This is a genomic window from Nocardia farcinica, from assembly GCF_001182745.1.
GTDB classification, from domain to species: domain Bacteria; phylum Actinomycetota; class Actinomycetes; order Mycobacteriales; family Mycobacteriaceae; genus Nocardia; species Nocardia farcinica.
Map to the genome: position 1 here is coordinate 167,702 of NZ_LN868939.1, position 55,764 is coordinate 223,465.

Below are 55,764 nucleotides of genomic sequence, written 5' to 3' on the forward strand. Positions count from 1 at the left end.
CCAGGACTCGTCCACGGTCTGGTAGAAGACGTGCGTGCCGTCCAGCGACCAGGTCGCGCCCGGTGCGGTGCCCGTGATCTCGTCGGCGAGCAGTTCGCCGGTGCGCAGATCCTTGAACCGCAACGTGTAGCGCTCGTCGCCGACGGTGTCGACCGAGTAGGCCAGCAGGGTGCCGTCGTGGCTGACCGAGAACGCGCCGAGGGCGAAGAACTCGTGACCCTCGGCCAGTTCGTTGCTGTCGAGCAGCACCTCTTCGCCCGGGATCTCGCCCTCGGCCTCGAGCTGCGGCGGATTCCAGGCCGCGGCCGCGTCGGCGGTGGTGTCGATCGGACAGCGGCAGTGCACGCCGTACTGCTTGCCCTCGAAGCTGCGCGAGTAATACCAGTACTCGCCCATCCGGGTGGGCACCGAGAGATCGGTCTCCTGCGTGCGCGACTTGATCTCCTCGAAGATCTTCTCGCGCAGCCCGGACAGGTGCGCGGTCTGCGCCTCGGTGTAGGCGTTCTCGGCCTCGAGATAGGCGATGACCTCCGGGTTCTTCTTGTCCCGCAGCCATTCGTACTCGTCGACGAACACGTCGCCGTGATGCACCCGTTCGGTCGGCACCCGCTTGGCGATCGGCGCCGCCACCCCACTCTCGACAGACATGGGCTCCACCCTACTGATCCCCGCCCGACCCGCCCGGCCGATCCGCCGCCCACCCACCGGCCCACTAGGCTCGGGGAATGCGTACCGCCACGGCCGCCCGTCTCGCCGCCGCCGCGGCGGTGCTGTGCACCGCGCTCGGGATGGGGGCGGTGGCGCCCGCCTCGGCGTGCGCCTGCGGTGGCGTCGTCAGCCCCGGCGACACCGCCCGGGTCGACCAGGAGACGGCCGTGCTGGCCTGGGACGGCCGCCGCGAGACGATCCTCATGCGACTGGCGCTGACCGCCGAGTCCGAGCACGCGGCGCTGATCGTGCCCACCCCGCGGCCCGCCACCGTCACGGCCGGGTCACCGGACACCTTCGCCGAGCTCTCCCGGCTCACCGCACCGGAATTCGTCGTGGAGACCGAGTGGTTCGCCGACGCGGCGGACGGCTCCGGCGCCCCCGCGGCGGTCGCACCGACGGTGCTGGACCAGGTGCGCCTGGGCCCGCTGGAAGCCACCACGCTGTCCGGCGGCGATCTGACCGGGCTGCGAACCTGGTTGGGCGCCAACGGTTATGCGCTCCGCCCCGAGGTCACCGCCACGTTGGCGCCGTATGTGCGCGAGGGCTGGTCGTTCGTGGCGATGCGGCTCACCGGGGCGCAACCGCTGGACGGCGCGCTCGATCCGGTGCGGTTGAGTTTCGACTCCGACCGGCTCGTCTACCCGATGCGGATGTCGGCCGCCGCGCGCACGCCACAGTCGGTGCACCTGTACGTCCTCGACCGGCACCGGGTGGCGCGCGCCGACGACGATGCGGCGCACCACTATTCGTCGGTCGAATTCGCCGGGCGCGTCGACCCGGCCGACGTCGCGGACCCGCTGCTGCGTGAACTGACCGCCGCCGGGCAGGACTACCTCACCGAAATGCAGGTCCACATCGCCGATCCCGCGACCGTCACCGCCGACTTCACCTTCACCGCCGCCCCCGAGGACGCCGACTACCGCAGGCGGTTCGTGCAGACCGACGAGGTGATGCTGTTCGGCCTCCCCGCGGGATACGTCGTCCTCGGCGCGGCCGGCCTGGCGGCGGCCGTCGTGGTGATCGCGGTCGTCCGCGTCGCCCGCGCCCGCCCGGGGGCGTGAGCCGCGCTCAGGCTCCCAGGGCGCGGCCGATGGTCGGCCAGGAGGCGTGCAGGGTGTCCTGCCAGTACGACCACGAGTGGGTGCCGACCGGGCTGTAGTCGATGCGGGCGGGGATGCCGAGGCCGCGCAGGCGCTGTTCGAAGGCGACGGTGCAGATGTTGACCCCGACTTCCACCGGGCCGCCGAGGAAGATGTTCTCGGCCAGCTGGGGTTTGAGTTCGGCTTCGTGCGGCCCGGGGATGCCGGTGCCGGTGGACAGGTAGAGCGTCTTGCCGCGCAGGTTCCCCGCGAGTCGCGCGGGATCGTGCTCGGCCCAGGCGGGGCTGCCGGGCGGGCCCCACATGTTCAGCGGGTTGCCGCCGCGGTTGGCGATGGAGAACATCACCGCGCCGGTGGCCAGGCCGGTGTCCGGGCAGGCGCTGTAACCGGCGACGGCGGTGTAGAGGTGCGGGTTGCGCGCGGCCAGGATGTAGGCGGCGTTGCCGCCCATGGACAGCCCGCCGATGCCGTTGACGCCGTTGCCCGCGAACTGCGCGTCGATGATCGGCGGCAGTTCCCTGGTGAGGAAGGTCTCCCACTTGTAGCGGCCGAACTTGGGATCGTCGGTCTGCCAGTCGGTGTAGTAGCTGGCCTGCCCACCGACGGGCAGCACGACGTTGACGTTCTTGCCGCGGAAGAACGCCTCGGCGTCGGTGGCGTTGGTCCAGGTGCTCTGCCCGACGCCGGGGTCGAGGCCGTCGAGCAGGTAGTACGAGGGGCGGGCGCCGCCGCCCGCTGGGTGCAGCACCTGGACCTGGATGACGCGGCCCATCGCGGGCGAGTCGACGAACACCGCCGACCGGGTGGGGCTGAGTTCGTCCACCCGCACCACCTGCGCCGCCGAGGCCGGGGCCTGCACGGCGACCAGCGGGCCGAGGACCGCGAGCACCGCCGCCAGCACCGCACCGGCAATTCTTCTCCGCCGCACGTCCCCACCTCCGTCACCGCAAGACAACGCCGTCAAACGTAACCCAGGTGATCATGACACACCCGCACCCCGGTACCCCGGCGTTTCGCCAGCAAACCGGAAGGTCCGTGCGGCTCAGGACGACGCCGATTCCGCCCTGGTCAGCGCGCCACGAATGGAACCGGCCAGGTAGTCCAGGTCGGCGCGGGGCGGGCTGGTCGGCCGTCCGCGCAGGCCGAAACCGTCACCCGCGGTGCGCGGGATGACGTGCAGGTGCACGTGGAAGACCTCCTGCCCGGCCGCCACCCCGTCGGCGAGGAAGAAGTTCACCCCGTCACAGGCCACCTCGCTGGCGCGCAGAGCCGCGGCCAGCTTCTGCCCCACCTGGAACAGTTTGCCGCCGATCGCCGGATCGAGTTCGGCGAGGCTGCGGGCGGGCACCTTCGGCACCACGAGCAGGTGGCCGGGTGTCATCGGGCGGATGTCCATGAACGCGAGCACGTCGGAGTCCTCGTACACCGTCGAGGCGGGCGCGCGACCGGCGATGATGTCGGAGAAAATCGTGTACGGATCCACACCGAACCTTAACCGGAGCCGCCGCGCCAGCCGGGGCAGCCTGCGCCGCAACCGGATTCGCACGCCGGGGCGCGGCAGCGGGGACACGACCTCAGAGGATCGGCGACGGCGTGTACCGCGCGGCCTCCGGGTAGGCCTCCACCAGCTTCTGCACCTGGGCGATCACCGCGCCGGTCTGGTCGTCGGCGGCGCCGACGAAGACCGACTTGTCCGCCAGCGCGGCGTCGAGCGCGGCCCGGTCCAACGGCAGCCGGTCGTCGGCGGCCAGCCGGTCCAGCAGGTCGGGTTCGCGGCCCTGCTCGCGCATCGCCAGCGCCACCGCCACCGCGTGCTCCTTGATGACCTCGTGCGCGGTCTCGCGACCGACACCGGCGCGCACCGCCGCCATCAGGATGCGGGTGGTGGCCAGGAACGGCAGGTAGCGATCCAGCTCACGGGAGATCACCGCCGGGTAGGCGCCGAACTCGGCGAGCACGGTCAGGAAGGTCTCCATCATGCCGTCGACGGCGAAGAACGCGTCCGGCAGCGCGACCCGGCGCACCACCGAGCAGAACACGTCGCCCTCGTTCCACTGCGCCCCGGCCAGTTCGGCGGCCATCGAGGCGTAACCGCGCAGCACCACCTGCAGGCCGTTGACGCGCTCGCAGGAGCGGGTGTTCATCTTGTGCGGCATCGCCGAGCTGCCCACCTGACCCGGCTGGAAGCCCTCGGTGACCAGCTCGTGCCCGGCCATCAGCCGGATGGTGTGCGCCAGCGACGACGGACCAGCGCCCACCTGCACCAGCGCCGAGAGCACGTCGTGGTCCAGCGACCGCGGATACACCTGGCCGACGCTGGTCAGCACGGTGGCGAAGCCGAGGTGCCGCGCCACCTGCTGCTCGAGCCTGGCCAGCTTGGCCGGGTCGCCGCCGAGCAGGTCGAGCATGTCCTGGGCGGTGCCCATCGGGCCCTTGATGCCGCGCAGGGGGTAGCGGTCGATCAGCTCGCGCAGGCGGGTGAGCGCGATGAGCAGTTCGTCGGCGGCCGAGGCGAAGCGCTTGCCCAGGGTGGTGGCCTGCGCGGCGACGTTGTGCGAGCGGCCAGCCATCACCAGCGCGCGGTACTCGGCGGCCCGCTCGGCCAGCCGCGCGGCGATCGCGACGCCGTGGGCGTGCACGTGCTCGAGCGAGAGCCGGATCTGCAGCTGCTCGACGTTCTCGGTGAGGTCGCGGCTGGTCATGCCCTTGTGCACGTGTTCGTGCCCGGCGAGCGCGTTGAACTCCTCGATACGGGCCTTGACGTCGTGCCGGGTCACCCGCTCACGTTCGGCGATGGCGGCGAGATCGACCCGGTCGACCACTCGCTCGTAATCGGCGAGCACCCCGTCGGGCACGTCGATGCCCAGCTCGGACTGCGCCCGCAACACCTCCAGCCACAGCCGCCGCTCCAGCACGATCTTGTGTTCCGGCGACCACAGGTGCACCAGCTCGGGGCTGGCGTAACGGGTGGCGAGGACGTTGGGGACGAGGCTCACGTGGGGTCAGTCTAGTTGCCGCACTCCGTGGCCGTTGACGTGCTCCGGGCCGGGCGAGCGCAGCGGCGGCGCGACGATGTCGATCACCTCCAGCAGCGCGGCCCTGGCCATCCGGCGGGGATCGGGGTCGTTCTCGGTGAGCGCGGCGACCACGGCACCGTCCACCACCGCCACCAGCCTGCGCAGATGCTCGGCCCGCACGCCGCGATCGGAGCGGCGCAGCACGTCGGCGAGCAGTTCCTCGAGCTGGGCGCGTAGTCGTAGCTGCACCTCGCGCAGCTCCGGATGCCGGGCCGAGGCGACCGAGCGTTCGTAGCGCGCGATCAGCTGCCCGCGCGCGGCCTCGTCCTGCCAGTCACCGCCGATCAGCAGGTCGAGCACCAGTTCGACGGTGGCCTCGGCGCCGCGACGACGGTGGCTCACCTCGCCGATGCGGCGGCGCATCGCCTCCAGCTCGGCGTTGCCGCTGAACTCCACCGCGCGCGCGATCAGGTCTTCCAGCGACTCGAAGTAGTAGGTCGTCGAGGCGAGCGGGAGGTCCGCCCGCGTGGCCACCGAGCGATGCCGCACCGCATCGAAACCACCTTCGAGCAGCAACTCGGCGGCGGCGGCGACCAGGGCTTGGCGACGCCGTTCGCCTTTCGGGGTCGTCGCGGTTATCACCGTGCCATCGTGCCAGTCGTCATCAGTTCATCCGTGCGAAATCGAAAGAGAAAACCCAGCCGAGGTTGTTTTACCTCATCCGGCCCGGACGGGTGCCGGACCGGGCTGAGTTGTTGGCCGCCAACGACTCACGAGGCCAGATGGCGACCGAGACGGGCCAGCGCCTCCTCGATCTCGGCGGTGGCGCCCGCGAAGGAGAACCGGACGAACCGGTGCCCGGCCACGGTGTCGAAGTCGATGCCGGGCGCCAGCGCGACCCCGGTCTGCCCGAGCAGTTCGGCGCACCATTTCAGCGAGTCGTCGGTGAGGTGGCCGATGTCGGCGTAGGCGTAGAACGCGCCGTCGGCGGGCGCCAGATCGGTGATGCCGAGCGCGGCCAGTCCGTCCAGCAACAGCCGCCGGTTGGTGGCGTAGCGGCGCACGTGCCCGTCCAGTTCGGCCTTGGCCTCCGCGCCGAAGGCGTGCACGGCCGCGTACTGCGAGATCGCCGGCGGGCACACGGTCATGTTCGAGGCCAGCCGTTGCAGGGCAGGGCGCAGATCGGCCGGGGCGAGCATCCAGCCCAGCCGCCACCCGGTCATGGAGAAGTACTTCGACACCGAGCCGATCACCACCGCGGTCCGCGAGGTCTCCCAGGCCGAGGCGGTGCGGGCGTCGGCGCCCGTAGTTGCGGATGGGTTGGTGATGCCGTGGTAGATCTCGTCGGAGACGAGCAGCGTGCCGTGCTCGTCGCACCAGCGCGCCAGCGCCGCGAGTTCGGCGGGGTCGATCATGGTGCCGGTCGGGTTGGCCGGGCTGGCCACGATGAGCCCCGCGGGCGGCTCCGGCAGCGCGTCGAGCATCGCCACGGTCGGTTGGAAGCGGGTGTCGGGACCACAGTCCAGCTCCACGACGCGGCAGCCGAGCGCGGTGAGGGTGTTGCGGTAGGCCGGGTAGCCGGGCCGGGCCACCACCACGGTGTCGCCCGCGTCGAAGGCGGCCAGGAAGATCAGGGTGAACGCGCCGGAGGAGCCGGTCGTGACCACCACGTCGTCGGGGTCGACGGCGTACCCGTAGGTGCGGCTGTGGTGTTCGGCGATGGCGCGGCGCAGCGGCAGGATACCGAACGTCTCGGTGTAGCCGAGCAGTTCGGCGTCGATGGCGGCCTTGGTCGCGCGCAGCACCGGCGCCGGCGCGGGCGTGGAAGGCTGGCCGGCGGCCAGCACCAGAACGTCACCGTGGGTTCTGGCGCGTTCCGCGGCGGCTTTCCAGACGTCCATCACGTAGAAAGGTGGGATGGTCGACCGGCGAGATTCTCGTGACACCCGTCCGACGGTAGAGCACCGTCGCGGCGGCGGTCCGGGTTATGGTCGGCGTAATGCTTGACAAGGCTCGCCGCGCTGGGCTGGATCGGGTACGCGAAGCGGGAGGCATCGTCGTCGTTCCGCCGGATTGGCGTACCCGCGCCCGCCCGCGCACCACGGCCGCGGGCCGCGACCTCACCGCCCTGTGGCGGCGCGCTCGCCGCGAGGCGCGTGCCCTGCGGCGCGGGCCGCGCCCGGACCCGCGGCGGTGGTGGACCGAGCAGAAGAAGGCCGAGTATCGCGCGCTGCTGCGCACACACAAGTGGCTGATCGCGGGCCTGGCCGCGGTGCTGCTGGTCGCCGCCGCCGATGGGGTCGCCTCCCGTCCGGGCACCGGTCCGCTCGGCCCGAACGAGGCGCAGCGGGTGTTCTTCGCGCACCCGCAGCAGTTCCAGTCCACCCCGCCCTCGGTGCGCCGCTACCTCAACGCCATCGCCAACGGTGAGCGGCTGCGCGAGCAGGCGGTGGTCGCCGCGGCCGCCCGCGCCACCCTGGAGCGCGCCAAGGCCGAGGCCGCCGCCGCGGCCGCGGGGGAATGGCAGCCGTGGATCAACGAGCCCGGCACCGTCATCGTCCCCGGTTCGGTCATCCCCGACATCAGCGGTTTCGTGCTGCCCGCGCGCGGCATGTTCACCTCCGGTTTCGGCTCCCGCTGGGGCACCTTCCACAACGGCATCGACGTGGCGGGCCCGATCGGCACCCCGATCTACGCGGTGGCCGCGGGCACCGTCATCGACGCCGGACCGGCCCAGGGCTTCGGCCTCTGGGTACGCATCCGGCACGACGACGGCGCGATCACCGTCTACGGCCACATGTACGACTTCTTCGTCTCGGTAGGCGAACGCGTCCCCGCCGGTATGCAGATCGCGCGCATGGGCAACCGGGGCGATTCGACCGGGCCGCACCTGCATTTCGAGGTGATCGTCAACGGCCGGCACGTCGACCCGAGGGCCTGGCTGGCCGCCCGCGGCCTCAGCTACTGAGGACTACACGCTGATGCGCGATTCCACCGCCGCCAGCCCGATGTCGGTGCGGAAATGCCCGCCCGGCAACTTGATTCCGCTCATCCGCTGGTAGGCCTTCGCCCGCGCCTCGGCCAGATCGGCGCCGACACCGACGACGTTGAGCACCCGGCCGCCCGAGGACACCAGCGCGCCGTCCTCCCTGGTGGCGGTCCCGGCGTGCAGCACGGTCGCGGTGTCGTCGCCGGAGCTCTCGCCCGCGCCGCTGATCACATCGCCCAGCCGGGGCCTGCCCGGGTAGTTCTCCGCCGCGAGCACCACGGTCACCGCCGCGCCGTCGCGCCAGCGCGGCGCCGCGACCTTGTCCAGGGTGCCGGTGGCGGTGGCGTGCAGCAGTTCGCCCAGCGGACTCTCCAGCAGCGCCAGCACCGCCTGCGTCTCGGGATCGCCGAAGCGGCAATTGAATTCGACGACGGCAGGACCGGCCGCACCGATCGCGAGCCCCGCGTAGAGCAGACCGGAGAACGGGCAGCCGCGCCGCACCAGTTCCGCGGCGACCGGACGCACCACGTCCTCGACGATCTCGGTGACGGTCTCGGCGGGCAGCCACGGCAGCGGGGTGTAGGCGCCCATGCCGCCGGTGTTGGGGCCGGTGTCGCCGTCGCCGACCCGCTTGTGGTCCTGCGCGGGCAGCAGCGGCACCACCGTCTCACCGTCCACCAGGCAGAACAGCGACACCTCCGGTCCGTCGAGGAACGATTCCAGCAGCACCGGATGGCCCTGTTCGAGCAGCTCGGCGCCGTGGTCGCGGGCGGCGGACCGATCCGCCGTCACGACCACGCCCTTGCCCGCGGCCAGGCCGTCGTCCTTGACCACCCAGGTGGGGCCGAAGCGGTCCAGCGCGGCGTCGAGTTCGGCGGGCGAGTCGACCACCTCGCTGTGCGCGGTGCGCACCCCGGCCGCGGCCATGACGTCCTTGGCGAACGCCTTGGACCCCTCGATCCTGGCCGCCGCCGCGGAGGGGCCGAAGCAGGCGATGCCCGCCGCGCGTACGGCGTCGGCGACGCCGAGCACCAGCGGCACCTCCGGGCCGATGACGACCAGGTCGGCGGAGACCTCGGTGGCCAGCGCGACCACCGCGTCGGCGGAGGAGGCGTCGACCGGGCGCACCTGCGCGTGCTGGGCGATGCCCGCGTTGCCGGGTGCCGCGATCAGCGCGGTCACGGCGGGGTCCCGGCGCAGTGCCAGGACGAGGGCATGTTCACGGGCTCCGGATCCGATGACGAGTACGCGCACCCGCAACAGCTTAGGTGAAGCGCGGTGCCGCTCCGCCGGGCATCGGCCTTCCGGACGGCTCCCGTTCGCCCGGCCGGACGGGCCCGTTCACCCGCCGTTCGCAGTGCTCCGCGAAAACGCTTGTCGCCGTTTCCCCCACGCGCGGCCCGCGCCGGGGATAGTGGAGAGGGAGGCCCCGAGCAGCCGCCGGGGCCGTACCGCGAGGGGACACGGGGAGATCATGGGTCTGATCGACGGACTGATGGGCAACGCCGGGCGGGTCGACCCGGCACAGGCCCAGCAGGAGTACGCCAAGCTGTTCGGCAACGGGGAGCAGGTCTACGCCGCCTACATTCTGGTGCGGGACGCGATGTTGTTCACCAACCGCCGCCTGATCATCGTCGACAAGCAGGGGCTGTCCGGGCGGAAGGTGAACTACCACAGCATCCCCTACCGGGCCATCACCCATTTCGCGGTGGAGACGGCGGGCACGTTCGACCTCGACGCCGAACTGCTGATCTGGATCGCCGGCACCGCCGAACCGGTGCACAAGCGGTTCAACCGACAGGTCGACATCTACGAGGTGCAGGGCATCCTGTCGCACTTCGTGGCGGTGTAGCGCGGGCGGCCGGTCCGCGGCCTGACTAGTCTGCGGACTATGGCATCTGTCTTCAGCGCGATCATCGCCGGTCAGCTTCCTGGTCGATTCGTCTGGGAGGACGACGAATTCGTCGGCTTCCTGACCATCGCCCCCGTCACCCAGGGCCACACCCTGGTGGTGCCGCGCGCGGAAATCGATCAGTGGCAGGACGTCGACCCCGAGCTGTTCGCCCGGCTCACCGGCGTCGCCCAGAAGATCGGCCAGGCCGTGCGCGCCGCCTTCGACGCCCCGCGCGCCGGCCTGCTCATCGCCGGCCTCGAGGTCCCGCACCTGCACCTGCACGTCTTCCCCGCCTACGAGATGGGCAACTTCGACATCTCCGGCGCCGACCCCGACCCCTCCCCCGAATCCCTCGACGAAGCCCAGGCCAAGATCAAGCAGGCCCTGCGGGATCTCGGGCATTCGGCCAACGTCCCGGACTGAGCGGTCAGGCGTAGGTGTCCCGGAACGCCGCGCGCACCAGCGCGGCGCCGCGCCGGTCGTGCTGCCCGATCGCGGCCACGACGTCCGCCACCCGCCAGTGGTGCGACGGCACCAACCGCCCGGAGGTGACCACGGCCAGCGCCACGTCCGTGGCCTCCTCCGGCTTGCCCGCCGCCACCAGCGCCAGCCCCAGGTCGAGCCGCGCCATGGCGATGCGACGGGGCCGCACGCACGCCGCGCGCTCCAGATCCAGCAGGACGTGGCGGGCGTAGGACTCCGCCGCCGGATCACCGAGCCAGGACAGCGTCGTGGCGACGTAGGCGTCGGCCTTCGCCGGGTCGTAACGGAAGTGGTGCTCGGGCCGCTCCGGGGCGCGCAGGCCGGACACCAGGCGCGCGACGCCGCGCAGTGCGCCGTAGCTGCCCGCGCTGTCGCCGAGCCGCGCCAGGGCCCGCCCCCGTTGCGCGGTGGCCTGGATGCGGGCCGAACCGCTGCCCGGCGCCATCCGGCGCGCGGCCTCGGACAACTCGGCCGCCACCCCGAACTCGCGATCGACGAGGTGCTGCCAGGCCCGGGTCTCCAGCGTCCACGCCGCGATCTCCCGGTGCTCGCACTCCCGGGCGATCTCCCGAGCCGCGCGCAGCCGGACATCGGCGGCCCGCCGGTGCTCGAGGTCGATGTGGCAGGTGCCCGCCAGCAGCGCGAGCCACCCGGCGGCCACCAGCAGGCGGCGGTGCTGCACGAGCGTGGTCCGTCCGGCGAGCAGGCGGGCGGCGCCGCCGAGCTGCCGGCGAATGTCGACCAGGAGTTCCGCGGGCGGTGTCGTCGCGTACGCCACCGCCAGATCGTCCACCGCCGTCTCCAGCCGCTCGAGTGTCGCGCCGCAGACATCGGATGCCGCGACCCGCGCCACCCATTCCGCTGCGGCAGGGTCCCCGTCGGCGGGCTCGCCGAGCACCGCGCCGTAGGCGGCAGCGACCGCGGGCGGCACCGGCCGCTTCCCGCACTCGACGAGCGACAGATACGCGGGCGAATAATGCGTGAGCCTCGCCATCTCGCGCAGGCCGACGCCCGCCGCCTCCCGCGCGGCCCGCAACCGAGCACCCCTGTGCATACGATCCTCCGGTTCAGCCGGAACCCCGGCACCACCGTAAGCCGTTGCCCGCCAAGCACGCACACCTTTCGGCCCCAAGGCGGCGTTCAGCGCAGCTCTCGGTGGGAGCACCTCCGGCGAGGCCGCGAACTTGGAGCCGCGCGGGGATTCGCCGGTGCTGGTGTCGCCGCCTATTCGGGCCAGGGCATCAGGTCATCGATGTTGTCCGCCAGCTCGGTGGCGACGGCGAGCGCGGTCTTCTCGGCATGCTGGGTGACGTCGGGCGACGACGGCGGCAGAGTGTCGCCCATAGCGGTGACATTGACCTCGAGATTACGCACTCGGAAGATCACGCGAGAGAATGCGCCGGGTGTACCAAGTTTCGCGGCGGTCTGCTGATGTGCGCTGTCGCCGAGCAGTGGCACGGGCACGGCGGCGGCAGGCCGATGAAACGGTTCGGTGGCCAGCAGGAACTTGATCGTGACCAGCCGTGACAATGTGAGGTCCTGGCCGTAGCGGTCGCGATGTGTTGAGCAGGAGATCGAGGTCGGAGTGACCGATTTCGAGGTCCGCTCAGGGTCGAGTTCGCCGGGCAACCCGGGTGCCGTCACATCGGCGAGGAACTCGCGTACCAGCGTGGCCACCCGGTCGTTGATGGCATGGCACTCGCTAGGCACGGACCGGTAGCTCAGCGTCTCAGGCGGCGGGTCCTGCTCGGATGTCGAACACCCGGCCACGGCCAGCACACAGAACATGGCGGCCGCCGCACTCGCCCGATATCTGCCCATGCGACGGCGCGAGAGGTCCAGCCGCGCGCTCATGACGGACTGCCCCAGCCGGGGCCGGTGGGGTTGCGGGGCTGCCATCCGGTGGTGTCGAGCGCATCGGGAGCGATCGCCGCGGGGACCGCGATCTCGCCCGCCCTGGTGATGATGGCGTCCATCGTGCCTGCCAGGTTGTTCTTGTAGGTGATGACCGACTCGATCACCTTGCCGGTCTCCTCCATGAACTGGCCGAGAGCTTCGAGGATCTTGGTCTCGATGCTGCCACCGTCGAGGGTCAGCGCTTCCCTGATCTCCTCGAGCAACCCCCCGGAGAGCTCGGCGACAATCGCGGCGTACTTGGTGATGTGCACGATGGCGGTAGCGTAGTTCTGGGTTACCAGCGCACTGAAATTGTTGATCTGGTCGGTGATCTCCTTCATCACGGTGCGCTGCGCCGGCGTCATCTCCAGCAACTGGTCGAGGTAGGCGACCGCTGCATCTTTCGCGCTACCGTTCCACCGGGCATTGACGGAGGCGCGCGCGGTGGTGAGCCCGTTGCCGTCGTCACTTCCGTCGATGGACATGGTGAGTTCCGATATCGCCGTCTGCCAGGCGCCCAGCACGGTGGAGACGTCGTTGGGGTTGCCGAGCATTTTGCGGATCAGCTCGACCTGACCGCGCACGGCAGTGTTTCCGACCCGCTGCGCCGCGGTCACCAGGGTGGCGGCTTGATCGTAGGGAAAGATCAGCTCGGCCGAAAGACCGAAGGGGTTCTTGTCGGCCGGGATCGGATAGCCCTCACGTGTCCTGCTGCCCACCTAGTACCCCGCCTGCGCGTCGATGAAGCCGAACTGGCGGTACCACTCGGCGTCGACGGCCTCGAAATGGGTCGCGCACTTTTCCAGACCGGTCGCCGCCGACTGGATGGACTGCCTCCCCGCGATCAGCTTGCCGCTCACCGTGCTCGCCGCGGTGTTGAACTTGGCGACGATGTCGGTGCCGAAATAGCCCAGCGCCTCGCCGTCCATCGGAGCACCGCCGATGGCCGCGTTGGCGTTGTTCCAATGCTCGGAGGCTTGCCGGACCTCCACGGCCTGCAGCCGCAGCGCGGCCGGGCACACCCGAAAATCGGTGTCAGCCAATGAAGCTCCCCCCGCTCAGTTCCTGCGTTCGTTTCACCTGCGGCTTCGCTGCCGGTGCGTTCAGGGCCGCGATAATCGCGGCCAGGACATCGGATTCGTTGGACTGCGACACCTCATAGGCCTCGAGATCGAGGCCGCGCAACGCGCCCATACCGTCGATGATGATAGTGCCGTACTCCGCGCCGGTGTAGTGGTCGACTACCGGCACCCGATGCCGTTCGGCGGCCCGCTGCTCGGCCTTTCGTCCCGACCGAATATCGGTGATGAGTTGCGCCCAGTCGCGGTTCATCTCCGCGACCATGTGATAGATGCGATCGAAGTCGGTCACACCGCTCCCCTTTCCGCCGCGGGGCCGCGCAGGTCATCGAGCAACTCGTAGGCCTCGGGGAATGCCTGGGCGAACCGACCCCGCATCTCCTCGGCGGCTTTCGCGCGTGCGCGCGAGACCGCCTCCACGATCGCCCGCGACACGTTGTCGATGTCATCGGCCAACATCCACGTCGGCTTGCCCGGATCGCCGAAACCTGACGCGAGCGAAATGTCCGTCACCACACCTGTGCTACTCACTCGCACGGTTACCTCGCCTCGATGCGAGGTCGCCTCGAACGACAACTCTGCACCGTCGGCCTCGATCTCGCTGACCCGCCGACGGGCTGTCGCGAGTTGCTGGGCGCTCAACTCCTGCAGGCGGCGTAGCTCATCCAGGTCGTAGTCCACAAACCCCCCAATCGCTCATCTGCTCGAGCGATCTTTCCCTTCCGCCTCGAGCGATGTCAACCCGGGTCGGCAAGCACTTGCTGAGTGAGACCGCGCCGCGCACGAATCCGGCGCACCCGCTGGCCGATGCAGGTGTCGTCGCACTCCACCTGCGGAAACAGATCAAACACGATCAATCCAAGTGATGCCGGATGAAGTAGTCATGTGTCCGAGGTCAATCCAACACACCCCAGGCGCTGTCCCCGCACGCCGAGGTCATCCAGCGCGAGGCGGACCGATCAGTAAGGCACGCCGACGAAATCGGCAAGCTCGCGCATCTCGGGCGTGAGAGTGCGCCGTTTGTCGATCATGCCGGCCATGATGTCGCGGGCGTACCGCTGTTTGACCAGCCACTCTGGTAGGTCGCGCCGAATCTGGTGGAGCACCGCCAATGCGTCGGCGGGCCGCCCGGTCGCAGCGTAGGCCGCGGCCACGTCGAGCCGGTGCCGGTTCCACGGCCAAGGCAGTGGGTATTTCACGCCCTCCAGCCGCTCACCGATGGCGAGGGTAACGTCGGGCCGGTCGGCCACCATCGCATTCTCGGCCTCCAGCATGGCGACTGTGACAGGGCCGAAGGTGTGGAGCAGGCCGTCCTTGGAATCGTGCTCGCCGTATCGAATACCGGTCGCGGCCATCTTTGCGAAGGTCAGCGCGTCGGCCGCTTCCCCCGGCCTGTTGTCACGCACGGCGGTAGTACTGACCCGCTGCAACATCAGTCCCCATCCGGCCAATTCATCACGCGACGCCCTGGTGATCCGACGCGGCTCCAGGTCGTCAGCCCAGCGGGTCGCGGTGTCCCGTGCTTTCGCGAGGTCGCCTTGCCGGATGTAACGCCAGCACTCGGCGTCCATGAGCGGCACCGCCGCGCGCAGGTCCGGCGCGTCGTCCAGGGCCAGGCGCAGCGCGGTATCGGCGGCGTCGAACTGCCAGCTCAACACCATCTGCCAACCGACCATCTGTCGGATGCGGCTGCGCAGCGACCGCGCAGACGTGTCGCCGGAGGGGGCCGCGCTCACCAGATGGTCGGCGTCACGCAGCAGCGGCACCAGCATCGGGGCCAGTTCGCTGAACCTACCCCTGCGGAAAAGCGGTTTCGCTTCGGAAAAGGTCTGCGCCACACCGGCGACGGTGGGCGGCTCGCTGGAATCGTCGGCCGCGTAAGAGCCTTCGAGCGCGCGCCGGACCTCCGCCCACAGCTCGACATCGGTTGCGGCCGGTTCCTCGGCGTCGGGCGTGACGATGAGCGCGGAGGTCTCCACCCGTAACGCGACCGCGAGCCGCCGAGCGGTCTCGGTGCGTACCCGTTCCTGTGCCCCTTGCTCTACAGCGCGGATGGTTGCGACCGACACACCCGATCGGTCGGCAAGCTCTATCTGCGTGAGGCCGCGTCGCTTTCGGATGTTGCGCAGCCGGTCCCCGAGTTCAGCCATGTGTCAACGTTACGGCTGTCTCATCGCCAATGCACGGTTTCCAGTACTTATGCCCTCCCACCGGCCGAACTCCTATTGAGCTGTGGTTCAGCGACGTTGGACGCTTCCCCTACGCCTCGCCGCCGGGTCGACAGTGGTGGTCCTCGGCGGCGGGCGCACGCCAAAACGTGTCGAAGGGGGTACTAGATGGAACCGATTGCGTTCGGGTGGATCGACTACGACGTGAGCACCGCCCCGGAGTGGGACCGCGCGCAGGTGCAGCGGCTGGCCGCGCGGCTCGGCTACCGCCTGGTGTGGGCCGATGAATGCTCGGTGCTGCCTGTCGTGGATCAGACGCGCAACGCCGGGGCGGACGTGGTGATCCTGCCCGGTCCCGGCCATCTTGGCCCGCTGGAGGTCAATCAACTCATGGACTTTGCCGACGTCGAGGTCGTGCTACCGCGGCTGTCCTTCGCGCGCTGGCGCTACGCTGGGGCGCAGCCGTGACCGCCGCACAGCTCGGGCTCGCCGGCGTGGTTGTGCTGCCACTCGCGGTCGTGCTGGTGATGATCTTCTGGCCGTCCGATTACGACGACTGACCGGGCCGCCTGCGCGCTTCCGCCTGCGCGGTCATGGGTTCGGACGTCATGGGGTCGTCCACCAACGGAGTGTTCAGGCCGACGTGGATCGAGCACACCTGATTCCCCCGCCGGATGCCCTCGTGAAGCCGGATGACGCGGGCCACCACCTACGACCCGGCGCACACCGCCGCTTCCCTGACCGTGTCGGCCGAGCCGAACGTCAAGGTTGCCAGAAGATGCGCGGGCGCAAGTCAGCGATGACGCTCGACGTCTCAGCGGACTTCTTCGATGACAATCTGACGCGGTAGCGGGGCGGAGGGAGGGGAATGCGTTCCCCGGTGCGGGCCAATTACCGGGGAACGGCGCTGGCCGACAGCGAAAAGAAGGCTCTGACCTGGGCCAGAGCCTTTTCACATCGAGCCCCCTGTCAGGATTGAACTGACGACCTTTCGCTTACAAGGCGAGTGCTCTACCACTGAGCTAAGGAGGCGGGAGGGTGTCATCATAACCGCGCCCGCGCGCCGCGTGGCACCGGATATCGGTGCACGCGGCGGCGGTCAAGCGAGAGATTCCCGGCGCAGTATCGACTACCGCGGCGTCAGGACTGGGCGCCCTGCCGGGCCGCGTCGTCGGCGGCCATCGCGTCGCGCAGGCTCTTGGGACGCATGTCGGTCCAGTTCTTCTCGACGTACTCCACGCACGCGGCGCGGCTGTCCTCACCGAACACCACTCGCCATCCGGCCGGAACCTCCGCGAAGGCGGGCCACAGGGAGTGCTGTTCCTCGTCGTTGACCAGGACGAAGAACCGGCCGTCTTCGTCGTCGAAGGGGTTGGTGCTCATTTCACCTCACTGGATACTGGCGCTTGTACGGGATTAGGCTCCTGGGCCCGTCCGCTGCGGTGGGTCGTGCCACGACGAGCCCCGCACCGGATGACTCCCCGAGCGTTGTGTCGACCCTAGCAAGGGACACGTTACGCGTAGGTGGTTACCTCGGCTGTATTCGATTCCCCCGCCGTATTCGATCCACCTCGGCCGAACTCAGGCGGCGAAGAAGTCGAGCAGGATCTTGTTGACGATCTCCGGCCGCTCCAGGTAGCCGAAGTGGCCGGCGTCGGGCACCTCCTGGTAGCGGGCGCCGGGGATGGCCTCGGCCACCTCGCGGGTGAGGTAGGCGGGGATCATGCGGTCGTCGGCGAACCCCACGGCCAGGCACGGCACGGTGATGCCGCGGTAGGCCTGCACCCGGTCGAAATCGTGATCCATCCGCCGCTGGGCGCGGATGCCCGGGGTGACCGGGCCGCCGGTGAACTCGAACAGGTCGAGCCAGTCGCGGGCGGCGTTGGCGTCGGCCAGCGTGGCGGGCGAGAGGTTCATGACCGCGGTGACGGCGGCCTCGTACTTCGGCGGCAGGGTGATGCCGCTGGCGTCGAGGTCGTGCTCACCGAGGGAGAGGGTCTTCTGGAACTGGTCGAGGCGGCCGTGCCCGGCCATGAAGACCGCCTTGCGCACCAGGTCGGGCCGGGCCAGGGCGAGCTCCTGGGCCACCCGCGCCCCCATCGAGGTGCCGACCACCAGCGCGGGGCCCTCGTCGAGGAGTTCGATCAGGCCCGCGGTGTCGCCGACGAGGTCGTCGATGGTGATGCCGTCGGCGGCCTCGAACGACGGCGCGATGCCGCGGTTGTCGAAGGTGCACACGCGGTAGCCCGCGGCCAGCAGCGCGGGCACCTGGTGCAGCTCCCAGACCCGGCCGGGGCTGCCGGTGCCCATGATCATGACGACCAGCGGCGCCGATCCCTTCGCCTCGGTGCCCTTGGCTCGATCACCTTTGACCTGGTAGTTCAGGGAAATTCCGTTCACCGTGGCCAGCGGCATTGTCGACCCTTTCGTCAGTTGGTGCTGCGCACCCACGGTATAGGCACCACCGGTCGCCCGCATCGAGCCGGGGGGCGCGATGATGCTCGCGGGCGATGGCAACCCGCTCACTTTTGTCGCATACCATGGACACTTCGAAACGCTCGAGCGTAACGAGTCGGGAGGACGAGAAGAATGGCCGCGAAGGGCAGCGCGAACGATATCGCGGACGAGGACCTGGAACCACTGGCCGACGAGACCGCCCGGCAGGCGCAGCGGGTCGTCGCGGCCTACGCCGCCGACGCCGACGAGTGCCGGATGCTGCTCTCCATGCTGGGTATCGGGCCCAACAGCCGCGCTGAATAACCGCGTCGGAACGGGCAATTCCGACCAGCGCGACCGCGGCGCGAGCGAGGGGCTCCTGCGCCGCCCGAAGAACAGAACAAGGATGCGTGAGTGGACCAGATGACCGATCAGCCGTCCGACGAATCCCAGCACGCCCCGTCCGACCCGGAGACCGGTGCGGTGCGCACCGGCGCGAACGCGCCGCAGGGCGCGGGTTCCGGCTTCGTCGTGGTGGCCAATCGGCTGCCGGTCGACCTGGAACGTCTGCCCGACGGCAGCACGCGCTGGAAGCGCAGCCCCGGTGGTCTGGTGACGGCATTGGAGCCGGTGCTGCGCAACAACAAGGGCGCCTGGGTCGGCTGGGCCGGCGTCCCCGACGTCGACGTCGACCCGATCATCGAGGACGGGCTCGAACTGCATCCGGTGCCGCTCTCGGCCCAGGAGGTCGCCGACTACTACGAGGGTTTCTCCAACGGCACGCTGTGGCCGCTCTACCACGACGTCATCGTCCGGCCCACCTACGACCGGGCCTGGTGGGCCGCCTACGTGCAGGTCAACCGGCGCTTCGCCGAGGAGACCGCGAAGGTCGCCGCCGAGGGCGCGACGGTCTGGGTGCAGGACTACCAGTTGCAGCTGGTGCCCAAGATGCTGCGGATGCTGCGGCCCGATCTCACCATCGGCTTCTTCCTGCACATTCCGTTCCCGCCGGTCGAGCTGTTCATGCAGATGCCGTGGCGCACCGAGATCATCGAGGGTCTGCTCGGCGCCGACCTGATCGGATTCCACCTGCCCGGCGGCGCGCAGAACTTCCTGTATCTGGCGCGGCGGCTGGCCGGTCAGCCGACCTCGCGCGGCACCGTCGGTGTGCGGTCCAAGCTGGGCGTGGTGCAGGTCGGCTTCCGCACGGTGCGGGTGGGCGCCTTCCCGATCTCGATCGCCTCGGCCGAACTGGACGAGCAGTCGCGCCGGCGGTCGATCCGCGAGCGCGCCGCCAAGATCCGCGCGGAGCTGGGCAATCCGAAGAACATCCTGCTCGGCGTCGACCGGCTCGACTACACCAAGGGCATCGACATCCGCCTCAACGCGCTGGAAGAGCTGCTGGTCGAGGGCCGCTTCGATCCGGCGGAGACGGTGATGGTACAGCTGGCCACCCCCAGTCGAGAGCGGGTGGAGAGCTACATCCAGATGCGCGGTGACATCGAGCGCCAGGTGGGACGCATCAACGGCGAGTTCGCCCGCGTCGGCTACCCGGTGGTGCACTACCTGCACCGGCCGATCCCCCGTGACGAACTGCTCGCCTTCTTCGTCGCCGCCGACGTCATGCTGGTGACGCCGCTGCGCGACGGCATGAACCTGGTGGCCAAGGAGTACGTGGCCTGCCACAGCGGCCTCAACGGCGCGCTGGTGCTCAGCGAGTTCACCGGTGCGGCGGCCGAACTGCGCCAGGCCTACCTGTGCAACCCGCACGACCTGGACAGTGTCAAGGACGCCATCGTCTCCGCGCTCGAGGACGACCGGGAGACCAAGCGCCGCCGGATGCGCTCGCTGCGCCGCCAGGTGCTCGCCCACGACGTCGACCGCTGGGCCCGCGCCTTCCTCGACGCGCTGGCCCAGGACCAGGTGGCAGGCAGCGCCTTGATCACCGAGAACGACGACTACGGGGACAACGACGCGCCCACCCGGTGACGCCGGACACACAGCGAGTTCCCAGGGACCGTCCAGCGCGGTCCCAGCCGGGCGGCGCAGGATGGGTGCATGACCGGTGTGCCCGCTGCCGCGCCGCCCGAGGCGCGCGTCCTCGTCGTCGACGACGAGCCGATGATCGTCGAGCTGCTCTCGGTGAGCCTGCGCTTCCAGGGCTTCGAGGTGGAGACGGCGGTCGACGGCGCGCAAGCGCTGGACAAGGCGCGCTCGTTCCGCCCGCAGGCGATGATCGTGGACGTGATGATGCCCGGCATCGACGGGTTCGGCCTGCTGCCGCGGCTGCGCGCCGACGGCATCGACGCGCCGGTGCTGTTCCTCACCGCCCGCGACGACGTGCAGGACAAGGTGGCCGGGCTGACGCTGGGCGCCGACGACTACATCACCAAGCCGTTCAGCCTCGAGGAGGTGGTGGCGCGGCTGCGGGTGGTGCTGCGCCGGGCCGGGCACGGCGCGCCGGTGCGGGAGAGTTCGCGGATCCGGTTCGAGGACATCGAACTCGACGACGACACCCACGAGGTGTGGAAAGCCGGTGTGCCGGTGTCTTTGTCGCCGACCGAGTTCACCCTGTTGCGGTACTTCATGGTGAACGCGGGCACGGTGCTGAGCAAGCCGCGGATCCTGGATCACGTGTGGCGCTACGACTTCGGCGGCGAAGTCGGCGTGGTGGAGACCTACGTGTCGTATCTGCGCAAGAAGGTGGACACCGGTGAGCGCAGGCTGATCCACACCCTGCGCGGCGTCGGCTACGTGATGCGGGCGCCGGGCCGGTGAGCACGGGGCGACCGGGCCGGGACGCCGCCCGCACCGCGCCGGGCCGGTTGCGGCAGGCGCGCGAGTGGATCGGCCACCGGCTCGGCGCCGTGCCGTTGCGGGTGACCCTGGTGCTCGCGCTGGTGGTGTTCGCCGGGCTCGGCCTGCTGGTCTCCGGCGCGGTGGTCACCTCGGCGCTGGAGAAGTCGCTGCTGGCCCGCACCGATCAGCAGTTGCGCGACGCGGTGATGACCCGCCCACGGGTGCGCCCGACGGTGCCGCCGCCTGCCACCGATCCACGCACCCCGCCGAGCCCGTTCTACATCGTCAGCGAAAGCACCTCGGGCACCGGCACGCTCGTGCTGCGGCCGTTCAACGTGGACGCCGCACCCGACCTGTCCGGCACGCCCGTGGGTGAACCGGTGACCGTCGACTCGGTGGGTGACGCGCCGGTGCGCTGGCGGGTGCTCACCGTCGTCAGCGGCGACGACCGCACCACGATCGCGCTGCCGATGACGCAGAACGAGGAGACCGTGCAGCGGCTGGTGATGCTGCAAGTGGTGGTGGGACTGGCGGTGCTGGCGGTGTTGGCGCTGGCCGCCTATTTCGTGATCCGGCGCAGTCTGCGCCCGCTGCGGCGGGTGGAGAACATCGCCGCCGCCATCGCGCGCGGCGATCTGTTCCGCCGTGTCCCGGTGCGCGGCACCAACACCGAGGTGGACCGGCTCTCCCGCTCGCTGAACGGGATGCTGGCCCAGATCCAGTCGGCCTTCGCCGCGACGGAGGCCTCGGAGGCGGCGGCGCGGGAATCGGAGGCCAGGATGCGCCGCTTCGTCGCCGACGCCAGCCACGAACTGCGCACCCCGCTGACGACGATCCGCGGCTTCGCCGAGCTGTACCGGCAGGGCGCCACCACCGATCCCGCGATGTTCATGGACCGCATCGAGCACGAGGCGCGGCGGATGGGCCTGCTGGTGGAGGATCTGCTCATGCTGGCGCGCCTGGACGCGCAACGCCCGCTCGAGATCGGCACCGTGGATCTGCTGACGGTCGCGGGCGACGCGGTGCACAACGCCCGCGCGGTGGCCGCGGCGGCGGACCCGGCCGGCCCCCGGCGCCGGATCGAACTCGACGTCCAGGCGGGCACGGGCACCCTCGAGGTGCCCGGCGACGAGGACCGGCTGCGGCAGGTGCTGGCGAATCTGCTCAACAACGCGCTGACGCACACACCACCGGACGCCGCGGTGACCGTCCGGCTCACCCCGGAGCCCGACGAGGTGATCCTGGCGGTCGCCGACACCGGCCCCGGGCTCACGCCGGAGGCCGCCGAGCGGGTGTTCGAGCGCTTCTATCGCACCGACGTCTCCCGGGCGCGGGCCAGCGGCGGGTCGGGGCTCGGGCTGTCGATCGTGCAGGCGCTGGTGGTGGCGCACGGCGGCAGCGTGTCGGTGGACAGTGCCCCCGGCGCGGGCGCGACGTTCACCGTGCGGCTGCCGCGAGCGGGCCGCCGTGCCCCGCACCGGGGCGCGGCCGGGAACGTCAGATCGGCGTGACGGCGTCGACCAGCCAGCGGTCGCCGTCCTTGTTCAGGTTCACCCGCACCCGGCTGCCGGTGGTGGTGCCCTGCGGACTGTCGCTGCTGGTGGTGACCTGGTTGAGGAACAGCATCACCACGGCGTTGTCGCGGTCGGCGGAGACGATGCCCGCGGCCTGGGTGGTGGCCTTGACGGTGAGCTGTTTCTCCTTGGCGCCGGGGGCGATGGCGGCGGTGATGAGCTTCAGGTAGTCCTCCCGGAAGCTGGGCGAGAGGTTGTCGGCCGCCTTGGGCAGTTCGGTGTCGACGGTGGTGTGGTCGTAGGTGAACATCGCCGAGACGGCGCGGTCGGCGGCGGTGAGCGCTTGCTCCCTGGCCTTTTCGTCCTGTTCGGCACTCCAATAGCGCCACCCGCCGAAGCCGATCACGATCAGCGCGGTCAACGCCACCGCACCGGCGAGGAAGGAGGCGATCAGTCGGTCGGTGCGCTTCATGGCACGAACTCCACATTCGAGGCGGTGAGGCCGGCGTCCGAACGGGTCACGGTGACCCGGAACCGGTAGTACCTGGTCTGCGGCTCGGCCTGGCCCGCATTGGTCAGGGTCTGCTTGGCGGCGACGAGCACCTTCGCCGAGTCGTCGTCGTCGCTCTCCAGCGCGGCCTCCACGATCTCGCCGTTGGAGACGACCTTGGCCTGCTGCACGATGCTCAGGAACGGATCCACCCGGCCGTCGAACTCGGTCTTGAACTGCCCCGAGGCCAGCGACAGGATCCGGTCGATGTCCTCCTTGGCGGAGTCGGCGCGGATGGTGGTGAGGTTCAGGATCGCCTGCCTGGCGGTCTGCACGTATTCGGTGCGGCGCTCGGCGCGCTGGTCGATGTCGCGGACCGTCACCACCGAGAACACCGCGCCGGTGATCAGCGCGGCGAGCAGCACCACCGCGGCGGCCGCGAGGAAGATCCTGCGGCCGGTCCCGGTACGGCGGTCGGTCTGCTCGGCGGCGGCAGCGTCGTCGGCCGCACCGTCGGCGGGCTTCTCGTCCGGCCCGTCCTTCGACAGACCGGCTTTCGACGGGCCGGACTTCGACAAACCGGACTTGGCCAGGCTGGTCTTCGCCGTGTGCTGCGTGCCGTCCTTCGCCGACACCGCCTCCGCGGCCTCGGCCTCCCCCGCGGCCTCGCTCTGCCCCACGGCCTCGGTCGAACCGGCAGCCTGGGTCGAACCGGCAGTCTCCGTCGAATCCGCAGCCTCGGTCGAACCCGCGGCATCGGTCTTACTCGACGCCTCGGCTCTACCCGTGACCTCGGCCGCACCCGCGCCCTCGCCCGGCGCGGCCGCCTCGGTGACCGGGGCCTCGCCCGGCTCCCCCACCGGTGGACCGGCCGAGCGGACCGCCTTGCGGCGCGTGCGGCGGGACTGATCGTTGCTGTCGCTCATCGTTGCTGCTCCTCGAGCATCGCCTGCCAGCTCGCCGGTACCGTCCCGGAACCGCCGGGGCCGACATCGCCTTGCCGGTAGGTGCGGCCGTCGGTGCCGATGTAGACACCGGTCGACGGATCATAGGACCGAGCGGCGGCCGGCGCGGTGTACGCGGCGGGTGCGACCTCGGTCGACTCGGTGGTGCCGGGCCCGCCGGCGGGCGCGACCGGGTTGGGCGGACCGAACGGCGGGTTGTCGCCCTCGGGCACATACCCCGTGCGGCACAGCTCGGGCGTGGGCGCCCGGACGCCGGGGAACTCCATGCACGGCGTGTTGCGGATGCCGCGCACCTCGATCGGCGAGTCCTGCGGGATCTTGCAGTACAGGCCGGGCGGGGTCTCGACGAACGTGGTGTCGCTCGGCGAGCGCCGCTGGTCGGGCGGCAGGAAGCCGGTGGTGCAGGCCGGCGGATCGTGCACCGTCGTCATGAAGTCGACCAGCACGCCGTACTCCAGCGGGCCGCGGATCGCGGTCATCAGCGCCGCGACCAGCGGCGGGTAGACGACCAGGATCTGTTCGATGCCCGCGTGGTAGATCGTCGAGACCTGACCCATGCTCACCAGATTCGACAGCAGGATCGGCAGCGTCGGTTGCAGTTCGTTGAACTGCTGGGTGACCCGCTGCATGGCGGCCGGGCTGTCGCGCAGCAGGTTGCGCAGTGCCGGGTCGTGCGCGCGCAGCTGATCGGTCACCGTCGCCAGATCCGCCGTCCACGAGCGGATGGCCGAATCCGAACGCACCTGGGTGTCCAGCAACGGCCCGATCTGCTCGATCAGCTTCTTGGTCGGCTCGGTGCTGTTCTGCGCCTCCTGCACCAGCAGCGAGGCCGAGTCGATGAACCGCTGCAGGTCCGGGCCCGCACCGTTGAACGCCTTGAACGCCTCGTCGATCACCTGGCGCAGCCGGGTGTCGGCGACGCTGGACAGCAGCCGGTCGGTCTGGTCGAGCAGGGTGCCCACGTCCTGCGGCAGCTTGGTGCGCCCCACCGGGATGACCGCGCCGTCGGCGAGGTTGCCGCGGCCGGGCTGCTCGGGCGGGATCAGGTCGACGTACTGCTCGCCGATCGCCGAGACGCTGCGCACCCAGGCGTCGACGTCGGCGGGGATCTTCTGGCTGGAGTCGATGGACAGCTTCGCCGCCACCCCGTCCGGGGTGAGCCGAACCTCTTGCACCCGGCCGACATTGGTGCCGCGATAGGCGACGTTGGCGTGCTCGTACAGCCCGCCGGTCGCGGCCAGCTCCACGGTCACCTCGTAGCGCCCGATGCCGAACATGGCGGGCAGCTGCACGTAGGTGCCCGCCATGACGGTCAGGCCGACGACCGTCAGCACCGCGAAGATCGCGAGCTGGATGCGGACGAATCGGGTCAGCTTCATCGGCCCTGTCCCCCCTCGAGCGGAACGGTGAGCCCGGGGATGGCGGGCAGACCGGGAATCGGCGGCAGGCCCGGGATGGTCGGCGTCGGCGACGGGGTGGGTGTCGGCCCGGCGATCGGGCCGGTGGCCGGGTTGCCGGTGTCGCTGGCCGTGGTCGGGGCGAAGCTGCCGACGATGCCCTCCACGCCGCCGAAGCGCCCGCCCAGCGGGGTGCCGGTCAGCCAGTTGGTGTCCAGCCGCTTGCCGGTCATGTCGACGGTCATGAACAGGTTGAGGTAGTCGCCCTTGATCGCGTTGTCCAGGTTCTTCATCGGGAACGGGAAGGTCAGCAGGATCTTCAGCGACTCGGTGAGATTGTTGCCGGTGTCGGCCAGCTGTTGCAGCACCGGGCCGAGGCTGGCCAGGTTCGCCTTCAGGTTCTCCCCGCTGGTGTCGATGACCCGCTGGGTGACGTCGCTGAGCTCGCCCAGCGCGGTGATGGCGCGGGTGATGTTCTCGCGGCGGTCGGCCAGCACGGTCAGCGCCGGGTGGATCCCGTCGAGCGCGGTCTCGAGCACGGTGCGCTGCTGGGCGAGTTGGCCGCCGAACCGGTCCAGGCCCTCCATCGCGGCGATGATGTCGCCGGTCTGGTCGCGCAGGTTCGTGGTCAGCTCGTTCAGCTGCGGCAGCAGGTCCCGGATGGCGTCCTCGCGGCCGGTCAGCGCGGCGTTGAGCTCCTTGGTGATGGTCTCGAGTTGCGCGATGCCGCCGCCGTTGAGCACCACCGACAGCGAGGACAGCACTTCCTCGGTGGTCGGGTAGGCGCCGGCCCGGTCCAGCGGGATGACGTCACCCGGCCGCAGCTGCCCTTCGGGGACGACGTCGGTCGGCGGGCTCAGCTCGACGTGGTTGGAACCGAGCAAGCTGGTCTGGCCGATCTTGGCGATGGCGTTGGCGGGCAGGCGCACGTCCCGGTTGAGCGAGACGGTCACCAGGGCGTGCCAGTCCTGCACCTCGATGTCGGTTACCGAGCCCACGTCGACGTCGTCCACCCGGACCGGCGAATTCGCGGTCAGCGTGGTGACATTCGGCATCTGGATCCGGATCTGATAGGCGCCCTCGCCGGTGCCCTCGGCGCCGGGCATGGGCAGCGAGTTCAGGCCGTCCCATTCGCAGGCGGTGAGGCCGAGGGTCAGCGACACGCCCAGCGCCAGAACCGTCGCGGTGCGACGCGCGCGTCTCATCGTCCACCTCCCGGAATCGCCAGCCCGGCCAGGCCGTTGGGCACCGTGACCGCCGGGACGGGCCGCGGGTTCTTCACCTCGTCGGGCACCTCGTTCGCCAGGCTCGGTGGGCTGAAGGTCAGCTGGTTCGGGAAGGCCTGCACGCCGGTGGCCGGGTTGAGCATGATCGGCGCGTAGTTCATCGCCAGCGAGTCGATTACCGGGGCCAGGTAGGTCGCGCACAGGTCGGCGCTGCGGTCGGAGTCGTTCTCCTCCAGCGCGCGCACCGAACCGCACAGGAAGCTCAGCGGGTCGGCGGTGTTGTTCAGGGCGACGGCGCCGGTGAGCGTGCCCTGCGCGGGCTTGTAGAGCTGGTAGAAGTTCACCAGCGCGGTCGGCCCGGAGTGCAGCACGCGCTCCACCTCGGGCCGCTTGTCGACCAGGATCTGGGTGACCTCGGCCAGGCGCTGGGTGCTCTCGGTGAGCTCGGCGCCGCTGCTGTCGAGGAAGCGCTGCACGTCGGCCACGGCCAGGTCCAGGTTGTCCAGGCCCGCGCCGAGATCCTCCGAGACCCCGGCCAGCACCGACGACACCGAGGCCAGCCTGCCGCCGAACTGCACGATCTGTTCGTTGCTCGCCGAGAGCACCTCGACGAACTGCTGCAGGTTGCGAATGGTGCCGAACAGGTCGGTGCGGCCGTCGGAGAGCGTGTTCAACGTGGCCGACAGTTCGCGCAGCGTTTCGCGCATGCGCTCGCCGTTGCCGTCGAGGTTCTCCGCCGCGGTGTCGACGAACCGGCCGAACGAGCCCTGCTGGTCGTCGCCGACCGGGCCCAGGGTGGTGGCCAGCTTGGACAGCTCGGCCTTGATGTCGTCCCATTCGACCGGCACCGCGGTGCGCTCGATCGGGATCTCGTCGCCGTCGCCGAGCTTCTCCCCACCGGTGTAGGCCGGGGCGAGCTGGATGAAGCGGGCGGTCACCAGCGAGGGCGAGACGATCACCGCGCGGGCGTCGGCGGGCAGGTCGACGCCGCGGTCGACCGTCATCGTCACCTTCACCCGCTCGTGGCCCGGCTCGACCTTGTCGATGCGGCCCACCTTGACGCCGAGCACCCGCACGTCGTCGCCGGCGTAGAGGCCGTTGGTGGACGGGAAGTAGGCGGTGACCGTGGTGGTGCCCAGGCGGGTGATGCCCTGATAGGCGCCCGCGGCGACGAGCGCCACCACCACGGCGCCCGCGAGCAGCAACACCCAGCGCGGCGGTTTGCGGAAGATCTTCGAGCTGTTCATCGGGGCGGCTCCTGCACGGCCGGCTCGATCGAGGGCGGCGGGTTCAAGAAGAAGTTGCGCAGGTCGGCGGGCAGATGCTCCGGCCAGACCAGGGCGTCGACGAGGGGCTGCAGACCGACGCTGGTGGCGTTGACGACGTAGGCGTTGAACCACGGGCCGTTGCCCACCTGCTCACCGAGCGCGGCCGCGAACGGCCCGAGCCCGTCGAGCGCTTCGGTGATGTTCTGCCGGTTGCGCTGTAACACGTCCAGCACCGAGTTCAGCCGGTCCAGGGCGGGTTGCAGCTGCGCCTCGTTGTCGGCGACCAGCCCGCGCAGCTGCTGCGCCAGCCCGTTGACGTGCACGATGAGCTGCCCGATCGCGGTGCGGCGGGCGTCCAGTTCGCCGAGCAGTTGGTTGCCGTCCAGCAGCAGCGCGTTGATCTGCGCGCTGCGGTCGGACAGGATCTTGGTGACGTTCTGCGCCCGCTCCAGCAGCTGCGAGAGCGCCTGGTCGCGGCTGTTGATCGTGCGGGAGAGCTCGGTGACCCCGTCGAGCGCCGCGCGCAGCGGCGCGGGGGTGTCGGCGAAGGTGGCCGAGAGCGCATCCAGTGTCTGGTCGACCTTGTCCATGTCCAGCCCGTCCACCGTGGTGGCCAGCTCGCCGAGCGCGTCGTTGAGCGAGTACGGCGAGGTGGTGCGCTCGAGCGGGATGGTGTCCGCGCGGCGCAGCGCCCCTGCCCCGGCGGGCACCACCTCGAGCGACTTGCGCCCGAGCACGGTGTTGGTCTTGATCGCTGCGGACGTCTTGTCGCCCAACACGATCGACTCGTCGAGGGTGAAGCGCACCAGCACCTTGTCGCCGGCCAGCTCCACCTCGTCGACGCGTCCCGAACGCACCCCGGCCACCTGCACGTTGTCGCCGGGCACCAGCCCGCCCGCGTCCGCGAAGTAGGCGGTGTAGGCCGCGCCCGCCCGGATGAACGGCAACCGGTCGAACTGCAGGGCCGACAGAGCGACGGCGACCGCGACGACGATGCCGACGATGCCGATGGTCACGGCGGGAGATCGCTGCTCGTTCATCAGAACGCACACCTTCCCGTGTCCTGGCCGCCGGGCATGTTCACCAGCAACGGTTTGCCGTCGGGTCCGTCGATGATGAAGTTCGTGGCACAGACGTAGAGGGCCAGGAACGAGCCGTAGGAGCCGATGCGGATGAGCTTGCGGTAGGTCTCGGGCAGCCGCTCGATGACCCACTGCATGGTGTCCTCGCCCGCGTTCAGGTTGGTTGCCAGGCGGCCGGTCTGCTCGACGGTGTTGCGCAGATCGGGGCGGGCCTGGGCGAGCAGATCGGTGAGGTCACCGGTGGCGCCCGCGATCCGCGGGATCGCCGCACCGATCGGGTCGCGGTCCTGTGCCAGCCCGCTGACCAGGCGTTGCAGTTCGGTCAGGGTGGTGTCGAACTGCTCGCCGCGCTCGTCGATGGTGGCCAGCACGGTGTTGAGGTTGTCGATCACGCTGCCGATCAGCGCGTCGCGCTCGCCGAGGGTCTTGGCGAAGGAGCCGCCGCTGTCGAGCAACGACACCAGCGTGCCGCCCTGTCCCTGGAACACCTGCAACAGCGCCTCGGTCAGGTCGTTCACCTGGCCGGGGTCGAGACCGCGCAGCAGCGGTTTGAACCCGCCGAGCAGCATGTCCAGATCGAGGGCCGGTGCGGTGCGCTCCTTGGGAATGGTGCCGCCCGCCTTCAGCACGTCGGCCGAGCCCGGCCCGTCGAGCAGTTCCAGGTAGCGGTCGCCGACCAGGTTCTCGTACTTGATCTGGGCCCGGGTGCTGGTGAGCAGCCGGTACTTGCGGTCGACGTCGAACTCGACGTGGGCCAGGTAGTCCTTGCCCACCTCCACCGAGGTCACCGAGCCGACCGGCACACCGGCGATGCGCACCTTCGCCCCGGGCAGGATGCCCGAGGAACTGGTGAACACCGCGTGGTAGCCGTGTTCCCGCGCGAAGCGCATCTGGCTGAACACGACGGCGAGACCGGCGAAGATCAGCGTCATCACCAGCGTGAAGATGGCCAGCTTGACCGTGGTCGCGGTGTTCCTCACGGCGCGCTCACCCCCGGCAGGCCGGCGAACAGCAGCTGGAACACCTTGGGTCCGTTGAACTTCAGCTCCATCGACGGCACGTACGGCCCGCCCTCGCTCGTGTCGGTGACGACGTAGTTCGCATGGCTGCCCGGTACCCGGTCGACCAGGCCCTCGCAGCGCGGGCCGCCGGTCGCGTTCACCTTCGGCAGGTCGTCGGGATAGGTGTAGGGCTCGGCGCCGAACATGAAGTTGGTGTTCATCGCGACGCCGGGCTGGTTGCCGCCGAACACCGCCTCGCCCACCGGCAGCAGATTCGCGACCGCGTTGATCATGCAGTTCAGGCCCGGCGCGTATTCGTCGAGCAGTGCCGTGGTCGGTCGCAGCAGATCCAGTGCGGTGCCGAGGTTCTGCTCGTTCTCCCGCAGCACCGACCCGGTGGTGTCGGCCAGCCCGGTGAGGTTGGCGAGCATGTCGTCCAGGCTGCTCTGTTCGTCGACGAGGGTCTGGCTGGTGACCACCGCGTTGTCCACGGTGCGCAGTAGATCACCGACGGTGTCGGCGTACAGGTGCGACACGTCGGCGGTCGCGCGCAGATCCTCGCGCAGCGTCGGCAGGGTGGGGTTCATCTCGCGCAGGTACACGTCCAGATCGGCCAGCAGCGTGCCCAGGGTCTGGCCGCGGCCCTGCAATGCCTGGCCCAGCGCCGCCAGCGTGGCGTTGAGCTTCTGCGGTTCGAGTTTGGCCAGCACATCGGACAGGTGCTGGAACAGCGTGTTGAACTCGACGGTGACCTGCTCGGCGACCACGGTCGCGCCGGGCCGCAGCGAATCCGAGGACGGCACCTGCGGCACAACGAAATTGACGTACTTGGCGCCGAACACCGTGGTGGACCTGATGTCCACGCCCGCGTTGGCGGGCACCAGCTTCAGTTTCTCGGGGTCGAGTGCCAGCTCCAGCGTGGCGCCGTTCTCGTCCTGGCGCACCGCGGCGACCTTGCCGATCTCCACGCCACGCACCTTCACCTTGGCGTCGGGGTCGAGCACCAGACCGCTGCGCGGTGCCTGCACCAGCACCGTCGCGGTCCTGGTGAAACCGCCGACGAACATGGTCAACGCGACCGCGACGATCGCGACCAGCGCGAGCACCATCGCCAGCCCGGCCAGTTTGAGGCCGAGCGCATCGCGTAACTGCTTGGAATCCGCCATGTCCCTACTCGTCTACCCGGAGAGGTTGAAGTTGCCGGAGGTGCCGTAGATGGCCAGCGACATCAGCAGCGTCACGGTGACCACCGCGACCAGCGAGGCCCGCACCGCGTTACCGACCGCGACCCCGACGCCCACCGGACCACCCGCGGCGAAATAGCCGTAGTAGGTGTGGATCATCATGACCGCCAGCGCCATCAGGATCGCCTGCGCGAAGGACCACAGGATGTCGCTGGGGATGAGGAACGTCGAGAAGTAGTGGTCGTAGACGCCGGCCGACTGCCCGTAGATGACCACCGTGGCGAAGCGCGCGGCGAAGAACGAGGCGATCACCGCCAGCGCGTACAGCGGCACGATCGCGATCATCCCGGCCAGCACCCTGGTGCCGATGAGGTACGGCACCGGCCGGATGGCCATCGTCTCGAGCGCGTCGATCTCCTCGGAGACCCGCATCGCGCCCAGTTGCGCGGTCGAACCCGCCCCGATGGTCGCGGCCAGGCCGATGCCGGAGATCACCGGCGCCGCGATGCGCACGTTGAGGAAGGCGGAGAAGAAGCCGGTCAGCGCCTCGACGCCGATGTTGCCCAGCGAGCTGTAGCCCTGCACGGCGATGGTGCCGCCGGAGAACAGCGTCAGGAACCCGACGATCACCACCGTGCCGCCGATCACCGCCAGCGCACCGGTGCCCATGCTGATCTCGGCGATCAGCCGGATGGTCTCGGTGCGGTAGTGCATCAGTGCCCGGGGGATCGAGGCCAGCGCCTGGGCGTAGAACACCGCGTGCTTGCCCACCGAGTCGAGCGAATCCGACATGCGCCGGACCCGGCGCACCGCCCGGGGGAAGCGGGACTGGATCACGAAGGCCATCGCGTCACCGCACCGTGAACTTGATGCCGACCGCGGTGACCACGACGTTCACCACGAACAGGGCCATGAAGGCGAAGACGACGGTCTGGTTCACCGCATCACCGACACTCTTGGGACCGCCTTTGACGTTGAGCCCGAGATAGCAGGCCACCAGTCCGGCGATGAGCCCGAACAAGCCCGCCTTCACCTCGGAGATGATCAGCTCGGGCAGGTGGGTGAGCAGCGTGATGCCGTTGACGAAGGCGCCGGGGTTCACGTCCTGCAGGTACACCGAGAACAGGAAGCCGCCGACGATGCCGATGGTGCACACCAGGCTGTTGAGCATGAGCGCGACGAACATCGAGGCGAGCACGCGCGGCACCACCAGGCGCTGGACCGGGTTGATGCCGAGCACCCGCATCGCGTCGATCTCCTCGCGGATGGTGCGGGCGCCGAGATCGGCGCAGATCGCGGTGGCACCCGCGCCCGCCACGATCAGCACCGTGACGATGGGACCCACCTGGGTGACGGCGCCGAACGCGGCGCCCGCGCCGCTGAGATCGGCGGCGCCGATCTCACGCAGCAGGATGTTCAGCGTGAAGCTCACCAGCACGGTGAACGGGATCGCGACCAGCAGGGTCGGCACGATGGAGACTCGTGCGATGAACCAGGACTGATCGATGAACTCACGCGCTTGGAAGGGCCTGCGGACGCTCGCCCGGGCGACGTCGGCGGAGAGTTCGAAGAACCCGCCGACCGCCCGTAACGGGACAGCAAGGACCTCGTTCATCCGCGATCCTCCTTGGTCGTTCAGCACGTACTGCGCACGGCACGACCAACCGCCGTGGCCGCACCGCCACCATGATTAGAACATGTTCACAGGATAATTGTGAGCTTTCGACCACTTTTTACCTGCATTTTTTCTAATGCCCGTCCGCCAAATTTGGAACACGTGCCAGAAGCTGATGCGCGGCAGCTTTGTGAGCCGCCACACATAGCCGGACACACATGTCTACCAAGTGCCGGACCCATGATCAACAATTGGACATCCGATCAGTTGCGGCCGGAAACGTCGGCCGCCCACACCCGCGGAAGCGGGCGCCGCGCGCCTGCCCGACGGCGTTTCCACCGACCGGCCGAAGCGCCGCCGCGGCCATCCGCCGCCGCCTCTCCGCGGGTGCCGATCCGCTCAGCCGAGTTCGCTCAGCCGAGTTCGGTCAGCGCGGACGCCGAGAACGTCCGCCCCGCCGGCCGGTCGGCGAAATAGCCGCTCAGCGTGCTCGCCAGTTCCGTTGCGTCCCACGCTTCGCCGGCCGCGTCGAAGCGCTGCTCGACCACCGGCGCCGCCATCAGGGCGACCATCGGCCCGTAGACGACGAACAACTGCCCGCTCACCGCCTCCGCCGCCGGCGAGGCGAGGTAGGCGACCAACCGCGCGACATGGTCCGGCGAGAGCGGATCGATCCCACCCTCGGGCGCGTCGCTGAACACGGCCGCCGTCATCGCGGTGCGCGCCCGCGGCGCGATCGCGTTGGCGCGCACGCCGTAGCGGCTCAGCGCCCGCGCGGCCGAGAGGGTCAGCGCGGTGATGCCCGCCTTGGCCGCCCCGTAGTTGGCCTGCCCCTCCGGCCCGAGCAGCCCGGCCTCGGAGGAGGTGTTGATCAACCGGCCGTAGACCGGCGCGCCCGCCTCCTTCGACTTGGCCCGCCAGTAGGCGGCGGCGTTGCGCGTCAGCAGGAAATGCCCGCGCAGGTGCACCGCGACGACGGCGTCGAATTCCTCGTCGGACATGTTGAACAGCATCCGGTCGCGGGTGATGCCCGCGTTGTTGACCACGATGTCGACACTGCCGAACGATTCCTGCGCGGTGCGGATCATCGCATCGGCGGTGGCCCGCTCGGCGATGCTGCCCGCGACGAACTCGGCCTTGGCGCCGCGGGCACGGATCTCGGCCATGGTCTCGGCCACCGCGTCGTTCTCGGCCAGGTCGTTGACCACCACCGCGGCACCCGCCGCTGCCAGCGCCAGCGCCTCGGCCTTGCCGAGCCCCGCACCGGCGCCGGTCACCAGGGCCACGCGGCCCGCCAAGCTCAGATTACTTTCGCTCACCGGGCCGACTTTAGAACGTGTTCCTACAGAACGGCAAGCATCGCTCACAGAAGTTTGAGCGCGGCCTTCGGGCATTGCGCCACGGCGTCCTCGACTTCGGCGCGACGATCGGCGGGCACCTCGTCGGCGAGAATGTGCAACTGGTCGTCGTCGTCGAGTTCGAACACGTCGGGGGCGAATCCGACGCAGATTCCGTTCGCTTCGCACTGGTCGAGATCGACGCTGACCTTCATGAGAACTCCTTTACACCCGACTCGGACGCCAGCCTACAAGCCGAGGCGGGCGCGAACGCACGCATCGGCCGGATTCACCTCCAATACTGGAACATGTTTCAGTCGATATGCAATCATCGGGTCAATCGACTGCCGCCACGACACGAGGTCACGCCATGCGCATCGCGTACACGCCGCAACAAGAGGAGCTCCGCGCGGAGCTGCGCGACTACTTCGCGCGCCTGATCACCCCGGAACGCCGGGCCGCGCTCAGTGCCACCACCGGCGAGTACGGCCAGGGCAACGTCTACCGCGAGGTCGTGCGCGAGATGGGCCGCGACGGCTGGCTGGCGCTGGGCTGGCCCAAGGAGTTCGGCGGCCAGGACCGCCCCACCATGGATCAGCTGATCTTCACCGACGAGGCCGCCATCGCCGGCGCGCCGGTGCCGTTCCTGACCATCAACTCGGTCGCACCGACGATCATGCACTACGGCAGCGAGGAGCAGAAACGCTTCTTCCTGCCCAAGATCGCCGCCGGTGAGCTGCACTTCGCCATCGGCTACTCCGAGCCGGGGGCGGGCACCGATCTCGCCTCGCTGCGCACCACCGCGGTCCGCGACGGCGACGAGTACGTGATCAACGGCCAGAAGATGTGGACCAGCCTCATCGCCTACGCCGACTACGTGTGGCTGGCGGTGCGCACCGACCCGAATGCCAAGAAGCACAAGGGCATCAGCATGCTCATCGTGCCCACCGACGCCGAGGGCTTCTCCTGGACCCCGGTGCACACCATGGCGGGCCCCGACACCAGCGCGACCTACTACCAGGACGTGCGGGTGCCGGTGAGCTCGCTGGTCGGGCAGGAGAACGGCGGCTGGGCGCTGATCACCAACCAGCTCAACCACGAACGGGTCGCGCTGACCTCGGCGGGGTCGCTGCTGACCGGCCTACAGCAGACCGTGGAGTGGGCCAGGACCACCAAGGCCGCCGACGGCAGCCGGGTCATCGACCGGGAATGGGTGCGGGTGAACCTGGCCAAGGTGCACGCCAAGGTCGAGTACCTCAAGCTGCTGAACTGGGAGATCGCCAGCCGCGCCGATCAGGGCGGTGCGGCCGCCCCGCGCCCGTGGGACGCCTCCACCTGCAAGGTGTACGGCACCGAACTGGCCACCGAGGCCTACCGGCTGCTGATGGAGGTGCTCGGGCCGCAGGCCTACCTGCGCCAGGACTCCGTCGGCGCCGAACTGCGCGGGCGGCTGGAACGCCTGCACCGCGCCGCCCTGATCCTGACCTTCGGCGGCGGCACCAACGAGGTCCAGCGCGACATCATCGCCATGACCGCGCTGCGCCAGCCCGCGGCCGCCCGCTGACCGCCGCCCGCCGAGACTCGGAAAGGTAGACGACACCATGGACTTCACTCCCACCGAGGGCCAGCTCGATCTGGGCACGCTGACCGGCGAGGTGTGCGGCAAGCTGGTCACCGCGGACCGGTTGCGCGAACTCGACACCGCGGGCCGGTTCGACGAACCGCTGTGGGCGGCGCTGGCCGAAACCGGCATCCTCGCCGCCACCCTGCCCGAGGAGGTGGACGGTGGCGGCCTCGGCCCGCTGGAGCAGGCGGCGGTACTGCGCGAACTGGGCAAGTCGGTGGCCGCGGTCCCCTACCTGTGGTCGGTGGTGGTCGGTGCGGGCGCGCTCGCGCGCTTCGGCTCGGCCGAGCAGCGGGAGTGGGCGCGCCGGGCCGGGGCGGGCAGCGTCGTGCTCACCGCCGCACTGGCCGAGGACCACAACTACGAGCCCACCGCCCCCGCGACCGTCGCCGTGGAACGCGACGGCACCTGGCGGCTGACCGGCGCCAAGACCACCGTCGCCTACGCCGACCGCGCCGCGCGCATCCTGGTGCCCGCCACCGTCTCCGGCGCCACCGGCGTGTTCCTGGTCGACCCGGCCGCCGCGGGTGTGCGGATCAGCCAGCAGGAGGTGGTCGACTTCAGCGCCGAATCAGCCGTCGAATTCGCCGACACCCCCGCGGAGTTGGTGGGCACCCTCGCCGAGGGCGGCGACATCCTGGACTGGCTGCTCACCCGCGCCTGGTTCGGCCTGGCCGCCCAGCAGCTGGGCACCCTGGAGCAGGCACTGGACCTGGTGGCCGGATACGCGCGCGAACGCGAGCAGTTCGGCAAGGCCATCGGCAGCTTCCAGGCCGTCGCGCAGCGCCTGGCCGACGCCTACATCGACGTGCAGGGTCTGCGGCTGGCCGTCACCCAGGCGGCATGGCGACTGGCCGAGGGCCTGTCCGCCGCCGAGGCCGTGCACACCGCCAAGTTCTGGGCCGCCGACGCCGGGCATCGGGTCGCGCACACCGTCGTGCACATCCACGGCGGGGTCGGCATCGACCGCGACCACATCGTGCACAACTACTTCACCGCCGCCAAGCACAACGAGTTCGCGCTCGGCGGGGCCACCGATCACCTGCGCGCGTTGGGCGCGCTGCTGGCGGATCCGGCCTGAGCCCTCGGCTCCGCCCACACACACACGGCTCGGCCCCCACCGGAACAACCGGCGGGGGCCGTCTCGTGTGGGCCGGGGGTCAGGCTCCGGAGAAGTCGACCTGCGCCGCGGGATTGGCCAGCGCCGTCACCACGCAGGCGCCGAAGAACCCGTCCCGGTCGAACAGCGTCGCGTTGCCCACCGCGACACCGTCGGTACTGAAATGGTTCTCCGCCTGCACGCCGATCGCACCGTGCGGCAGCCTGCTCATGGTCAGGGTGAGGTCGGCGTTGATGAAGCCGACGCCGCGGTCGCCCCAGTGGGTCATCATGCTGGTGGATTCGCCGATCGTGGCCGCGGCCGCGAGCGGGCTGGGCGGCTCGCCCAGGATCACCGGGATCGGCTGCTGGAAGTTGCGTTTGCGTTCGGCGTTCTGGTGTTCGCTCAACCGCGCCGACCAGCCGGTCGTGTCGGTGTGCCACAGATGCGAGATCGAACCGTCGAGCAGTTCGGCCGGCGGCAGGTCCGGGCGCTCCTGACGGGTCCACACCCGGCCCGGCGGCTGCGCGGAGGGGCGGAGGAACACCGCGGTCGCGCGGGCGACGGCCCGGCCTTCCTGGAGCAGTTCGGCGTCGGCGACGGCGATGCGTGTCCCGCGGCGCACCTCGGTGGTGGTCACCTCGAGGGGCTTGCGCAGCGTGGGGCGGAACAGGTCCACGGTGAGCCGAGCCGGGATGAACCCGTCGGGCCGGTGCGCCGATTCCAGCGCGCCGCCGAGCAGACCGCAGATCGCCGGACCGTTCACCATGTCCGGCGACCACGCGCTGACCGCCATCGGCAGTGCCTCGAAACCGCGCTCGGTGCGCTCGAAGAAGGCCAACGGGATATCCATGTCTGCGAGGCTACGGTGCTGCCGTAACGGTTGGTTCGCCAGGGTGCGCGCCACCGCGACCGACCCGCCACCTGGTCGGCGACGGGTCGGTCGGCGTCACGGGTGGCAGTTGCCTACTTGGCGCTCACCTCGGCGTGCACGTCGGCGGCCCGGGCGGTGGTCTGCTCCTTCGCCCAGCGGTAGTCCGGCTTGCCCGCGGGCGAGCGCTTGATCTCCTCGACGAACCAGAGGCTGCGGGGGTGCTTGTACGGGGCGATCTCCTGGGTGAGCACCGGCCGCAGTTCCTCGATGGTGGGCCGCTTCTCGCCGCGGCACTGCACGACCGCGCACACGCGCTGACCCCAGCGCTCGTCCTCCACGCCGACCACCAGCGCGTCGAAGATGTCCGGGTGCGCCTTGAGCGCCCCCTCGACCTCCTCGGGGAAGATCTTCTCGCCGCCGGAGTTGATGCTCACCGAGCCGCGGCCGAGCATCGTGACGGTGCCGTCCTCCTCCACCCGCGCGTAGTCGCCGGGGATCGAGTAGCGCACGCCGTTGAACTCCTTGAAGGTCGCGGCCGTCTTCGCCTCGTCCTTGTAGTAGCCCAGCGGGATGTGGCCCTTGCGGGCCAGGATGCCGATCTGGCCGGAGCCCGGCGTCACCGGGTTGCCCTGCTCGTCGAGCACCTCGGTGGAGGCATCGATCTTGACCCGCGGACCACCGGTGTGCTCGGCGCCCTTGGCGACCATGCTGATGCCACCGAAGCCGGTCTCCGAGGACCCGATCGAGTCGGTGATCACCCGGTTGGGCAGCAGTTCGAGGAACTTCTCCTTGATCGCCGGCGAGAACAGCGCCGCGCTGCTGGCGATGGCGAACAGGCTGGCCAGCTCGTAGGGCTTGCCGGTCTCCGGGTTGCCCTCGAGCAGCGCGTCCAGCATCGGGCGGGCCATCGCGTCGCCGGTGATGAAGATGACGTTCACCCCGTGCCGGTCGATCGTGCGCCACACGCCGTGCCCGCTGAACTCCGGCAGCATCACGACCTTGCCGCCGCTGAACAGGCTCTGGAAGGTGGCCCACTGCGAGCCGCCGTGGATCATCGGCGGGATCGGGTAGCGGGTCAGCGCGCCGTTGGCCTGGCCCTCCTTGGCCAGATCCCATTCGTCGGCGACGTATTCGCCGGTGAGGAAGTTGATGCCACCGCCGAGCACCCGCCACACGTCCTCCTGGCGCCACATCACGCCCTTGGGCATGCCGGTGGTGCCGCCGGTGTAGAGCATGTACAGGTCGTCGGGCGAGCGCTCGCCGAAATCGCGGTCGGCCGAGGACTGGGCCAGCGCGGTCTCGTATTCGACCGAATCCGCTGCGGTGGGCACCGTCCCGGTCGTATCGTCGTCCACGACGACGACGGTGCGCAGCTTCGGCGTCCTGGCGCGGACCGCGGCCACCTTGTCGCTGTAGCGCCGCTCGTGGATCAGCGCCACCATGTCCGAATTGTCGAAGATGTATTGCAACTCGTTCTCGACGTAACGGTAGTTGACGTTGATCATCACCGCGCGCGCCTTGAACACCGCGACCATGGCCTCGACGGCCTCGATGGTGTTGCGCGAGTAGATGCCCACCTTGTCGCCCGGCTGGACACCGTGTTCGAGCAGGTAGTGGGCCAGTTTGTTGGTCCGCTCCTCCAGCTGTGCGTAAGTCACCTCACGGGCGTCGTCGACCAGCGCGACGCGGTCCGGCATGAGATCGATGGCATGTTCGACGAGGTCCGCTATGTTGTAGCTCACACCCTCAAAATAGAACGTGTTACTGTTTCTGACAAGGCTCGAGAGTCGGGAAAGTCAGGAGAATCAGCAATGCCCCACTGCCTCGTCGAGAAGCGGGACCACGTCCTCATCGTCACCATGAACCGGCCCGAGGCGCGCAACGCGCTCTCCGGCGAGATGATGGCGATCATGAAGGACGCCTGGGATCAGGTGGACAACGATCCCGACATCCGAGCGGCGATCCTGACCGGCGCCGGTGGCGCGTTCTGCGCGGGCGCCGATCTCAAGGCGATGACCAGCACCCATCCCGGCGACCAGTTCTCCGGCGGCGGCTGGGATCTGAGCCGGATCGAGGCGCTGCTCAAGGGCAGGCGGCTGACCAAGCCGCTGATCGCCGCGGTCGAGGGCCCCGCCATCGCGGGCGGCACCGAGATCCTGCAGGGCACCGACATCCGGGTGGCCGGCGAGAGCGCGAAATTCGGTGTGTCCGAGGCTCGTTGGGGCCTGTTCCCGCTGGGCGGCTCGGCGGTGCGGCTGGTCCGCCAGATCCCCTACACCGTCGCCGCCGACATCCTGCTCACCGGACGCCACATCAGCGCGGCCGAGGCCAAGGAGATCGGCCTGATCGGGCACGTGGTGCCGGACGGCACGGCGCTGGACAAGGCGCTCGAGCTCGCCGCGCAGATCGCCGCGAACGGACCGCTCGCGGTGCAGGCCATCCTGCGCACCATCCGGGAGACCGAGGGCATGCACGAGGAGGAGGCGTTCAAGATCGACGCCGAGCTGGGCACCGCGGTGTTCAAGTCCGCCGACGCCAAGGAGGGCCCGCGCGCCTTCGCCGAGAAGCGCAAGCCCAACTTCACCGGCGCCTGAACGAATCGGAAATGCCTCGGCCCCCGGCGCTTTCACGGTCGGGGGCCGTGCCGTGTTGGCTGCTCACGCACCGCCGGGGTAGTCCATCCAGAACGGCTCCCACTGGTGCCCGTCGGGGTCGAGGAAGGTGCGGCCGTGCATGCCGACCTCGGCCTCCTGCGCCCGCTTGTCCTCGTTGACCTCCTCGCTCCCGCCCGCGGCCAGGGCGGCTTCGGTCAGCGCGTCGACCTCGGCGGCGCTGCCCAGCGAGAGCGCGTAGGCCGCACCGGTCGCACCGGTGGTCTCGGCCACCGGACGCTTGGTGAAGGTCTGGAAGTACTGCCTGGTGAGCAGCATCAGGCAGATGTTGTCGTCGACGACGATGCAAGCGGCGTTGTCGTCGGTGAAATCCTCGTTCAGCTTCCAGCCGAGCGCCTGGTAGAAGTCCTTGGACCGGGACAGCTCGCGGACCGGGAGATTGATGAAGATCATCTTGCTGCTCATGGCCGTTTCCTCTCGGGTACGTAGGGTCACCGGTAGAGACGACCGCCGTGACACGAACTCATCGGTACCCGGATACCACCCTCGTCAGAACCCTGTCGTGTGTCGGTGGGCTGTGGCAGGGTGACGTCCATGAGCGACTCGACCGTTGCCGCCTCCCCCGCCACTCCCGGTGCCTCCGTGGCCGCCGCCGGTGCCCCGGGCGCCGATGCCGACGTGCTGGCCTCGTTCGAGGCGCATCGGCGTGAACTGTGCGCCTACGCCTACCGCATGCTCGGCTCGTCCTTCGAGGCCGAGGACGCGGTGCAAGAGACCTTCACCCGCGCCTGGAAGTCCTACGGCTCGTTCGAGGGCCGCGCCAGCCTGCGTTCGTGGCTGTACCGCATCGCCACGAACGTCTGTCTGGACATGCTCGACGGGCCGCAGCGCCGGGCCAGACCCATGGACCTGTCCGGTCCTTCGCGCCCGGATTCGCCGCTGCCCGCACCGCAGCCCGACTACGTGTGGGTGGAGCCGATCCCCAACGCGCTGGCCTTCGGCGCCGACCCGGCCGAACACGCGGCCACCAAGGATTCGCTGCGGTTGGCGTTCGTGGCCGCCTGTCAGCATCTGCCGGCCACCCAGCGGGCCATCCTGATCATGCGCGAGGTGTTGCGGTTCTCGGCCAACGAGACGGCCGAGGCGCTCACGATGTCGCCCGCCTCGGTCAACAGCGCGCTGCAGCGGGCCAGGGCGACGATGTCGAAGGTGCGGCCCACCGCCACCGACGACTACGACGAGACCGACGAGAACCAGCGCAAGCTCGTCGACGAATTCGTCACCGCGTTCGAGGCCTACGACATGGACGCGCTGACCGCCCTGCTCAAGGCCGATGTGGCGCTGTCCATGCCGCCGATCGAGCTGTGGGTGCGCGGCCCGGAGAACGTCGCAGCCTTCATGCGCGGTCACGGCAGCGGCTGCGAAGGCTCGCGCATGGTCCGCCTCGAGGGCGCCAACGGCCTGCCCGCGTTCGGCCACTACAAGCGCACCGACACCCCCGGGGTGTACGCGCCGTGGTCGATCACCGTGCTCGAGTTCGACGGCCCCGTCATCAGCGGCCTGAACTTCTTCCTCGACACCGAACGCCTCTTCCCGCTGTTCGGCCTACCCATGGAACTGCGCGAGCCGGCCTCCTGAGCTCCCCGGGGCGTACGAACGACACCGCCACGGCTGCCGCGCCGTCAGCGGTGGAAGCAGACCAGGGTCTCGCCCCGGCGGGCACAGTGCCGCAGCCAGCCGCGCGGTTGCCCGAGCTCTCGCACCGCCGTGCCCGCACCGGGACAGGCGTCTTCGAACGCTGGCAACTCGTGCCGACCGCCGGCGAGCAAGGTGCGGAAGGCCTGTTCGGGGTCCGCGGCGCACCGGGCACCTGACCATAGCGGGACCGGCCGGCCGCGGTCGCGGCCGGCCGGTCCGGTGCCGGTGGTCAGGAGGCGGGGACGTACCGTTCCCGCAGCTTGCGCTTGTAGAGCTTGCCGTTGGGGTCGCGCGGGAGCTCGTCGAGGTAGTCGATGGAGCGGGGCATCTTGTACTTGGCCAGGCGGGTGGCGGCGAAGGCGAGCAGTTCCTCGGTGAGTGCCGCGTCGGCCTCGACGCCCTCGGCGGGCTGCACCACGGCCTTGACCTCCTGGCCCCAATCCTCGTGCGGGATACCGAAGACCGCGACGTCGGCCACCTTGGGGTGGGTGATGAGCACGGTTTCGATCTCGGCCGGGTAGATGTTCACCCCGCCGGAGAGGATCAGGTCCGAGCGCCGGTCGCAGAGGTAGAGGTAGCCGTCCTCGTCCAGGTAGCCGATGTCGCCGACGGTGAACAGGTCGCCGACCCGCGACTCCTCGGTCTTGGTCTTGTCGTGGTGGTACTCGAAGCTGGAGGCGCCCATCTTCATGTACACCAGACCGGTCTCCCCCGGCGGCAGCTCCGAGCCGTCCTCCTCGCTGAGCACCTTGATCACCGAGTACGGCCACGCCTTGCCGACCGAGCCGGGCTTGCGCAACCACTCCGCACCGCTGATGACGGTGCCGCCGCCCTCGGTGGCCGCGTAGTACTCGGTGACCGTCGGCCCCCACCACTCGAGCATCCTGCGCTTGGTCTCCTCCGGGCACGGCGCGGCGCCGTGCACCATGCTGCGCAGCGAGGAGACGTCGTACTTGGCGCGCACCTCGTCGGGCAGTGCGAGCAGCCGGTGGAACTGGGTGGGCACCATGTGGCTGTGGGTCACCCGGTGTTTCTCGATGAGCCGCAACATCTCCTCGGCGTCCCATTTGTCCATCAGAACCACCTTGTGGCCCAACTGGATCGAGATGGTCGCGAAGTTCAGCACCGCCGTGTGGTACAGCGGTGAACCGCAGATGTGCACGTGGTCGTCGTAGGGCTGTAGCCCGAACAGCGCGAAGAACGAGGTGTTGGCCGGGGACACGACGTCCGGGTCGGCCCCGGTGAGCGGGCGGCGGACGCCCTTGGGCCGCCCGGTGGTTCCGGAGGTGTAGAGCATCGGCGCGCCGGTGGTGCGGTCGTCCGGGCGGCCGGCGTCGGCGTTGCCGAGCTCGGAAAGCGGTGTGAAGCCGTTGATTTCGCCGACCGAGAACCGGGCCGAGGCCGGCAATCCGGCCTCGTCCGCGGCCGCCTCGGCCGCGGCGGCGAAGCGCTCGTCGGCGAAGAACGCCTTGGCCTCGCTGTCGGAGAGGATGTAGGCCACCTCGGGACCGGTGAGATGCCAGTTCACCGCCACGATGTAGAGGCCGGACTGGTAGGCCGCGAAGTAGGCCGCGATGGCCTCGACGCAGTTGTGCACCATGCTCACCAGCACGTCGCCGGTGCGCAGGCCGAGGTCACGTAGACCTGTGGCGTACCGGTTGGCGAGCGTGGCCAGTTCGCGATAGGTCACCTCCCGTCCCGACGGATCGACCAACGCGATCCGATCGGGTTCGGCGTCCGCGATGTTCCAAAGACCGAGAATTTCTGACTCCTGCGTCGTCACCCCATCGAATTTAGAACGTGTTCTACTGTTCGACAAGGGGTGCGAGCCGATGCAATTGCTCGACGTCGGGCACCGACACCAGCATCATGGTGACCCCGGCGGCCTCCCAGACCTTCAGTTGCTCGCGCACGTGGTTCTCGTCGCCGATGATCGCGGTGTCCAGGATCAGCTCGTCGGGCACCGCGGCCGCGGCCTCGGCCTTCTTGCCCGCCTGGAACAGCGCGCCGATCTCGTCGACCTCGCGGTCGTAGCCCATCCGGCGGTAGACCTGGGCGTGGAAGTTGAGCTCGGGCGCGCCCATCCCGCCGATGTAGAGCGCCATGATCCAGCGCATCCGCTCCAGTTCGGCCGCCGGGTCGTCGGTGATCACCACCTGGCAGCTGGCCGCGATCTCGAAGTCCTCCCGGGTGCGGCGCGCGCCCGGCCGGGCAAAGCCCTCGTCCAGCCACCCGTGGTACATGTCGGCCAGCCGCGGCGCGAAGTAGATCGCCAGCCAGCCGTCGGCGATCTCGGCGGTCAGCGCGACGTTCTTCGGCCCCTCCGCGCCCAGCCAGATCGGCAGATCCGCACGTAGCGGGTGCACGATCGGCTTGAGCGGCTTACCGAGGCCGGTCGCGCCGGGCCCGGTGTAGGGCAGCGGGTAGTGCGGGCCGTCGCTGGTCACCGGCGCCTCGCGGGCCAGCACCGTGCGGATGATCCCGACGTACTCCCTGGTGCGCTGCAACGGCTTGGCGAACGGCTGGCCGTACCAGCCCTCCACGACCTGCGGCCCGGACACACCGAGGCCGAGCACCGCCCGTCCACCGCTGAGATGGTCGAGGGTCAGCGCGTGCATGGCGGTGGCCGCGGGCGTGCGCGCCGACAACTGCACCACCGAGGTACCCAGGCGCACCCGCTCGGTGCGCGAGCCCCACCACATGAGTGGACCGAACGCGTCCGAGCCCCAGGATTCGGCGGCGAACACGGCGTCGAAGCCGGCCGCCTCGGCGGCCACCACCAACTCCCCCGCGTTCGCGGGCGGCTGCGCCATCCAATATCCGAGTTGCAGTCCGAACTTCATCATCGACCCTTTCCCGCGCTAACTACTAGACACCAGAATAAGAACCTGTTCTACTCGATAGCGTGACCGAGGGGAATAGCGCATCCGGCGTAATCACGCCGCCGATGCGCCGGGTCGGGACGCGGGCGGGAATGAACACCGCGGCGTCGGCGCGGTCGCGTCCGGCGCGGTGCGAGCCCGGGGGATCGGGGCGGGAACGGACACTGCTGAGAAAGGGTCGGAATTGAGCACCAGCACGGCACCCGATGTGCTGAGCGCACCCCTGCGGATGCGCTTCGACTACACCAGGTCGGTCGGACCGACCATCGGAAGATTCCTGACCGGTCTGCGGGCGCGCAAGATCGTCGGCGTCCGCGGCTCCGACGGCCGGGTACTGGTGCCGCCGCCGGAATACGATCCGGTCACCAGCGAAGCACTCACCGAATTCGTCGACGTCGCCGACACCGGCACCGTGAGCACGTGGACCTGGGTGCGCGACCCGCTGCCCGGCCAGCCCTTCGACCGCCCGTTCGCCTGGGCACTGATCACCCTGGACGGCGCCGACAGCGCGCTACTGCACGCGGTGGACGTGGACTCGCCCGACCAGATGCGCACCGGAATGCGGGTGCGGGCCCGCTGGGCGGAGCAGACCGAGGGGTTCATCAAGGACATCGTCTGCTTCGAGCCCGGCGAAACCTCCACGGCACCGGCCACTCCCGTCGACGAGGGCGAGCCGGTCACCATGATCACCACGCCGGTCGACCTGTCCTACAAGCACACCGCCTCCCCGCAGGAGACGGTCTACCTGCGCGGGCTGGCCGAGGGCAAGCTGATCGGCGCGCGCACCGACGCCGCGGGCAAGGTGTACTTCCCGCCGCGCGGGGCCAATCCGACCGACGGTAGGCCCACCGAGGACTACATCGAGTTGTCCGACCACGGCACCGTCACCACGTTCTGCATCGTGAACGTGCCGTTCCTCGGGCAGCGGATCAAGCCGCCCTACGTCGCGGCCTATGTGCTGCTCGACGGCGCCGACATTCCGGTGCTGCACCTCGTACTGGGTTGCGACGCAAGCGAAGTGCGCATGGGCATGCGGGTGAAGGCGGTCTGGAAGCCGCGCGAGCAGTGGGGCCACGGGCTCGAGAACGTGGACCACTTCGAGCCGAGCGGGGAGCCCGACGCCGACTACGAGACCTACAAGCACCACCTCTGAGAGGCATGCACGTTGACTGACAACGCCACCGACATCGCGGTCGTGGGCTTCGCGCACGCACCGCACGTGCCGGAGACCTACGGCACCACCAACGGTGTCGAGATGCTGGTGCCCTGCTTCCAGCAGCTCTACACCGAACTCGGAATCACCAAGTCCGACATCGACTTCTGGTGCTCGGGCTCCTCGGACTACCTGGCCGGGCGCGCCTTCTCCTTCATCTCCGCGGTCGACTCGATCGGCGCGGTGCCGCCGATCAACGAGTCGCACGTGGAGATGGACGCCGCGTGGGCGCTCTACGAGGCGTTCGTGAAACTCAAGTCCGGCCAGGCGCGCACCGCGCTGGTGTACGGCTTCGGCAAGTCCTCGGCCGGCACGCTGCGCCAGGTGCTCACCATGCAGCTCGACCCGTACCTGGTCGCGCCGCTGTGGCCGGACGCCCTGTCGATCGCGGGCCTGCAGGCGCGGGCGGGCATCGACGCCGGTCGCTGGAGCGAACGGGACATGGCGGCGGTGGCCGCGGGCGCGGGCGGCGACGTCGACAGCCTGCTGGACGCGCCGTACGTGGCCGACCCGCTGCGCGCGCACGACGTCGCACCGATCACCGACGGCGCCGCGGCGATCGTGCTCGCGGTCGGCGACCGGGCCAGGGAGTTGTGCGAACGCCCGGCCTGGATCACCTCGATGGCGCACCGCATCGACACCCCGGTGCTCGGTGCCCGCGACCTGACCGTCTCCCCCTCGACGGCGAAGGCGGCGCAGGAGGCGACCGGCGGTGATCTGAGCGGGTTCGACATCGCCGAACTGCACGCGCCGTTCAGCCACCAGCAGCTGATCCTCGCCGAGGCCATCGGTCTGAAGCCGGAGACCACCGTCAACCCGTCCGGCGGCGCGCTGGCCGCCAACCCGATGTTCGCGGCGGGTCTGGAACGGATCGGCTTCGCCGCGCGCGCCATCATGACCGGCACCGCGGGACGCGCGCTCGCGCACGCCACCAGCGGCCCGGCACTGCAGCAGAACCTTGTGACCGTCCTGGATTCGGAGGCGAGCCGATGAGCTTCCCGGCCGCGGTGCTCGGCACCGGACAGACCCATCACGTGACGAAGCGGCACGACGTGTCGATGGCGGGCATGTGCCGCGAGGCGATCGATCGCGCGCTCGCCGACGCCGGGCTCACCATCGCCGACATCGACGCGGTCGTGGTGGGTAAGGCGCCCGACATGTTCGAGGGCGTCATGATGCCCGAGCTCTTCCTCGCCGACGCGCTCGGCGCCTCGGGCAAGCCGCTGATCCGCGTGCACACCGCGGGCTCGGTCGGCGGCTCCACCGGCATCGTCGCCACCAATCTGGTGCAGGCCGGTGTGCACAAGCGCGTGCTGGCCGTCGCCTGGGAGAAGCAGTCGGAGTCCAACGCCATGTGGGCGTTGTCGATCCCGGTGCCCTTCACCATGCCGGTCGGCGCGGGCGCGGGCGGCTACTTCGCCCCGCACGTGCGCTCCTACATCCGCCGCTCCAACGCGCCCAGCCACATCGGCGCGATGGTGGCCGTGAAGGATCGCCGCAACGGCGCGAAGAACCCGCTGGCCCATCTGCGTCAGCCCGACATCACCCTGGAGTCGGTGCTGGCCTCGCAGATGCTGTGGGATCCGATCCGCTTCGACGAGACCTGCCCCTCCTCCGACGGTGCCTGCGCGATCGTGCTCGGCGATGCCGAGGCCGCCGAGCGCGTGGAAGCCGAGGGCCGGAAGGTGGCGTGGGTGCACGGCACCGCGATGCGCACCGAGCCCACCACCTACGCCGGTCGCGACCAGGTCAACCCGGAGGCGGGCAGGCACGCCGCGGCCGCGCTGTGGGAGGCCGCGGGCATCACCGATCCGCTCGAGGAGATCGACGCCGCCGAGATCTACGTGCCGTTCTCCTGGTTCGAGCCGATGTGGCTGGAGAATCTGGGCTTCGCCGCCCCCGGTGAGGGCTGGAAGCTCACCGAGAAGGGCGAGACCGAGATCGGCGGCCGCATTCCCGTCAACCCCTCCGGCGGCGTGCTGTCGTCCAACCCGATCGGCGCCTCCGGGCTGATCCGGTTCGCCGAGGCGGCCAAGCAGGTGATGGAACGGGCGGGCGATTACCAGGTCAAGGGCGCGCGCAAGGCGCTCGGGCACGCCTACGGCGGCGGCTCGCAGTACTTCTCCATGTGGGTTGTCGGGTCGGAACGTCCGCGGTCATGACGGCGCCGCTGCAGTTCACCGTCGGCATCGCGCTGAGCCCGCTCGACCAGCTCACCGCGCTGGCCGTCACGGCCGAGGAGTGCGGGTTCTCCTCGGTCGCGCTGCCGGATTCGCTGTTCTACATGCAGTCCCAGGCGGCGAAGTACCCCTACACCGCCGACGGCAGCCGCTTCTGGGGCCCGGACACCCCGTGGGTCGACCCGCTGATCGGTGCGACCGCGATGGCCGCGGTGACCAGCCGCATCCGCTTCTACACCAATGTGCTGAAGCTGGGTTCGCGCAATCCGCTGCTGCTGGCCAGGCAGGTCGGCTCGGTGGCGAACCTGTCGAACAACCGTTTCGGCTTCGGCGTCGGCATCGGCTGGGCGCCGGAGGAGTTCGAGTGGTGCGGCCAGCCCTATGCCCGGCGCGGTGCCCGGGTGGACGAGATGATCGAGGTCATCAAGCTCGTCCTGGGCGGCGGCATGGTCGAATTCCACGGCGAGTTCTACGATTTCGAGCCGTTGCAGATGAGTCCGGCGCCGAGCGCGCCGGTGCCCTTCTACATCGGCGGCCACACCGAGGCGGCGCTGCGTCGCGCCGCCCGGGTGGGCGATGGGTGGACCTCGGCGATGATGACCTTCGACGAGCTCACCGCCACCATCGGCAAGCTCGACGCGCTGCGCGCCGAGTTCGACCGGTCGGCGGAACCGTTCGAGATCCAGGCGGTCTGCGTGGACAGGGGCGGCCGGGCCGGATACCAGGACCTGGCCGACGCCGGGGTGACCGACGCGATCGTGGTGCCCTGGCTGCTCGAGGGCATCGGCTTCGACGGCGAACTCGCGGCCAAGCAGGACGCGTTGCGCCGGTTCGCCGAGAAGTACATCGCCGATCCGATCGTCGGAAGGGACGCACGATGACGACCGTCACCGATCACCCCGCCCGCACCGCGGGCCTGGCCTCCCAGGCGGCCGTGCGGGCCCGCGACAAGCAGGCGTGGCTGGCCCTGTTCGCCCCCGACGCGGTGGTGGAGGATCCGATCGGGCCCTCCGGATTCGATCCCGAGGGCAAGGGCCACCACGGCACCGAGGCGATCGCCGCGTTCTGGGACAAGGCCATCGCCCCCACCGAATCCATCGAATTCCTGTTCGGCGATTCCTTCGCCTGCGGGAACGAGGTGGCCTTCACCGGCGTCATCCGCAGCCGCCTGGGCGGCCACGTGATCGACGCCGAAGGCGTGTTCACCTACCGCGTCGACGCCGCGGGCAAGCTCGCGGCGCTGCGCGCCTACTGGGAGGTCGACCGCGCCATGCGGACCGCGCGACCGGCGCAGTGAGAGACTCGCCGCCCCTCCCCTCGGGCGGCACGGCAAGGGCCCCCGAACGGCATGGTTCGGGGGCCCTTGTCGCGGGTTCGGCTGCCGCGCTCAGTGCGAGACGGGGCAGCGGGCCGCGGTCTTGTAGTCGACCGGGAACTCCTTGATGCCGTTGAGCCAGCCCGAGCGCAGTCGCTTCGGATCGCCGAGGCGGGTGATGTCGGGCAGGTGGTCGGCGATGGCGTTGAAGATCAGATCGATCTCCAGCCGGGCCAGGTTGGCGCCGATGCAGAAGTGCGCGCCGGTGCCGCCGAAGGACAGGTGCGGGTTGTCGGCGCGCATGATGTCGAACTTGTAGGGGTTCTCGAAGACGTCCTCGTCGAAGTTGGCCGACCGGTAGAGCAGCACCAGGCGCTGGCCCTTCTTGATCTGCACGCCGCCGAGCTCGGTGTCCACCAGGGCGGTGCGCTGGAAGGACGTGACCGGCGTGGCCCAGCGGATGATCTCGTCGGCGGCGGTGGCGGGGCGCTCCTTCTTGTAGAGCTCCCACTGGTCGGGGTTCTCCAGGAAGGCGATCATGCCGTGCGAGATGGCGTTGCGGGTGGTCTCGTTGCCCGCCACGGCCAGCATGATGACGAAGAACCCGAACTCCTCCTCGGTGAGCTTGTCGCCGTCGACGTCGGCTTCGATCAGCGTGGTGACGATGTCGTCGGCCGGGCAGGCCTTGCGCGCGGCGGCCATCTGGTAGGCGTAGCCGAGCACCTCGGCCGAGGCGGTGACCGGATCGGCGTCGTTGTCCGGGTCGTCGTAGCCGGTCATCTGGTTGGACCAGTTGAAGACCTTCATGCGGTCCTCCTGCGGGATGCCGATCAGCTCGGCGATCGCCTGCAACGGCAGCTCACAGGCCACCTGGGTGACGAAGTCGCCCGAGCCCGCCGCGGCCGCCGCCTTGACGATCTGCTCGGCCTTGGCCGACAGCTCCGCACGCAGGCCGTTGATGGCGCGCGGAGTGAAGCCACGGGAGATGATCTTGCGCAGCTTGGTGTGCTCGGGGGCGTCCATGTTGAGCAGGACGATGCGCTGCAGCTCGATCTGCTCGCGCGAGATGTCGTCGTTGAAGCGCGGGATGGCGGTGTTCTCGAAGTTGGAGAACACATCGCTGCGCCGCGACACCTCCTTGATGTCGGCGTGCTTGCTGACGACCCAGAACCCGTCGTCGTGGAAGCCGCCGACCTCGGGCGGCTGGGGGTTCCACCAGATGGGAGCGGTCCGACGGAGCTCGGCGAATTCTTCGACCGGAACTCGCTCGGCGTAGATGTCCGGGTCCGTCACATCGAACCCGTCCGGAAGATTCGGGCGAGCGCTGCGGGTCTCAACCACCAGATGTCTCCTTCGACAAACTGAAACACGTTCTACAATCAATTCCAGCACAGCAGGCTGTACTAGTAAAGAAGCGCGGCACATACTGCTGGCACACGTTCCAGTTTTTCATGTTCGTTCGCATCAGGAGGAAGAATCGAGATGGGCACACCCGTCATCGTCGAGGCCGCTCGCACCCCGATCGGCAAGCGCGGCGGCTGGCTCGCCGGCCTGCACGCCGCCGAACTGCTCGGCCTCGCCCAGCGCGGACTGCTCGAACGCGCCCACCTGGATCCGGCCCTGGTCGAGCAGGTCGTCGGCGGCTGCGTCACCCAGGCAGGCGAGCAGTCCAACAACATCACCAGGGTCGCGTGGCTGCACGCGGGCCTGCCGTGGCAGGTCGGCGCCACCACCATCGACGCCCAGTGCGGCTCGGCCCAGCAGGCCAACCACCTGATCGCCGGCCTGATCGCCGCCGACGCCATCGACATCGGCATGGCGTGCGGTGTCGAGGCGATGAGCCGGGTTCCGCTGGGCGCCAACGTCGGCGAGAACGCCGGCCCGCGCCGCCCGGCGTCGTGGAGCATCGATCTGCCGAATCAGTTCGAGGCCGCCGAGCGGATCGCCAAGCGGCGCGGCATCACCCGCGACGACGTCGACGAGTTCGGGCTGCGCTCCCAGCGCCTGGCCGCCCAGGCCTGGGCGGAGGGTCGTTTCGAGCGCGAGATCATCCCCGTCACCGCCCCCGCCGTCGACAAGGAGGGCACCCTCACCGGCGAGAAGCTCGACGTCACGCGCGACCAGGGGCTGCGCGAGACCACCAAGGAGGGCCTGGCCAAGCTGAAGCCGGTGCTGGAGGGCGGCGTGCACACCGCGGGGAGCTCCTCGCAGATCTCCGACGGCGCGGCCGCGGTGCTGCTGATGGACGAGAAGGCCGCCGAGCGAACGGGTTTGCGGCCGCGGGCGCGTATCCGCACCCAGGTGCTGGTCGGCGGCGAGCCGGAGTTCCACCTGGACGGACCCGTGCAGGCCTGCTCGCGCCTGCTGGAGCGCTCGGGTATGAGCATCGGCGACATCGACCTGTTCGAGATCAACGAGGCCTTCGCCTCGGTGGCGCTGTCGTGGGCGTCGGTGCACAAGCCGGACATGGATCGGGTCAACGTCAACGGTGGCGCGATCGCCCTCGGCCACCCCGTCGGCTCCACCGGATCGCGCCTCATCACAACCGCTTTGCACGAGCTGGAGCGGACCGGCGGCGCCACGGCGATGATCCTGATGTGCGCCGGTGGAGCCATGGCCACCGGTACCATCATCGAACGGATCTAGCGGCGCGCCAGAGCCTTTGGACCCAATTCCCCTTCGGTGGTTGAACGTTCATCCCCGGGAGCCGAAAACGTGTCGTACGCCACACATCCCACGGACCGGGCAGGTAGATGAGATGTCAGCTATCCGTCGGCTATCATCGGATGAATCGGGAAGGGCCTTGCGACGGGGCAGAACCGGAGCGTACCGCCGGTCTCCTAGAGACGTTGGCATGACCCGCAAACGCGGCGGTCGCGACGGCTCCCCCGTGCCCAGGGCCGGATTCCTCGAGGAAAACCTGAATCAGGCGTAGGTTTTCAGTTACTGAGCCGCTAATATCAATGATAGGTATCCGAGATAACGTCTGTTAGTACAGCGAAGGGAATTGGGCGGCTCACAATGGCTGATTTCGCGGCGCGGCTGAACAAGCTGTTCGAAACCGTGCATCCCCCGGGGCGCAAGCCACACACCAACGCGGAGGTTGCGGCTGCGCTGACCGCCTCCGGGCATCCGATCTCGAAACCGTATCTGTCCCAGTTGCGGTCGGGGCAGCGGACGAATCCCTCGGATGAAACGGTGGCGGCACTGGCCAAGTTCTTCAAGGTCAAGCCGGACTACTTCTTCAACGACATCTATGCCGCCAAGATCGATCACGATCTCGAGCTGCTGTCCCAGCTGCAGGGCTACGGACTGCGACGGCTGTCGAGTAGGGCTTTCGACCTCTCCGAAGAATCACAGAACCTGCTGACCTCCATGGCGGAGAAGTTGCGGGCCAGCGAAGGCTTGCCCGAGATTCCTCCGGACGGAACGGAATAGGGGTTCTCCCACAGCGCAGCGCAGTGCGGCTTTCGGGTCGCACTGCGCTGCGTTGTGCACGAGCTCACCGCGCGAGAGGCGGTGCGGTGCAGCGGCGATGGGAGGCGAACCAATTCGCCTATTGTCCGCCTCGTGGTAAGTCACAGATGTAAGTGCAGGCGCGAGTACATTTTCACGAACGGATACCTGACTACACCAATTGGAATGTGCTCGCGCCCAGCCGCGATTCCATGACATGTCGTGGAAGCGCGATTGTCGGCACTCGGGTGACCACACAGCGACTGCCTCCGGACAGTCGCCCCCGGTTCGTCACCGTGACGCGGTGTGCTCCAGCACCGGGGTGTCCACGGTGTCGAAGGCGCGGGCGATGGCCCGGACCCAGCCACGGGGACTCACACCCTCCGGCGGCGCGATCCACCGCGCGTCGATGACGATGTCTCCCAGGGGGTTCCTGGCCCAGCGCGCGACCCGCTCGGCCCGCTCGGGGATGGAGGCGGGCGGCGCACCGGCCGCGGCCAACTCCACGCCGCCACCGGACTGCAGGTACAGCGCGTCCATGATCTGGGCGACCTGATCCGAAGCACGCAGCTGAGTGGAGGAACTCGGCTGTTCGTGCGCGATCACCTCGGGGAAGCGCTTGATCATGGTGCGGTGCAGCGCGCGGGTCTGGCGCAGCACCGCCCTGGCCCGCATCCACAGTTCGACCACGATCCACACCGCGCCCAGCGCGATCAGCAGCGCGGCGATCTCCCAGGCCTGCCAGCCCCAATTCGGTTCGCCCGCCGGTGCCGCCGGCTCGCCGACCCAGGCGCGCCGGACCTCGAGCACGGCGAGCAGGCCGGTCAGCGCGGTGCCGGTGGTGTAGATGGCGATGCCGCGACCGAGCGCGGTCCAGTCCAGGTTGCGCAGTCCGGTGACGACGATGAACACACAGGCCAGTGCGAGCGCGCACCAACCGAAGGTGAACGACCACACCAGGGTCGCGGCGATCACCAGCGTGCCCGCCCCGTAGATCACCAGGGCGATCTGGCGCAGGTTGCGCCGGGAGACGACCGGCCAGGCCGCCGCGGCCACCACCGATGTGGCGGTGGCGAAGACCAGCCAGGCCGCGACCTGCACGCCGTCGGCGAGCATGCCGGGCGGCGCGCCCTCCGGCAGCAGATTGTCCACGGCGAGCGCGATTTCCGGCACCGCGAGGGTGGCGGCGACCGCCGCCGCGGCGACCGCGACGACGATGGCAACGCGGGCGGTCGTGGCGGGCTTCACCAGCACCCGGCCCACCCGGGCCCCGGCGGCAACCCAGACCAGCAGGGCCGTCAACCAGAGAGTCATCCGAGAGCCTCATCGAATCGAAGGACCGAGACGCCTGCGCCCCGGTTGTTGAAGACGCGCAAGCGGGTCATCAGCATCGCGGCGAAGGTCTCCGCCTCCCATTCGGCCAATTCGTCGGCGCCGTCGTCCACGATCTGCTGATGGGCCCGCTGGCTCAGCATGTACGCGATGAGATCGTCACTGGCCTCCAGGGTGACCTCGGTGGCGGGGGCGCCCTCGTGGTCGAACACGATGTGGCCGAGTTCGTGGGCCAGCGTGTGCTCGCGGCTCGGCAACGCGGTCGCGAGGACGATCACGTCGCGGTCGGGGTAGAAGCGGCGCTGCCCGCACACGCCCGGGCCCAGTTCGGCGTCGGCGATCTCGATCATGCGCTGCCGCTCGGCCGCGATGGCGAGCACCACCTCGTCCAGCGTGGTGGCGTCGAAGTCGGCGGCCACCGCGCACACCGCGTCGACCGCGGCGGCGACCCGGCGGTAGGACCGCGAGCTACTCTGCGTCCTGCTCTGGCTCATGGCCTACCTCTCACGACCTCGGGCCGAAGAACTCGGCGCGAGCGGCGTCCACCCGTGCCTGGGCGGCGGACGCGCTCTGGAAGCTGACCGCGCCCGCACCGGCCGCCGCCAGCGCCATCGCCGCCAGACCGCCGATCACCGACAGCGCGTTGGGCGCGGGCAGGCCGTCGTCGGCACTGGTCGGCCGGACATCGTGAGTCGGCGCGGCCGCCTGGGGCGCGGGGGCCGACGGCGCGGCGGGGCGGGCGCCTGGGGTGCCGGCGCGGGTGCGGGCGCCTCCGGTGCGGCGACGGCGATCGGCGGCAGGCCCGGCGCGGACGGCAGCGCGGGGGCGGCAGGGACGGCGGGTGCCGCGGGGACGCCGGGCGCGGGCGGAATGACCAGCGGTACCGAGGGCGCCTCGGGGGCCGGTGGCGTGGGGAGCGGGATCAGCAGCAGCAACAACGGTGAGGCGGAACCGAGCGCGGCCGAACCCACCGCGGCCGAGCCGAGTCCGGCCGAACCGGCACCGGCCGAGCCGAGACCGACACCCGCGGATCCGACACCGGCCGAGCCGACGCCCGCCGAACCCACTCCGGCGGAACCGACGGCGGCGGAACCGACGCCTGCCGAGCCGACCGCCGCGGAACCGAGCGCGGCACCGCCGACGCCGGCCGAGCCCAGCGCGGCGCCGAGACCGGCGGAACCCGTCGCGAGGCCGAGCCCGAGACCCGCCGAGCCGGTGCCGAGGCCGAGGCCCAGCCCGGCCGACCCGGTGCCGAGCACGGCGCCGACCCCTGCGGAACCGGTGACCAGGCCGACTCCCAGGCCCGTCGAACCGGTACCGAGCACGGCGGCCAGGCCGGCCGAGCCGGAGCCGAGCAGGATGCCGCCCGCGGCGGAACCGGTCGCGGCCGAACCCGCGCCCGCGGAACCCGCGGCACCGGCCGAGCCGGACGCGGCGGAGCCGATCTCCTCGGCAGCCGGGCTCTGGGTGGCCGGGGGAAGGGAGAGCGACGGGCCGACCGGGCCCGCGTCGGCCGGCGAGCTACCGCTCGAGCCGGGGCCACCGGCCGAACCGGACGACAGCGGGCCAGCGGGTGAGCCGGTCGGCGAGGTCGTGGTGGACCGGACACCCGGAGCAGCGCCGGACACCGGTGCGGGATCGCCGTTCGGGCCGGTTCCCGTCTGGTTCCCGGCACCGGTCGAGTTGGCGGAGCGACCCGGCCCGGTGGGGGTGTCAGGACTTCCCGGGCCGTGGCCGCCGGACGAAGCACCGTTCCCGGGTGGGGCCGCGGGCGCCGAATGGGCCGGCGGCCCGCCCTGGGGATCACCGTCCGGCTTGGCCGCGGCGC

58 protein-coding genes and 1 tRNA gene (1 of these 59 running past the window's edge) are annotated in these 55,764 nt (G+C 69.9%); 20 read left to right on the forward strand and 39 right to left on the reverse strand.

The genetic code is table 11. The annotated features are described in order from the left end of the window. On the reverse strand, positions 1 to 648 hold the start of the coding sequence (locus AMO33_RS17850) for a S9 family peptidase (protein WP_060595025.1). It extends 1,503 nt beyond the left edge of the window; only the first 648 of its 2,151 coding nucleotides appear in the window; the start codon lies at positions 646 to 648; its stop codon lies off the left edge, out of view. Positions 649 to 725: 77 nt separating this feature from the next. Between AMO33_RS17850 and AMO33_RS17855 the strand changes: the two genes are divergently transcribed. Continuing rightward, entirely contained in the window at positions 726 to 1,772 is a 1,047-nt protein-coding gene (locus tag AMO33_RS17855; RefSeq protein WP_060593650.1) for a DUF2330 domain-containing protein, read from the forward strand. Between the two features lie 7 nt (positions 1,773 to 1,779). Here AMO33_RS17855 and AMO33_RS17860 read toward each other — a convergent pair whose 3' ends face one another. From AMO33_RS17860 to AMO33_RS17880, 5 genes are all read right to left on the reverse strand, one after another. Next, complete coding sequence (locus AMO33_RS17860) at positions 1,780 to 2,739, reverse strand: alpha/beta hydrolase (RefSeq protein ID WP_060593651.1); 960 nt, start codon at positions 2,737 to 2,739, stop codon at positions 1,780 to 1,782. A 114-nt stretch (positions 2,740 to 2,853) separates the two neighbouring features. After that, the gene (locus AMO33_RS17865) at positions 2,854 to 3,294 is read right to left on the reverse strand and encodes an HIT family protein (RefSeq protein ID WP_060593652.1); all 441 of its coding nucleotides are present in this window, start codon (positions 3,292 to 3,294) and stop codon (positions 2,854 to 2,856) included. Positions 3,295 to 3,385: 91 nt separating this feature from the next. Then, positions 3,386 to 4,807, reverse strand: coding sequence for an adenylosuccinate lyase (purB, locus tag AMO33_RS17870; protein WP_011207091.1), 1,422 nt, complete (start codon positions 4,805 to 4,807; stop codon positions 3,386 to 3,388). A gap of 6 nt (positions 4,808 to 4,813) precedes the next feature. After that, positions 4,814 to 5,470, reverse strand: a complete 657-nt coding sequence (locus AMO33_RS17875; protein WP_011207090.1) for a TetR/AcrR family transcriptional regulator — start codon at positions 5,468 to 5,470, stop codon at positions 4,814 to 4,816. Positions 5,471 to 5,598: 128 nt separating this feature from the next. Continuing rightward, positions 5,599 to 6,774 (reverse strand): pyridoxal phosphate-dependent aminotransferase, encoded by a 1,176-nt coding sequence (locus AMO33_RS17880; RefSeq protein WP_179946653.1) that lies wholly within the window; start codon positions 6,772 to 6,774, stop codon positions 5,599 to 5,601. A 53-nt stretch (positions 6,775 to 6,827) separates the two neighbouring features. On the opposite strand from AMO33_RS17880, the gene AMO33_RS17885 reads away from it, so the two are divergent. Next, positions 6,828 to 7,796: a M23 family metallopeptidase gene (locus AMO33_RS17885; protein ID WP_076573943.1), complete on the forward strand. Its 969-nt coding sequence runs from the start codon at positions 6,828 to 6,830 to the stop codon at positions 7,794 to 7,796. A gap of 3 nt (positions 7,797 to 7,799) precedes the next feature. Here AMO33_RS17885 and purD read toward each other — a convergent pair whose 3' ends face one another. Continuing rightward, complete coding sequence (gene purD, locus AMO33_RS17890; protein ID WP_060593654.1) at positions 7,800 to 9,071, reverse strand: phosphoribosylamine--glycine ligase; 1,272 nt, start codon at positions 9,069 to 9,071, stop codon at positions 7,800 to 7,802. A 220-nt stretch (positions 9,072 to 9,291) separates the two neighbouring features. Here purD and AMO33_RS17895 point away from each other — a divergent pair, with 220 nt between their 5' ends. Together AMO33_RS17895 and AMO33_RS17900 are read left to right on the forward strand one after the other, a co-directional pair. Continuing rightward, a complete protein-coding gene (locus AMO33_RS17895; protein WP_011207086.1) occupies positions 9,292 to 9,669 on the forward strand; it encodes a PH domain-containing protein in 378 nt (125 codons plus the stop codon). 39 nt (positions 9,670 to 9,708) lie between these two features. After that, positions 9,709 to 10,134 carry an HIT family protein gene (locus AMO33_RS17900; RefSeq protein WP_011207085.1) on the forward strand — a complete coding sequence of 142 codons (426 nt, stop codon included), beginning with the start codon at positions 9,709 to 9,711 and terminating at the stop codon, positions 10,132 to 10,134. 4 nt (positions 10,135 to 10,138) lie between these two features. On the opposite strand, the gene AMO33_RS17905 is transcribed toward AMO33_RS17900, so the two are convergent. The 7 genes from AMO33_RS17905 to AMO33_RS17935 all read right to left on the reverse strand — a co-directional run bounded on the left by AMO33_RS17905 (position 10,139) and on the right by AMO33_RS17935 (position 15,319). Further along, entirely contained in the window at positions 10,139 to 11,248 is a 1,110-nt protein-coding gene (locus AMO33_RS17905; RefSeq protein ID WP_060593655.1) for a helix-turn-helix domain-containing protein, read from the reverse strand. A 170-nt stretch (positions 11,249 to 11,418) separates the two neighbouring features. Then, positions 11,419 to 12,048 carry a hypothetical protein gene (locus AMO33_RS17910; protein ID WP_137354004.1) on the reverse strand — a complete coding sequence of 210 codons (630 nt, stop codon included), beginning with the start codon at positions 12,046 to 12,048 and terminating at the stop codon, positions 11,419 to 11,421. Beyond that, entirely contained in the window at positions 12,045 to 12,809 is a 765-nt protein-coding gene (locus tag AMO33_RS17915) for a hypothetical protein (RefSeq protein ID WP_060593657.1), read from the reverse strand. The genes AMO33_RS17910 and AMO33_RS17915 overlap by 4 nt, the downstream gene beginning before the upstream one ends. Next, a complete protein-coding gene (locus tag AMO33_RS17920) occupies positions 12,810 to 13,133 on the reverse strand; it encodes a hypothetical protein (protein ID WP_137354002.1) in 324 nt (107 codons plus the stop codon). Then, positions 13,126 to 13,461 carry a hypothetical protein gene (locus tag AMO33_RS17925; protein ID WP_060593659.1) on the reverse strand — a complete coding sequence of 112 codons (336 nt, stop codon included), beginning with the start codon at positions 13,459 to 13,461 and terminating at the stop codon, positions 13,126 to 13,128. Before AMO33_RS17925 ends, AMO33_RS17920 begins: the two co-directional genes overlap by 8 nt. Continuing rightward, entirely contained in the window at positions 13,458 to 13,850 is a 393-nt protein-coding gene (locus AMO33_RS17930) for a YbaB/EbfC family nucleoid-associated protein (protein WP_060593660.1), read from the reverse strand. Before AMO33_RS17930 ends, AMO33_RS17925 begins: the two co-directional genes overlap by 4 nt. Before the next feature lie 278 nt (positions 13,851 to 14,128). Continuing rightward, positions 14,129 to 15,319 carry a helix-turn-helix domain-containing protein gene (locus AMO33_RS17935; protein WP_076573945.1) on the reverse strand — a complete coding sequence of 397 codons (1,191 nt, stop codon included), beginning with the start codon at positions 15,317 to 15,319 and terminating at the stop codon, positions 14,129 to 14,131. A gap of 186 nt (positions 15,320 to 15,505) precedes the next feature. On the opposite strand from AMO33_RS17935, the gene AMO33_RS17940 reads away from it, so the two are divergent. Further along, entirely contained in the window at positions 15,506 to 15,805 is a 300-nt protein-coding gene (locus AMO33_RS17940; protein ID WP_060593662.1) for a hypothetical protein, read from the forward strand. 492 nt (positions 15,806 to 16,297) lie between these two features. On the opposite strand, the gene AMO33_RS17945 is transcribed toward AMO33_RS17940, so the two are convergent. The 3 genes from AMO33_RS17945 to AMO33_RS17955 all read right to left on the reverse strand — a co-directional run bounded on the left by AMO33_RS17945 (position 16,298) and on the right by AMO33_RS17955 (position 17,752). Next, a tRNA-Thr gene (locus tag AMO33_RS17945) sits at positions 16,298 to 16,369 on the reverse strand. Between the two features lie 108 nt (positions 16,370 to 16,477). Continuing rightward, positions 16,478 to 16,720, reverse strand: a complete 243-nt coding sequence (locus AMO33_RS17950) for an MbtH family protein (protein ID WP_011207082.1) — start codon at positions 16,718 to 16,720, stop codon at positions 16,478 to 16,480. Positions 16,721 to 16,918: 198 nt separating this feature from the next. Further along, entirely contained in the window at positions 16,919 to 17,752 is an 834-nt protein-coding gene (locus AMO33_RS17955; protein ID WP_011207081.1) for an alpha/beta fold hydrolase, read from the reverse strand. 174 nt (positions 17,753 to 17,926) lie between these two features. Between AMO33_RS17955 and AMO33_RS32100 the strand changes: the two genes are divergently transcribed. From AMO33_RS32100 to AMO33_RS17970, 4 genes are all read left to right on the forward strand, one after another. After that, positions 17,927 to 18,097, forward strand: a complete 171-nt coding sequence (locus AMO33_RS32100) for a hypothetical protein (protein ID WP_011207080.1) — start codon at positions 17,927 to 17,929, stop codon at positions 18,095 to 18,097. A gap of 99 nt (positions 18,098 to 18,196) precedes the next feature. Then, entirely contained in the window at positions 18,197 to 19,762 is a 1,566-nt protein-coding gene (locus AMO33_RS17960; RefSeq protein WP_060593663.1) for an alpha,alpha-trehalose-phosphate synthase (UDP-forming), read from the forward strand. A 69-nt stretch (positions 19,763 to 19,831) separates the two neighbouring features. Then, positions 19,832 to 20,551, forward strand: coding sequence for a response regulator transcription factor (locus tag AMO33_RS17965; protein WP_011207078.1), 720 nt, complete (start codon positions 19,832 to 19,834; stop codon positions 20,549 to 20,551). A gap of 89 nt (positions 20,552 to 20,640) precedes the next feature. Continuing rightward, positions 20,641 to 22,083 carry a sensor histidine kinase gene (locus AMO33_RS17970; protein ID WP_060595026.1) on the forward strand — a complete coding sequence of 481 codons (1,443 nt, stop codon included), beginning with the start codon at positions 20,641 to 20,643 and terminating at the stop codon, positions 22,081 to 22,083. Here AMO33_RS17970 and AMO33_RS17975 read toward each other — a convergent pair. From AMO33_RS17975 to AMO33_RS18030, 12 genes are all read right to left on the reverse strand, one after another. Beyond that, positions 22,070 to 22,558: a hypothetical protein gene (locus tag AMO33_RS17975; RefSeq protein ID WP_060593664.1), complete on the reverse strand. Its 489-nt coding sequence runs from the start codon at positions 22,556 to 22,558 to the stop codon at positions 22,070 to 22,072. The genes AMO33_RS17970 and AMO33_RS17975 overlap by 14 nt on opposite strands. Further along, entirely contained in the window at positions 22,555 to 23,502 is a 948-nt protein-coding gene (locus AMO33_RS17980; protein WP_060593665.1) for a hypothetical protein, read from the reverse strand. The genes AMO33_RS17975 and AMO33_RS17980 overlap by 4 nt, the downstream gene beginning before the upstream one ends. Further along, positions 23,499 to 24,920: an MCE family protein gene (locus AMO33_RS17985; RefSeq protein ID WP_060593666.1), complete on the reverse strand. Its 1,422-nt coding sequence runs from the start codon at positions 24,918 to 24,920 to the stop codon at positions 23,499 to 23,501. Before AMO33_RS17985 ends, AMO33_RS17980 begins: the two co-directional genes overlap by 4 nt. After that, positions 24,917 to 26,143, reverse strand: coding sequence for an MCE family protein (locus tag AMO33_RS17990; protein ID WP_011207073.1), 1,227 nt, complete (start codon positions 26,141 to 26,143; stop codon positions 24,917 to 24,919). Before AMO33_RS17990 ends, AMO33_RS17985 begins: the two co-directional genes overlap by 4 nt. Continuing rightward, positions 26,140 to 27,411: an MCE family protein gene (locus tag AMO33_RS17995; RefSeq protein ID WP_011207072.1), complete on the reverse strand. Its 1,272-nt coding sequence runs from the start codon at positions 27,409 to 27,411 to the stop codon at positions 26,140 to 26,142. Before AMO33_RS17995 ends, AMO33_RS17990 begins: the two co-directional genes overlap by 4 nt. Further along, positions 27,408 to 28,472, reverse strand: a complete 1,065-nt coding sequence (locus AMO33_RS18000; RefSeq protein ID WP_011207071.1) for an MCE family protein — start codon at positions 28,470 to 28,472, stop codon at positions 27,408 to 27,410. Before AMO33_RS18000 ends, AMO33_RS17995 begins: the two co-directional genes overlap by 4 nt. Continuing rightward, entirely contained in the window at positions 28,472 to 29,446 is a 975-nt protein-coding gene (locus AMO33_RS18005; protein WP_050768208.1) for an MCE family protein, read from the reverse strand. The genes AMO33_RS18000 and AMO33_RS18005 overlap by 1 nt, the downstream gene beginning before the upstream one ends. A gap of 44 nt (positions 29,447 to 29,490) precedes the next feature. Beyond that, positions 29,491 to 30,681 carry an MCE family protein gene (locus AMO33_RS18010; RefSeq protein ID WP_060593667.1) on the reverse strand — a complete coding sequence of 397 codons (1,191 nt, stop codon included), beginning with the start codon at positions 30,679 to 30,681 and terminating at the stop codon, positions 29,491 to 29,493. 12 nt (positions 30,682 to 30,693) lie between these two features. Beyond that, the gene (locus AMO33_RS18015) at positions 30,694 to 31,545 is read right to left on the reverse strand and encodes an MlaE family ABC transporter permease (protein ID WP_060593668.1); all 852 of its coding nucleotides are present in this window, start codon (positions 31,543 to 31,545) and stop codon (positions 30,694 to 30,696) included. Positions 31,546 to 31,549: 4 nt separating this feature from the next. Beyond that, entirely contained in the window at positions 31,550 to 32,314 is a 765-nt protein-coding gene (locus AMO33_RS18020; RefSeq protein ID WP_041559802.1) for an MlaE family ABC transporter permease, read from the reverse strand. Between the two features lie 413 nt (positions 32,315 to 32,727). Continuing rightward, positions 32,728 to 33,633, reverse strand: coding sequence for a 3-oxoacyl-ACP reductase (locus AMO33_RS18025; protein ID WP_041559801.1), 906 nt, complete (start codon positions 33,631 to 33,633; stop codon positions 32,728 to 32,730). 44 nt (positions 33,634 to 33,677) lie between these two features. Further along, entirely contained in the window at positions 33,678 to 33,866 is a 189-nt protein-coding gene (locus AMO33_RS18030; RefSeq protein WP_040794303.1) for a ferredoxin, read from the reverse strand. 155 nt (positions 33,867 to 34,021) lie between these two features. On the opposite strand from AMO33_RS18030, the gene AMO33_RS18035 reads away from it, so the two are divergent. Both AMO33_RS18035 and AMO33_RS18040 read left to right on the forward strand, forming a co-directional pair. Then, positions 34,022 to 35,215: an acyl-CoA dehydrogenase family protein gene (locus AMO33_RS18035; protein ID WP_011207064.1), complete on the forward strand. Its 1,194-nt coding sequence runs from the start codon at positions 34,022 to 34,024 to the stop codon at positions 35,213 to 35,215. Positions 35,216 to 35,252: 37 nt separating this feature from the next. Next, on the forward strand, positions 35,253 to 36,356 hold the full coding sequence (locus AMO33_RS18040) for an acyl-CoA dehydrogenase family protein (protein WP_060593669.1): 1,104 nt from the start codon (positions 35,253 to 35,255) through the stop codon (positions 36,354 to 36,356). Between the two features lie 79 nt (positions 36,357 to 36,435). Here AMO33_RS18040 and AMO33_RS18045 read toward each other — a convergent pair whose 3' ends face one another. Both AMO33_RS18045 and AMO33_RS18050 read right to left on the reverse strand, forming a co-directional pair. Further along, entirely contained in the window at positions 36,436 to 37,227 is a 792-nt protein-coding gene (locus AMO33_RS18045; protein WP_060593670.1) for a thioesterase family protein, read from the reverse strand. 113 nt (positions 37,228 to 37,340) lie between these two features. Then, positions 37,341 to 38,990 (reverse strand): acyl-CoA synthetase, encoded by a 1,650-nt coding sequence (locus AMO33_RS18050; protein ID WP_060593671.1) that lies wholly within the window; start codon positions 38,988 to 38,990, stop codon positions 37,341 to 37,343. Between the two features lie 69 nt (positions 38,991 to 39,059). On the opposite strand from AMO33_RS18050, the gene AMO33_RS18055 reads away from it, so the two are divergent. Then, the gene (locus AMO33_RS18055; RefSeq protein ID WP_060593672.1) at positions 39,060 to 39,842 is read left to right on the forward strand and encodes a crotonase/enoyl-CoA hydratase family protein; all 783 of its coding nucleotides are present in this window, start codon (positions 39,060 to 39,062) and stop codon (positions 39,840 to 39,842) included. Between the two features lie 63 nt (positions 39,843 to 39,905). On the opposite strand, the gene AMO33_RS18060 is transcribed toward AMO33_RS18055, so the two are convergent. Further along, positions 39,906 to 40,325, reverse strand: coding sequence for a VOC family protein (locus AMO33_RS18060; protein WP_011207059.1), 420 nt, complete (start codon positions 40,323 to 40,325; stop codon positions 39,906 to 39,908). Positions 40,326 to 40,454: 129 nt separating this feature from the next. On the opposite strand from AMO33_RS18060, the gene AMO33_RS18065 reads away from it, so the two are divergent. Further along, positions 40,455 to 41,498, forward strand: a complete 1,044-nt coding sequence (locus AMO33_RS18065) for a sigma-70 family RNA polymerase sigma factor (RefSeq protein WP_011207058.1) — start codon at positions 40,455 to 40,457, stop codon at positions 41,496 to 41,498. A 289-nt stretch (positions 41,499 to 41,787) separates the two neighbouring features. Here AMO33_RS18065 and AMO33_RS18075 read toward each other — a convergent pair whose 3' ends face one another. Together AMO33_RS18075 and AMO33_RS18080 are read right to left on the reverse strand one after the other, a co-directional pair. Continuing rightward, positions 41,788 to 43,341, reverse strand: coding sequence for an acyl-CoA synthetase (locus AMO33_RS18075; protein ID WP_060593674.1), 1,554 nt, complete (start codon positions 43,339 to 43,341; stop codon positions 41,788 to 41,790). 22 nt (positions 43,342 to 43,363) lie between these two features. Then, on the reverse strand, positions 43,364 to 44,401 hold the full coding sequence (locus AMO33_RS18080) for an LLM class F420-dependent oxidoreductase (protein ID WP_060593675.1): 1,038 nt from the start codon (positions 44,399 to 44,401) through the stop codon (positions 43,364 to 43,366). A gap of 268 nt (positions 44,402 to 44,669) precedes the next feature. Between AMO33_RS18080 and AMO33_RS18085 the strand changes: the two genes are divergently transcribed. The 5 genes from AMO33_RS18085 to AMO33_RS18105 are packed head-to-tail and all read left to right on the forward strand — an operon-like array spanning position 44,670 to position 49,130. Continuing rightward, entirely contained in the window at positions 44,670 to 45,593 is a 924-nt protein-coding gene (locus tag AMO33_RS18085; protein ID WP_060593676.1) for a Zn-ribbon domain-containing OB-fold protein, read from the forward strand. 12 nt (positions 45,594 to 45,605) lie between these two features. Next, positions 45,606 to 46,646, forward strand: a complete 1,041-nt coding sequence (locus AMO33_RS18090; protein ID WP_060593677.1) for a thiolase domain-containing protein — start codon at positions 45,606 to 45,608, stop codon at positions 46,644 to 46,646. Continuing rightward, entirely contained in the window at positions 46,643 to 47,815 is a 1,173-nt protein-coding gene (locus AMO33_RS18095; RefSeq protein WP_060593678.1) for a thiolase domain-containing protein, read from the forward strand. Before AMO33_RS18090 ends, AMO33_RS18095 begins: the two co-directional genes overlap by 4 nt. Positions 47,816 to 47,823: 8 nt before the next feature. Beyond that, complete coding sequence (locus tag AMO33_RS18100; RefSeq protein ID WP_060595027.1) at positions 47,824 to 48,714, forward strand: TIGR03619 family F420-dependent LLM class oxidoreductase; 891 nt, start codon at positions 47,824 to 47,826, stop codon at positions 48,712 to 48,714. Beyond that, on the forward strand, positions 48,711 to 49,130 hold the full coding sequence (locus tag AMO33_RS18105; protein WP_060593679.1) for a nuclear transport factor 2 family protein: 420 nt from the start codon (positions 48,711 to 48,713) through the stop codon (positions 49,128 to 49,130). The genes AMO33_RS18100 and AMO33_RS18105 overlap by 4 nt, the downstream gene beginning before the upstream one ends. Before the next feature lie 90 nt (positions 49,131 to 49,220). Here the strand turns inward: AMO33_RS18105 and AMO33_RS18110 are convergent, their stop codons facing one another. Then, positions 49,221 to 50,489, reverse strand: a complete 1,269-nt coding sequence (locus AMO33_RS18110) for a cytochrome P450 (protein ID WP_011207050.1) — start codon at positions 50,487 to 50,489, stop codon at positions 49,221 to 49,223. Between the two features lie 141 nt (positions 50,490 to 50,630). On the opposite strand from AMO33_RS18110, the gene AMO33_RS18115 reads away from it, so the two are divergent. Then, entirely contained in the window at positions 50,631 to 51,794 is a 1,164-nt protein-coding gene (locus tag AMO33_RS18115) for a steroid 3-ketoacyl-CoA thiolase (RefSeq protein ID WP_011207049.1), read from the forward strand. 375 nt (positions 51,795 to 52,169) lie between these two features. Further along, positions 52,170 to 52,586: a helix-turn-helix domain-containing protein gene (locus tag AMO33_RS18120; RefSeq protein WP_011207048.1), complete on the forward strand. Its 417-nt coding sequence runs from the start codon at positions 52,170 to 52,172 to the stop codon at positions 52,584 to 52,586. Positions 52,587 to 52,895: 309 nt separating this feature from the next. Here the strand turns inward: AMO33_RS18120 and AMO33_RS18125 are convergent, their stop codons facing one another. Genes AMO33_RS18125 through AMO33_RS18135 form a run of 4 tightly spaced genes read right to left on the reverse strand, consistent with a single transcriptional unit; the run spans position 52,896 to position 55,564 of the window. Continuing rightward, complete coding sequence (locus AMO33_RS18125) at positions 52,896 to 53,918, reverse strand: hypothetical protein (RefSeq protein ID WP_060593680.1); 1,023 nt, start codon at positions 53,916 to 53,918, stop codon at positions 52,896 to 52,898. Next, positions 53,915 to 54,430, reverse strand: coding sequence for an ImmA/IrrE family metallo-endopeptidase (locus tag AMO33_RS18130; RefSeq protein WP_011207046.1), 516 nt, complete (start codon positions 54,428 to 54,430; stop codon positions 53,915 to 53,917). Before AMO33_RS18130 ends, AMO33_RS18125 begins: the two co-directional genes overlap by 4 nt. A 10-nt stretch (positions 54,431 to 54,440) precedes the next feature. Next, positions 54,441 to 54,569: a hypothetical protein gene (locus tag AMO33_RS32630; protein ID WP_261307349.1), complete on the reverse strand. Its 129-nt coding sequence runs from the start codon at positions 54,567 to 54,569 to the stop codon at positions 54,441 to 54,443. Then, positions 54,566 to 55,564, reverse strand: a complete 999-nt coding sequence (locus AMO33_RS18135; protein WP_060593681.1) for a hypothetical protein — start codon at positions 55,562 to 55,564, stop codon at positions 54,566 to 54,568. Before AMO33_RS18135 ends, AMO33_RS32630 begins: the two co-directional genes overlap by 4 nt. Positions 55,565 to 55,764: the final 200 nt, after the last annotated feature.

Coding starts and splice junctions, on each gene's coding strand:
- AMO33_RS18080 (WP_060593675.1), bottom strand. CDS start 44,401: ATGAAGTTCGGACTGCAACTCGGATATTGGATGGCGCAGCCGCCCGCG.
- AMO33_RS17990 (WP_011207073.1), bottom strand. CDS start 26,143: ATGAGACGCGCGCGTCGCACCGCGACGGTTCTGGCGCTGGGCGTGTCG.
- AMO33_RS18015 (WP_060593668.1), bottom strand. CDS start 31,545: ATGGCCTTCGTGATCCAGTCCCGCTTCCCCCGGGCGGTGCGCCGGGTC.
- AMO33_RS18095 (WP_060593678.1), top strand. CDS start 46,643: ATGAGCTTCCCGGCCGCGGTGCTCGGCACCGGACAGACCCATCACGTG.
- AMO33_RS18030 (WP_040794303.1), bottom strand. CDS start 33,866: ATGAAGGTCAGCGTCGATCTCGACCAGTGCGAAGCGAACGGAATCTGC.
- AMO33_RS18130 (WP_011207046.1), bottom strand. CDS start 54,430: ATGAGCCAGAGCAGGACGCAGAGTAGCTCGCGGTCCTACCGCCGGGTC.
- AMO33_RS17905 (WP_060593655.1), bottom strand. CDS start 11,248: ATGCACAGGGGTGCTCGGTTGCGGGCCGCGCGGGAGGCGGCGGGCGTC.
- AMO33_RS17980 (WP_060593665.1), bottom strand. CDS start 23,502: ATGAGCGACAGCAACGATCAGTCCCGCCGCACGCGCCGCAAGGCGGTC.
- AMO33_RS17910 (WP_137354004.1), bottom strand. CDS start 12,048: ATGAGCGCGCGGCTGGACCTCTCGCGCCGTCGCATGGGCAGATATCGG.
- AMO33_RS18005 (WP_050768208.1), bottom strand. CDS start 29,446: ATGACGCTGATCTTCGCCGGTCTCGCCGTCGTGTTCAGCCAGATGCGC.
- AMO33_RS17995 (WP_011207072.1), bottom strand. CDS start 27,411: ATGAACAGCTCGAAGATCTTCCGCAAACCGCCGCGCTGGGTGTTGCTG.
- AMO33_RS18040 (WP_060593669.1), top strand. CDS start 35,253: ATGGACTTCACTCCCACCGAGGGCCAGCTCGATCTGGGCACGCTGACC.
- AMO33_RS17895 (WP_011207086.1), top strand. CDS start 9,292: ATGGGTCTGATCGACGGACTGATGGGCAACGCCGGGCGGGTCGACCCG.
- AMO33_RS18035 (WP_011207064.1), top strand. CDS start 34,022: ATGCGCATCGCGTACACGCCGCAACAAGAGGAGCTCCGCGCGGAGCTG.
- AMO33_RS17965 (WP_011207078.1), top strand. CDS start 19,832: ATGACCGGTGTGCCCGCTGCCGCGCCGCCCGAGGCGCGCGTCCTCGTC.
- AMO33_RS17960 (WP_060593663.1), top strand. CDS start 18,197: ATGACCGATCAGCCGTCCGACGAATCCCAGCACGCCCCGTCCGACCCG.
- AMO33_RS32100 (WP_011207080.1), top strand. CDS start 17,927: ATGGCCGCGAAGGGCAGCGCGAACGATATCGCGGACGAGGACCTGGAA.
- AMO33_RS18105 (WP_060593679.1), top strand. CDS start 48,711: ATGACGACCGTCACCGATCACCCCGCCCGCACCGCGGGCCTGGCCTCC.
- AMO33_RS18065 (WP_011207058.1), top strand. CDS start 40,455: ATGAGCGACTCGACCGTTGCCGCCTCCCCCGCCACTCCCGGTGCCTCC.
- AMO33_RS18125 (WP_060593680.1), bottom strand. CDS start 53,918: ATGACTCTCTGGTTGACGGCCCTGCTGGTCTGGGTTGCCGCCGGGGCC.
- AMO33_RS17955 (WP_011207081.1), bottom strand. CDS start 17,752: ATGCCGCTGGCCACGGTGAACGGAATTTCCCTGAACTACCAGGTCAAA.
- AMO33_RS18055 (WP_060593672.1), top strand. CDS start 39,060: ATGCCCCACTGCCTCGTCGAGAAGCGGGACCACGTCCTCATCGTCACC.
- AMO33_RS17985 (WP_060593666.1), bottom strand. CDS start 24,920: ATGAAGCTGACCCGATTCGTCCGCATCCAGCTCGCGATCTTCGCGGTG.
- AMO33_RS18010 (WP_060593667.1), bottom strand. CDS start 30,681: ATGGCGGATTCCAAGCAGTTACGCGATGCGCTCGGCCTCAAACTGGCC.
- AMO33_RS18045 (WP_060593670.1), bottom strand. CDS start 37,227: ATGGATATCCCGTTGGCCTTCTTCGAGCGCACCGAGCGCGGTTTCGAG.
- AMO33_RS18000 (WP_011207071.1), bottom strand. CDS start 28,472: ATGAACGAGCAGCGATCTCCCGCCGTGACCATCGGCATCGTCGGCATC.
- AMO33_RS17885 (WP_076573943.1), top strand. CDS start 6,828: ATGCTTGACAAGGCTCGCCGCGCTGGGCTGGATCGGGTACGCGAAGCG.
- AMO33_RS17950 (WP_011207082.1), bottom strand. CDS start 16,720: ATGAGCACCAACCCCTTCGACGACGAAGACGGCCGGTTCTTCGTCCTG.
- AMO33_RS18115 (WP_011207049.1), top strand. CDS start 50,631: ATGGGCACACCCGTCATCGTCGAGGCCGCTCGCACCCCGATCGGCAAG.
- AMO33_RS18085 (WP_060593676.1), top strand. CDS start 44,670: ATGCGCTTCGACTACACCAGGTCGGTCGGACCGACCATCGGAAGATTC.
- AMO33_RS17935 (WP_076573945.1), bottom strand. CDS start 15,319: ATGGCTGAACTCGGGGACCGGCTGCGCAACATCCGAAAGCGACGCGGC.
- AMO33_RS18020 (WP_041559802.1), bottom strand. CDS start 32,314: ATGAACGAGGTCCTTGCTGTCCCGTTACGGGCGGTCGGCGGGTTCTTC.
- AMO33_RS17855 (WP_060593650.1), top strand. CDS start 726: ATGCGTACCGCCACGGCCGCCCGTCTCGCCGCCGCCGCGGCGGTGCTG.
- AMO33_RS18120 (WP_011207048.1), top strand. CDS start 52,170: ATGGCTGATTTCGCGGCGCGGCTGAACAAGCTGTTCGAAACCGTGCAT.
- AMO33_RS17940 (WP_060593662.1), top strand. CDS start 15,506: ATGGAACCGATTGCGTTCGGGTGGATCGACTACGACGTGAGCACCGCC.
- AMO33_RS17900 (WP_011207085.1), top strand. CDS start 9,709: ATGGCATCTGTCTTCAGCGCGATCATCGCCGGTCAGCTTCCTGGTCGA.
- AMO33_RS17975 (WP_060593664.1), bottom strand. CDS start 22,558: ATGAAGCGCACCGACCGACTGATCGCCTCCTTCCTCGCCGGTGCGGTG.
- AMO33_RS18060 (WP_011207059.1), bottom strand. CDS start 40,325: ATGAGCAGCAAGATGATCTTCATCAATCTCCCGGTCCGCGAGCTGTCC.